The 54,252-nt window shown below is 39.8% G+C and carries 50 protein-coding genes and 1 riboswitch (1 of these 51 running past the window's edge); of the genes, 17 read left to right on the forward strand and 33 right to left on the reverse strand.

Annotated features, from left to right (window positions below):
• The 4 genes from BMW38_RS12205 to prfB form a co-directional block, all read right to left on the reverse strand.
• Positions 1-120, reverse strand: the 5' portion of a protein-coding gene (locus BMW38_RS12205; RefSeq protein WP_092708437.1) for a 3-deoxy-D-manno-octulosonic acid transferase. It extends 1,173 nt beyond the left edge of the window; 120 of the gene's 1,293 nt are visible here — the first part of the coding sequence; the start codon lies at positions 118-120; its stop codon lies beyond the left edge, outside the window.
• A gap of 158 nt (positions 121-278) precedes the next feature.
• Positions 279-1,337 (reverse strand): alkene reductase, encoded by a 1,059-nt coding sequence (locus BMW38_RS12210; protein ID WP_092708440.1) that lies wholly within the window; start codon positions 1,335-1,337, stop codon positions 279-281.
• A gap of 32 nt (positions 1,338-1,369) precedes the next feature.
• Positions 1,370-1,672, reverse strand: a complete 303-nt coding sequence (locus BMW38_RS12215; protein WP_002121891.1) for an ArsR/SmtB family transcription factor — start codon at positions 1,670-1,672, stop codon at positions 1,370-1,372.
• Between the two features lie 221 nt (positions 1,673-1,893).
• Positions 1,894-2,989 (reverse strand): peptide chain release factor 2 gene (gene prfB, locus BMW38_RS12220; RefSeq protein ID WP_100222431.1). Its coding sequence is split into 2 segments (ribosomal slippage): positions 1,894-2,916 and positions 2,918-2,989, totalling 1,095 coding nucleotides; the frame shifts between segments, so codons are not numbered across the junction.
• Positions 2,990-3,381: 392 nt separating this feature from the next.
• Here prfB and BMW38_RS12225 point away from each other — a divergent pair.
• The gene (locus BMW38_RS12225) at positions 3,382-4,149 is read left to right on the forward strand and encodes a putative porin (RefSeq protein WP_003654062.1); all 768 of its coding nucleotides are present in this window, start codon (positions 3,382-3,384) and stop codon (positions 4,147-4,149) included.
• A gap of 47 nt (positions 4,150-4,196) precedes the next feature.
• Here BMW38_RS12225 and recJ read toward each other — a convergent pair whose 3' ends face one another.
• From recJ to BMW38_RS12250, 5 genes are all read right to left on the reverse strand, one after another.
• A complete protein-coding gene (recJ, locus tag BMW38_RS12230) occupies positions 4,197-5,897 on the reverse strand; it encodes a single-stranded-DNA-specific exonuclease RecJ (protein WP_092708443.1) in 1,701 nt (566 codons plus the stop codon).
• The gene (gene pdxH, locus BMW38_RS12235) at positions 5,898-6,554 is read right to left on the reverse strand and encodes a pyridoxamine 5'-phosphate oxidase (protein ID WP_092708446.1); all 657 of its coding nucleotides are present in this window, start codon (positions 6,552-6,554) and stop codon (positions 5,898-5,900) included.
• Positions 6,555-6,564: 10 nt separating this feature from the next.
• On the reverse strand, positions 6,565-7,902 hold the full coding sequence (gene glmM, locus BMW38_RS12240) for a phosphoglucosamine mutase (protein ID WP_092708449.1): 1,338 nt from the start codon (positions 7,900-7,902) through the stop codon (positions 6,565-6,567).
• 149 nt (positions 7,903-8,051) lie between these two features.
• Complete coding sequence (gene guaB, locus BMW38_RS12245; RefSeq protein WP_003654069.1) at positions 8,052-9,518, reverse strand: IMP dehydrogenase; 1,467 nt, start codon at positions 9,516-9,518, stop codon at positions 8,052-8,054.
• A 203-nt stretch (positions 9,519-9,721) separates the two neighbouring features.
• On the reverse strand, positions 9,722-10,519 hold the full coding sequence (locus tag BMW38_RS12250; protein ID WP_092708452.1) for an MBL fold metallo-hydrolase: 798 nt from the start codon (positions 10,517-10,519) through the stop codon (positions 9,722-9,724).
• Positions 10,520-10,748: 229 nt separating this feature from the next.
• Here BMW38_RS12250 and BMW38_RS12255 point away from each other — a divergent pair, with 229 nt between their 5' ends.
• Positions 10,749-12,905 carry a TonB-dependent siderophore receptor gene (locus BMW38_RS12255; RefSeq protein WP_092708454.1) on the forward strand — a complete coding sequence of 719 codons (2,157 nt, stop codon included), beginning with the start codon at positions 10,749-10,751 and terminating at the stop codon, positions 12,903-12,905.
• A gap of 58 nt (positions 12,906-12,963) precedes the next feature.
• Here BMW38_RS12255 and BMW38_RS12260 read toward each other — a convergent pair whose 3' ends face one another.
• The 5 genes from BMW38_RS12260 to BMW38_RS12280 form a co-directional block, all read right to left on the reverse strand.
• A complete protein-coding gene (locus tag BMW38_RS12260) occupies positions 12,964-13,539 on the reverse strand; it encodes a TMEM165/GDT1 family protein (RefSeq protein ID WP_003654075.1) in 576 nt (191 codons plus the stop codon).
• Between the two features lie 15 nt (positions 13,540-13,554).
• Positions 13,555-13,740, reverse strand: a riboswitch (yybP-ykoY riboswitch).
• A 28-nt stretch (positions 13,741-13,768) separates the two neighbouring features.
• On the reverse strand, positions 13,769-14,047 hold the full coding sequence (locus BMW38_RS12265; protein ID WP_092708456.1) for a hypothetical protein: 279 nt from the start codon (positions 14,045-14,047) through the stop codon (positions 13,769-13,771).
• 148 nt (positions 14,048-14,195) lie between these two features.
• Positions 14,196-16,172 (reverse strand): 2-oxo acid dehydrogenase subunit E2, encoded by a 1,977-nt coding sequence (locus tag BMW38_RS12270; RefSeq protein WP_092708459.1) that lies wholly within the window; start codon positions 16,170-16,172, stop codon positions 14,196-14,198.
• Positions 16,173-16,174: 2 nt separating this feature from the next.
• Positions 16,175-18,892: a pyruvate dehydrogenase (acetyl-transferring), homodimeric type gene (gene aceE / locus BMW38_RS12275; protein ID WP_005300635.1), complete on the reverse strand. Its 2,718-nt coding sequence runs from the start codon at positions 18,890-18,892 to the stop codon at positions 16,175-16,177.
• A 250-nt stretch (positions 18,893-19,142) separates the two neighbouring features.
• Positions 19,143-19,835 (reverse strand): M23 family metallopeptidase, encoded by a 693-nt coding sequence (locus BMW38_RS12280; protein ID WP_045433755.1) that lies wholly within the window; start codon positions 19,833-19,835, stop codon positions 19,143-19,145.
• 107 nt (positions 19,836-19,942) lie between these two features.
• Between BMW38_RS12280 and BMW38_RS12285 the strand changes: the two genes are divergently transcribed.
• Positions 19,943-20,383: a DciA family protein gene (locus BMW38_RS12285; protein ID WP_003654086.1), complete on the forward strand. Its 441-nt coding sequence runs from the start codon at positions 19,943-19,945 to the stop codon at positions 20,381-20,383.
• 97 nt (positions 20,384-20,480) lie between these two features.
• On the opposite strand, the gene lpxC is transcribed toward BMW38_RS12285, so the two are convergent.
• The 8 genes from lpxC to gshB form a co-directional block, all read right to left on the reverse strand.
• The gene (lpxC, locus tag BMW38_RS12290) at positions 20,481-21,383 is read right to left on the reverse strand and encodes a UDP-3-O-acyl-N-acetylglucosamine deacetylase (protein WP_080027985.1); all 903 of its coding nucleotides are present in this window, start codon (positions 21,381-21,383) and stop codon (positions 20,481-20,483) included.
• A gap of 110 nt (positions 21,384-21,493) precedes the next feature.
• Positions 21,494-22,669: a cell division protein FtsZ gene (gene ftsZ / locus BMW38_RS12295; RefSeq protein WP_092708462.1), complete on the reverse strand. Its 1,176-nt coding sequence runs from the start codon at positions 22,667-22,669 to the stop codon at positions 21,494-21,496.
• Between the two features lie 164 nt (positions 22,670-22,833).
• The gene (gene ftsA / locus BMW38_RS12300) at positions 22,834-24,096 is read right to left on the reverse strand and encodes a cell division protein FtsA (RefSeq protein WP_045433761.1); all 1,263 of its coding nucleotides are present in this window, start codon (positions 24,094-24,096) and stop codon (positions 22,834-22,836) included.
• 60 nt (positions 24,097-24,156) lie between these two features.
• Entirely contained in the window at positions 24,157-25,011 is an 855-nt protein-coding gene (locus tag BMW38_RS12305; protein WP_092708465.1) for a cell division protein FtsQ/DivIB, read from the reverse strand.
• 2 nt (positions 25,012-25,013) lie between these two features.
• On the reverse strand, positions 25,014-25,940 hold the full coding sequence (locus BMW38_RS12310; RefSeq protein WP_003654094.1) for a D-alanine--D-alanine ligase: 927 nt from the start codon (positions 25,938-25,940) through the stop codon (positions 25,014-25,016).
• A gap of 37 nt (positions 25,941-25,977) precedes the next feature.
• On the reverse strand, positions 25,978-27,426 hold the full coding sequence (gene murC / locus BMW38_RS12315; RefSeq protein WP_092708468.1) for a UDP-N-acetylmuramate--L-alanine ligase: 1,449 nt from the start codon (positions 27,424-27,426) through the stop codon (positions 25,978-25,980).
• Positions 27,427-27,437: 11 nt separating this feature from the next.
• Positions 27,438-28,535 carry an undecaprenyldiphospho-muramoylpentapeptide beta-N-acetylglucosaminyltransferase gene (murG, locus tag BMW38_RS12320; RefSeq protein WP_092708471.1) on the reverse strand — a complete coding sequence of 366 codons (1,098 nt, stop codon included), beginning with the start codon at positions 28,533-28,535 and terminating at the stop codon, positions 27,438-27,440.
• Positions 28,536-28,772: 237 nt separating this feature from the next.
• Positions 28,773-29,717: a glutathione synthase gene (gene gshB / locus BMW38_RS12325; protein WP_092708475.1), complete on the reverse strand. Its 945-nt coding sequence runs from the start codon at positions 29,715-29,717 to the stop codon at positions 28,773-28,775.
• A 160-nt stretch (positions 29,718-29,877) separates the two neighbouring features.
• On the opposite strand from gshB, the gene BMW38_RS12330 reads away from it, so the two are divergent.
• Together BMW38_RS12330 and BMW38_RS12335 are read left to right on the forward strand one after the other, a co-directional pair.
• The gene (locus tag BMW38_RS12330; RefSeq protein ID WP_092708478.1) at positions 29,878-30,090 is read left to right on the forward strand and encodes a DUF1737 domain-containing protein; all 213 of its coding nucleotides are present in this window, start codon (positions 29,878-29,880) and stop codon (positions 30,088-30,090) included.
• Positions 30,091-30,318: 228 nt separating this feature from the next.
• Positions 30,319-32,511, forward strand: coding sequence for a TonB-dependent receptor (locus BMW38_RS12335; RefSeq protein WP_213031153.1), 2,193 nt, complete (start codon positions 30,319-30,321; stop codon positions 32,509-32,511).
• A 50-nt stretch (positions 32,512-32,561) separates the two neighbouring features.
• Here the strand turns inward: BMW38_RS12335 and pyrE are convergent, their stop codons facing one another.
• Positions 32,562-33,212 carry an orotate phosphoribosyltransferase gene (gene pyrE, locus BMW38_RS12340; protein ID WP_004639998.1) on the reverse strand — a complete coding sequence of 217 codons (651 nt, stop codon included), beginning with the start codon at positions 33,210-33,212 and terminating at the stop codon, positions 32,562-32,564.
• A 38-nt stretch (positions 33,213-33,250) separates the two neighbouring features.
• Between pyrE and BMW38_RS12345 the strand changes: the two genes are divergently transcribed.
• Both BMW38_RS12345 and BMW38_RS12350 read left to right on the forward strand, forming a co-directional pair.
• Complete coding sequence (locus BMW38_RS12345) at positions 33,251-34,075, forward strand: exodeoxyribonuclease III (protein WP_005038000.1); 825 nt, start codon at positions 33,251-33,253, stop codon at positions 34,073-34,075.
• A 454-nt stretch (positions 34,076-34,529) separates the two neighbouring features.
• On the forward strand, positions 34,530-34,880 hold the full coding sequence (locus tag BMW38_RS12350; RefSeq protein ID WP_092708481.1) for an arsenate reductase: 351 nt from the start codon (positions 34,530-34,532) through the stop codon (positions 34,878-34,880).
• A gap of 37 nt (positions 34,881-34,917) precedes the next feature.
• Here the strand turns inward: BMW38_RS12350 and BMW38_RS12355 are convergent, their stop codons facing one another.
• Positions 34,918-35,355 carry a DUF2147 domain-containing protein gene (locus BMW38_RS12355; RefSeq protein WP_003654111.1) on the reverse strand — a complete coding sequence of 146 codons (438 nt, stop codon included), beginning with the start codon at positions 35,353-35,355 and terminating at the stop codon, positions 34,918-34,920.
• Between the two features lie 151 nt (positions 35,356-35,506).
• Between BMW38_RS12355 and BMW38_RS12360 the strand changes: the two genes are divergently transcribed.
• Both BMW38_RS12360 and BMW38_RS12365 read left to right on the forward strand, forming a co-directional pair.
• Positions 35,507-36,418, forward strand: coding sequence for an alpha/beta hydrolase (locus BMW38_RS12360; protein WP_092708484.1), 912 nt, complete (start codon positions 35,507-35,509; stop codon positions 36,416-36,418).
• Positions 36,419-36,597: 179 nt separating this feature from the next.
• Positions 36,598-37,791: a GGDEF domain-containing protein gene (locus BMW38_RS12365; protein WP_213031154.1), complete on the forward strand. Its 1,194-nt coding sequence runs from the start codon at positions 36,598-36,600 to the stop codon at positions 37,789-37,791.
• Here the strand turns inward: BMW38_RS12365 and dsbD are convergent.
• The 4 genes from dsbD to BMW38_RS12385 all read right to left on the reverse strand — a co-directional run bounded on the left by dsbD (position 37,786) and on the right by BMW38_RS12385 (position 41,460).
• The gene (gene dsbD, locus BMW38_RS12370) at positions 37,786-39,612 is read right to left on the reverse strand and encodes a protein-disulfide reductase DsbD (protein ID WP_092708490.1); all 1,827 of its coding nucleotides are present in this window, start codon (positions 39,610-39,612) and stop codon (positions 37,786-37,788) included. The two genes, BMW38_RS12365 and dsbD, sit on opposite strands and share 6 nt — an antisense overlap.
• Positions 39,613-39,630: 18 nt before the next feature.
• On the reverse strand, positions 39,631-40,398 hold the full coding sequence (locus BMW38_RS12375) for a transporter (protein WP_092708493.1): 768 nt from the start codon (positions 40,396-40,398) through the stop codon (positions 39,631-39,633).
• 12 nt (positions 40,399-40,410) lie between these two features.
• Complete coding sequence (locus BMW38_RS12380) at positions 40,411-40,956, reverse strand: ankyrin repeat domain-containing protein (protein ID WP_056482112.1); 546 nt, start codon at positions 40,954-40,956, stop codon at positions 40,411-40,413.
• 153 nt (positions 40,957-41,109) lie between these two features.
• Positions 41,110-41,460 (reverse strand): HPF/RaiA family ribosome-associated protein, encoded by a 351-nt coding sequence (locus BMW38_RS12385; protein ID WP_004640014.1) that lies wholly within the window; start codon positions 41,458-41,460, stop codon positions 41,110-41,112.
• A 252-nt stretch (positions 41,461-41,712) separates the two neighbouring features.
• On the opposite strand from BMW38_RS12385, the gene puuE reads away from it, so the two are divergent.
• The 5 genes from puuE to BMW38_RS12410 all read left to right on the forward strand — a co-directional run bounded on the left by puuE (position 41,713) and on the right by BMW38_RS12410 (position 45,839).
• Positions 41,713-42,678 carry an allantoinase PuuE gene (puuE, locus tag BMW38_RS12390; RefSeq protein ID WP_213031155.1) on the forward strand — a complete coding sequence of 322 codons (966 nt, stop codon included), beginning with the start codon at positions 41,713-41,715 and terminating at the stop codon, positions 42,676-42,678.
• 98 nt (positions 42,679-42,776) lie between these two features.
• Positions 42,777-43,280 carry a 2-oxo-4-hydroxy-4-carboxy-5-ureidoimidazoline decarboxylase gene (gene uraD / locus BMW38_RS12395; RefSeq protein ID WP_092708499.1) on the forward strand — a complete coding sequence of 168 codons (504 nt, stop codon included), beginning with the start codon at positions 42,777-42,779 and terminating at the stop codon, positions 43,278-43,280.
• A complete protein-coding gene (uraH, locus tag BMW38_RS12400) occupies positions 43,277-43,600 on the forward strand; it encodes a hydroxyisourate hydrolase (protein ID WP_092708502.1) in 324 nt (107 codons plus the stop codon). Before uraD ends, uraH begins: the two co-directional genes overlap by 4 nt.
• Positions 43,601-43,624: 24 nt before the next feature.
• Positions 43,625-44,992 carry a nucleobase:cation symporter-2 family protein gene (locus BMW38_RS12405; protein ID WP_092708505.1) on the forward strand — a complete coding sequence of 456 codons (1,368 nt, stop codon included), beginning with the start codon at positions 43,625-43,627 and terminating at the stop codon, positions 44,990-44,992.
• Positions 44,993-45,113: 121 nt separating this feature from the next.
• Positions 45,114-45,839, forward strand: a complete 726-nt coding sequence (locus tag BMW38_RS12410; RefSeq protein WP_092708508.1) for an outer membrane protein OmpK — start codon at positions 45,114-45,116, stop codon at positions 45,837-45,839.
• Positions 45,840-45,891: 52 nt separating this feature from the next.
• Here the strand turns inward: BMW38_RS12410 and hpxO are convergent, their stop codons facing one another.
• A complete protein-coding gene (hpxO, locus tag BMW38_RS12415; RefSeq protein WP_092708511.1) occupies positions 45,892-47,049 on the reverse strand; it encodes an FAD-dependent urate hydroxylase HpxO in 1,158 nt (385 codons plus the stop codon).
• Positions 47,050-47,248: 199 nt separating this feature from the next.
• On the opposite strand from hpxO, the gene alc reads away from it, so the two are divergent.
• Complete coding sequence (gene alc, locus BMW38_RS12420) at positions 47,249-48,259, forward strand: allantoicase (RefSeq protein ID WP_092708514.1); 1,011 nt, start codon at positions 47,249-47,251, stop codon at positions 48,257-48,259.
• Positions 48,256-48,759, forward strand: coding sequence for an ureidoglycolate lyase (locus BMW38_RS12425; protein WP_213031156.1), 504 nt, complete (start codon positions 48,256-48,258; stop codon positions 48,757-48,759). The genes alc and BMW38_RS12425 overlap by 4 nt, the downstream gene beginning before the upstream one ends.
• Positions 48,760-48,878: 119 nt before the next feature.
• Here the strand turns inward: BMW38_RS12425 and parE are convergent, their stop codons facing one another.
• On the reverse strand, positions 48,879-50,762 hold the full coding sequence (gene parE / locus BMW38_RS12430; protein ID WP_005037976.1) for a DNA topoisomerase IV subunit B: 1,884 nt from the start codon (positions 50,760-50,762) through the stop codon (positions 48,879-48,881).
• Positions 50,763-50,776: 14 nt separating this feature from the next.
• Positions 50,777-51,358, reverse strand: coding sequence for a YqiA/YcfP family alpha/beta fold hydrolase (locus BMW38_RS12435; RefSeq protein WP_080028002.1), 582 nt, complete (start codon positions 51,356-51,358; stop codon positions 50,777-50,779).
• A 210-nt stretch (positions 51,359-51,568) separates the two neighbouring features.
• On the opposite strand from BMW38_RS12435, the gene BMW38_RS12440 reads away from it, so the two are divergent.
• Positions 51,569-52,912, forward strand: coding sequence for a PGAP1-like alpha/beta domain-containing protein (locus BMW38_RS12440; protein WP_092708521.1), 1,344 nt, complete (start codon positions 51,569-51,571; stop codon positions 52,910-52,912).
• A gap of 95 nt (positions 52,913-53,007) precedes the next feature.
• Here the strand turns inward: BMW38_RS12440 and BMW38_RS12445 are convergent, their stop codons facing one another.
• Positions 53,008-53,490 (reverse strand): hypothetical protein, encoded by a 483-nt coding sequence (locus tag BMW38_RS12445; RefSeq protein ID WP_092708542.1) that lies wholly within the window; start codon positions 53,488-53,490, stop codon positions 53,008-53,010.
• A gap of 133 nt (positions 53,491-53,623) precedes the next feature.
• A partial coding sequence (locus BMW38_RS12450; RefSeq protein WP_092708524.1) for a hypothetical protein occupies positions 53,624-54,252 on the reverse strand: 629 nt, incomplete at its 5' end.

Genomic DNA, 54,252 nt, shown 5'->3' on the forward strand with positions numbered 1-54,252 from the left:
AAATCTTTCAAGACATTCCTGATTATATAATTCCTGGCTTTCTGCACGTTTTTTTATCCGCCAGCGGTAAAAGGGTTTTAATAAATGAAGTGCGGTGTTGTACCAAAAAGGGGTCGCCAAGCGGTTTGCCTCAAATAGTCAAAATTTAAAAACTGGGGAAAATATAACATAGATAGAAAAAATGGCAGAGTTTCGATACCTAAACTCTACCATTACAAGAAAAGCGATTTACTGAGTTCATAAATAAACTAGGTCAGTAAACAGACATTTCAAAAAATTTACGAAGCTTCTAGCGTTGGATAGTCTGTATAACCTTCAGCACCTTTAGCATATAAAGTCGTTGGTTGAAGTTCATTTAAAGGTAAGCCTTGCTCTAAACGCTGTAAAAGATCTGGGTTGGCAATATATGCTTTACCAAAAGATATAGCGTCAGCATCACCATCACGCAAAATACGTTTTGCAGACTCTGGTGTTAGATTTTCATTAGCAATCCATACACCGTTAAATTTTTCACGAAGTTGCGGACTAATGCTGTCAGCACCTTCATATTCACGAGAGAAAATGAAAGCAACATTACGTTGATTCAACTGCTCAACGACATAACCAAATGTCGCTAACGGATTTTCATCGCCAATATCATGCGAATCACCACGCGGTGCAATATGAACACCAACTCGGCCAGCGCCCCACACTTCAATAAACGCATCAATCACTTCTAATAATAAACGTGCGCGGTTTTCAACTGGACCACCATACTCATCATTACGTTGGTTGGTGTTACTTTGAAGGAACTGGTCAATTAAATAACCATTTGCCGCGTGTAACTCAACACCATCAAAACCAGCTGCTTTAGCCAATTCTGCTGAATGTTTATATTGAGCTACAACCTCTTTAATTTCTTCAATTGAAAGCGCGCGTGGCGTTACATATGGACGTTTAGGGCGTAATAAACTCACTTCACCCGCAGGTTGAATCGCACTTGGTGCAACAGGAATATCGCCATCTAAAAGCTCAGGATGCGAAATACGGCCTACATGCCATAGTTGGGCTACAATTTTTGAACCTTGAGCATGAACTGCCTCAATAATTTTATTCCAAGCCTGTGCCTGCTCTTGTGACCATAATCCTGGAGTTTCTGCATAACCCACAGTTTTTGAACCAATCACTGTTGCTTCAGTCAAAATAAGACCAGCATTTGCACGCTGTTGATAATATTCAACCATTAAATCATTCGGTACTCGGCTTTCACCACTACGCGCACGCGTTAATGGAGCCATTACCAATCGATTTTTAATTTCAAAATCACCAACCGTTAAAGGAGTATTGAGTTCAGCCATAGTCGCCTCGACTTACACTTTAATTTAAAGAGTTAAAGTGTTTGTTTTAAATGTTCGATATATTGCTGAATCAAAGCTTCGTTACGTGAAAAATAAGACCATTGACCATATTTTTGGACCTGAATTAGGCCCGCCTGTTGTAAAACAGACAAATGATTCGACATTGTAGACTGCGCTACTTTGCCCAATCGTTCAATATGACCTGCACAAACACCCTTCTCAAAACTACCACCGCACTCTTCCACCGGTAAATAATGCGCAGGTTCTTTCAACCATTGCAAAATTTGCCGACGTAGCGGATTGGAAAGGGCTTTGCTAATTGCATCAATATCCATAGGCTCAACACGTCTTTTAAACGAACAAAGCTTTATTCAGCATTTCGAAAACATCATATCGCACTTTTGCGATATTCATATCTATTTTTTTCGATATTCATATCGCATTTTTTCGATTAACATTCGAAGGCTGAACTGCTTTGCCGTTTTAATCGCTAAAAATCCAAGAGTTCTACATATTCATAGATGAACTGTATTTAAACTAAAAGTTCAGCAGACTCTTATAAACCTTGTTTTAAGCTCGCCTCAATAAAGCGATCAAGGTCACCATCAAGAACAGCACCCGTATTAGAGTTTTCAACGCCTGTACGTAAGTCTTTAATACGCGAATCATCTAATACATACGAACGAATCTGGCTTCCCCAACCAATGTCAGACTTCGAGTCTTCTAAGGCTTGAGCCGCTTCATTACGCTTTTGCATTTCCAACTCATACAGTTTCGCACGTAACTGTTTCCATGCATGATCACGGTTAGCATGTTGCGAACGTTGGTTCTGACACGCCACCACAATACCTGTTGGAGTGTGAGTCAAACGAACTGCCGAATCGGTTTTGTTAATATGCTGACCACCTGCACCCGATGCACGGTAAGTATCTGTACGAACATCAGAAGGGTTGATATCAATTTCAATATTGTCATCAACTTCTGGTGAAATAAACACCGCAGAGAATGAGGTATGACGACGGTTACCACTGTCAAATGGGGATTTACGAACTAAACGGTGTACACCTGATTCAGTACGTAACCAACCGTAGGCATATTCACCCTCAACACGAATCGTTGCAGATTTAATACCAGCTACATCGCCATCAGATACTTCCATGAGTTCAGCTTTGAAACCATGACGTTCAATCCAGCGCATATACATACGTAATAGCATAGATGCCCAGTCTTGCGCTTCTGTACCGCCTGAACCTGATTGAATCTCGACATAGCAAGGGTTCGGGTCCATCGGGTTGCTAAACATACGACGGAATTCAAGTTTAGCCAGTTCATCTTCAGCAGCGCCAAGCTCTGACTGAACATCTTCAAGCAGGCTTTCATCATCGGCTTCTACGGCCAAATCTAGCATTGCTTTTGCATCTTCAAGTTGTGTTGATAAACCATCTAACACATTAATAACGTTTTCTAGTTCACCCTTTTCTTTTGCCATTGCCTGAGCACGGCTTTGGTCATTCCAGATCGCAGGGTCTTCTAACTCACGTAAAACTTCTTCTAAACGTTCCTTTTTCAGATCGTAGTCAAAGATACCCCCGTAGTGTTTGGCTACGATCAGTTAAGTCTTTCAATTGGTTTAGATAAGGATTAATTTCCACGCGAGTGTTCCCATAAAAGCAGATAAACAGTCGATTATTTTAGCATAGCTCCGGTTATCTTCGAACCTGCTTTGTATTTCTCATCATATTTCACTCATTTAATTTCTAAATTTTCTTCAGTTCATTTTAAGTTTAACCAGTAACATCCTCATACAAAATTGGGTATTTTTACAGCATTTTTTATGATCTACACAAAATCTCCTCAATTTTAATAAAATAAAACATTCTTATCTTTTATTTAATAATCAATAATTTAAATAGATCATGTTTACAAAAAAAACACATAGTTACAGTATGGTTACTTGAGCAAGATTGACGCATAAGCATTTTGGTCTAGACTGAAAGTTGTAACAAAACATTTATAAAATCGCTTTTTAGAGGGGAGAGATTCCATGAAAAAACTAGCAATTGCATCAGCTCTTTTATCTGCACTGGCAGTAAGTGGCGCAGCAAACGCTTACCAAGCTGAAGTTGGTGGTTCTTACAATTATCTTGATCCAGATGACGGCAGCAGTGTAAGCAAATTCGGTGTTGACGGGACTTATTACTTTAATCCTGTTCAAACTCGTAACGCTCCACTTGCTGAAGCAGCTTTCTTAAGCCGTGCAAGTAATGTTAACGCTCTTATCAACTATGGCGATAACAGTGGCACAAAAGACACCCAGTATGGCGTAGGTGTTGAATACTACGTTCCTAACTCAGATTTCTACCTTAGCGGTGATGTAGGTCGAAGTGAACGTGAAATCGACAACACCAATATTGATAGTAAAGTTACGACTTATGCTGCTGAAGTAGGTTATTTACCAGCTCCTGGTTTATTACTTGCTCTAGGTGTTAAAGGTTACGACGAAAAAGACGGTAAAGACGGCGCTGATCCAACAGTTCGTGCTAAATACGTAACTCAAGTAGGTCAACATGACGTAAACCTTGAAGCGTTTGGTGCGTTTGGTGACCTTGACGAATATAAAGTTCGTGGTGACTACTACATCGATAAAACTTTAAGTCTTGGTGTGGATTACTACAATAACGACTTAACTGATAAAGATGAATTTGGTATTAATGCTAAAAAATTCTTAAATCAACAAGTAAGTCTTGAAGGTCGTATTGGTTTCGGTGACAACGACAACACTTATGGTGTTCGTGCAGGATACCGCTTCTAATATCGCTTAAAAGCACATAAAAAATCCGCTCTAATGAGCGGATTTTTTTATTGGTTTAAATGCACAATACGCAATTGTAAATTTACATTGCCATTAAATACATTACGATCCATTTCATATACTAAATGAACTTCATCTCGCATAGGATTAAATTCAAAACGACCAGCTGCATTAAATGCAATCGCATCAAACGTATATTGATCAAGGGCTAATCTAAGTTTTAGATGTGTTTCTTTAAGCCAGCGATAATCGACGACCTTAAATTTCCCTTCAAACTGCGGAAAAGGGAATTTTTGCCCCCATGGTCCAAGCTGCTCTATCCAGTCCAATGTGTCTAGTTGCAAAGCAGAAGCTGGTAACTCTCCATCCGTCCATAGTGTTGCTTGGAATAGAGATTCCTCCATGGCTGCAACACAGCCAGTAAAAACAGTTTTAAAAGCATCAAAGTTTTCTTTTCGAATCGTTAAACCAGCCGCTGCCGCATGTCCACCAAAATGGCTCACCAATTCTGGATGTTGTTCAGCAACTTGCTCAATTGTATCTCGAATATGTACACCATCAATTGAACGGGCAGACCCTTTAATATGAACACCATCTTCATCTGGTGCAAAAACAATAGTTGGACGATGGAACTGTTCTTTTAAACGCCCTGCTACAATCCCAATCACACCTTGATGCCAGCTCTCTTCAAAGAGTACAAGAGCTTGTGGAATATCTTCTTTTGAAAGTTGCAAACTATCTAAAGCAGACAAAGCTTGTTGCTTCATCTCTCCTTCTATCTGGCGCCGCTCTATATTGAGCTGATTTAATTGCTGAGCAATTGGATAAGCAGTTTCCATATTCTCTGCAAGTAAACATTCAATCCCAATACGCATGCTTTCCATACGTCCAGCAGCATTAATACGGGGTCCTATAACAAATCCTAGATCTTGTGCACGTAATGAACTCGCCTCTCTACCCGCAATATCCAATAGCGCTAAAATTCCAACTCGACATTGGTGTTGTTGGATTCGCTTTACGCCTGCATCCACCAATATACGGTTGTTATAATCTAATACAGCAACATCGGCATAAGTTCCTAAAGCCACTAAATCTAGATATTGAGTGACTTTACTTGTGCTTTTGCCTTGCTTAGTACGTAAACTTGCCAAATTTGCCAGCACATAAAATGCAACGCCAACACCGGCAAGCGCTTTACTTGGAAAATCACAACCCAACTGATTTGGGTTAACAACTGCTTGTGCTGGAGGTGTTTCTTTAGTTGTTAAATGGTGGTCGGTAATAATGACTTGCATATCCAAGGCCTGAGCAGTTTCTACACCTGCATGGCTGGAAATACCATTATCAACAGTAATTAATAGATCTGGTTGATAAGTTTGATGAGCAAGCTCTGCAATTGCAGGCGTAAGCCCATAACCGTACTTAAACCGATCGGGAACCAAATAATCGACTTGTGCCCCCATATCGCGAAGCACCAATACCATTAACGCAGTGCTGGTTGCTCCATCGGCATCATAGTCCCCGACAATAACAATCTTTTTCTGCTCATCAATGGCTTGATCCATTAATGCTACAGCGGTTTCTAGACCTTTGAGCTCTGGAGCAAGCAAATTCTTAAGCTTGAGCTCTAATTCCTGTTCAGATTGGACTCCACGTCTTGCCAAAATCTCGGCAATAAACGGCGGCACGCCCTGAAACTGTTCAGGGCGTGTCAATAAAGGTCTTTGTTTGATTTGTATTTTTGTCATTTAAGGCATCAGCCGGTGCAACATCCATTGACCGTCGATTTTTTCATAACTCAAGCGGTCATGTAAACGATTTGGTCGCCCTTGCCAGAATTCATAATAATCCGGTTGCAGACGATAGCCTCCCCAGAACTCTGGCTTATCAAGCACTTCACGACTTTCGACTTGCTGTTGTAAGTCTTGAAAGCGCTGCTGTAACAGCTCTCGGCTTTCAATTTTGCCACTTTGTGGAGTACTGATATGCGCTGCAATCTGGCTATCACGTGGGCGTTTACGATAGTAATCTGTAGATTCCTGTTCAGAAATTTTTACTACATGACCACCAACTCTCACCTGACGCTCTAGACTCGGCCAGTAAAATAATAATTCAGCATATGGGTTTTCTGCCAAATCTATACCTTTCTGACTGTCATAGTTAGTATAAAAATCATACCCAGCTTCTGTAGCACCACGCAACAAAACTGTTCGAACATGGGGTCTGCCATTAGCAGCAGCTGTTGCTAACGACATGGCATAGGGTTCATGCAAATTGGCTGCTAGAGCATGGTTAAACCAACCAAGAAACTGCTGATGAGGGTTTGATTCAACCTGCCCCTCATACAACTCGCCTTGCTCATAGCTCAAGCGTAATTCGCTTAAATCTTTAATGACATCACTCATGTCATGCACCTTATGCGACTTGTGCTTGTGAACGAACTGAATCTGCTAAATGCTGAGCTAAAGCATTTACTTCTTGCTCATCGTCACCTTCAACCATGACACGAATTACTGGCTCTGTTCCTGACTTACGAATTAAGATACGTCCACGGCCTTTGAGTTGTGCTTCTGCTTTATCAAATTCAGTAACCAATGCTGGAATAGAATATGGATCAAGCATTTGTTCTAAACGTACATTTAAAAGAACTTGTGGGAATAGTTTAAAGTCTTGAACCAATTCATGAAGAGCCTTATTTTGCTCGACCATCACCGTTAACACTTGAAGTGCAGCGATAATGGCATCACCTGTCGTACTCTTGTCTAGAGTTAGAATATGTCCAGAAGGTTCGCCACCTGTCACCCAACCATTTTCTTCTAAAGCCTGTAATACATAGCGGTCACCGACTTTTGCACGAACAAAATTAACATTTGCTTTTTTAAGTGCAACTTCAAGTGCCATATTACTCATGACAGTACCAACAATACCAGCTGGCTTATTTTGCGCCTGAGTCGCCAAGATATATAAAATATGGTCACCATCAATTAAGTTACCAAACTTATCAACCATCACAACTCGGTCAGCATCGCCATCAAAGGCAATCCCTAAATCTGCTTGGTGCTCAACCACTGCTTTTTGCAAGTGTTCAGGATGTGTTGAACCACAGCTTTCATTAATATTTAAGCCATCTGGTTCATTATATAAAGCAATGACTTTTGCACCTAGCTCACGGAAAACTGAAGGGCCAACGCTATATGCAGCACCATGAGCACAGTCCAACACAATCTTTAAATTATTTAAATCAAAGTGGTAAGGGAAAGTAGATTTACAAAATTCGATATAACGACCGTTTGCATCATTTACACGAACACTTTTACCTAAGTTTGCAGTGTCCTCAATGAATAAGTCTTTTTCTAATTCGCGGTTAATTTCTTCTTGTAATGAATCAGGTAATTTTTTGCCTTCACTTGAGAAGAATTTAATCCCATTATCATAATATGGATTATGTGATGCAGAAATAACAATACCTGCATGTGCATGCAAAGCACGAGTAAGGTGTGCAATTGCTGGTGTTGGTAATGGACCAAGTAGATGAACATATACGCCAGCAGCGTTTAAGCCTGCCTGTAAAGCAGATTCTAAAATATAACCAGATAAACGTGTGTCTTTTCCTAATACAACGAGCGGTTTATTTTTTGGACTCGTTCGTTTTAATACCTTCCCTGCAGCAAAACCGAGTTTTAAAGCAAACTCTGGAGTAATAGGCATTTGCCCAAATTTTCCACGAATACCATCCGTTCCAAAATAACTCATAGCTTATCTCATTCTTACGCCACTTCAGCGGTGGCTCACTTCATATATGGCAATTCCGCCATATTTCTTTTCGTTAGATTTACTTTACACCAAAAACAAAAAGCCGTCAGTGTAATGACGGCTTTCTTCATTGTTTTGGTTACCAAAATCTAACCAACACGATAGTTTGGAGCTTCTTTAGTAATCGTTACATCATGAACATGTGACTCAGACATACCTGCTGAAGTAATTTTCACAAATTTCGCATTTTGGCGAAGATCTTCAATTACAGATGAACCTGTATAACCCATCGATGAACGTAAACCACCCATCATTTGATGAACGATGTTACCCATTGGGCCTTTATATGGAACACGCCCTTCAATGCCTTCTGGTACTAACTTCTCAGCACCCGCTTTTGAGTCTTGGAAATAACGGTCAGCAGAACCGGTTGCTCCCGCCATTGCACCTAATGAACCCATACCGCGATATGCTTTGTAGTAACGACCTTGGAAAAACTCAACCTCGCCAGGTGCTTCTTCAGTACCAGCTAAAAGTGAACCTACCATGATTGTACTTGCACCCGCACCGATCGCTTTTGCCATATCGCCAGAGAAACGAATACCGCCATCTGCAATTAAAGGAATTTGATCTTTCAGTGCGTTAGCAACGCTGTCAATCGCAGAAATTTGTGGCATACCAATACCTGCCACAATACGTGTCGTACAGATAGAACCAGGACCAATACCGACTTTGACTGCATCTGCACCTGCATCTAATAATGCTAATGCAGCATCACCAGTTGCGATGTTTCCGCCAATTACTTGTACTTGAGGGAAGTTTTGTTTCACCCAACGTACACGTTCAATTACACCAGCTGAATGACCATGTGCTGTATCAACAACAATTACGTCAACACCAGCTTCAACCAATGCTTCTACACGACTTGGTGTATCAGCACCTGTACCTACCGCAGCACCAACACGTAAACGACCAAGATCATCTTTACAACTGTTTGGATAACTCTCAGCTTTACGGAAGTCAGTCACTGTAATTAAGCCTTTAAGTTCGTTGCTCTCGCCAACGACCAAGACTTTTTCAATACGGTGTTTTTGCAATAATGCTTGAATATTTTCTTTAGACTCACCTTCACGTACAGTCACCAAACGATCTTGGCCTGTCATGATGTTGCTAACTGGTTGTTCTAAATTGGTTTCAAAACGCGTATCACGGCCTGTCACAATACCAACAACCTTGCCGTCTTTAACAACAGGTACACCGCTAATGTTATTAGCAGTGGTAATTGCAATCAGTTCACGTACTGTAGTTTCAGGCGTTACAGTGATAGGGTCTTTCACCATACCCGCTTCGAATTTCTTTACACGGCGTACTTCTGCAGCTTGAGCAGCAATATCCATGTTTTTGTGCAAAATCCCGATACCACCATTTTGTGACATCGCAATCGCCATACGTGACTCAGTCACTGTATCCATTGCAGCAGAAACTAATGGGATATTTAAATGAATGCCGCGAGTTAAACGTGTCTTTAGAGAGACATCTTTTGGGAGAACAGTAGAGTAGGCAGGAAGTAATAAGACATCATCGAAGGTTAGCGCTTCTTGAACGATGGTCAGCATAACAATCTCACTGGTAAATTCCGTGAGCTATTATAAACAAATTTCAATGCAATTTTCATATTATCTTTGCCTTTTTCAGCAATAGATATTGGCCTGCTCTAAATAATTCTCACTTAATTATACTTTTAGCTCTATTTTTTAGCTCTTATCTTTTTATAACCCAGAACTTCATCTGGGTTAATTATTAGAAATAATATTTAGATTTATGCAGGGCAACTAAAAATTTGTTCTGACATTAAATCGACACCACAAGGTAAAACCTCAATCCAGTCTAAAAACTGATTAATCATTTCTTTACCAATAAATGGGCTGCCATGCTGTGGAACAATCATTTCAATATCCATCTGACGGACCATGTTGACCCATAAACGGATGACCTTATTGGAACACATATAGCGTTGATGAAAAGCTTTCATTTTCAGAACATGCGTATCGAAATCTTTCAAAGGTTGACTAGCATCCTCAACAATCGAAGCTCCCATATCACCAGAAAATAAAATTTTAGCGACTGGATCATAGAACTGAAAATTACCCACCGAATGTAGAAAATGGGCTGGAACCACCACAAGTTTTGATTCCCCCAATTGAATCACTTGACCACGATCTGGTAGTTCAATAAGGCGATCTTCCCAATTCCCTTTCATACGTTCACTCATGAATGCAGAATTGAGGTGCGGTAAAAATCGTGCCCATAATTTAGAAGCGACCACTTTGGCATCGGTATAGACCAACCAGCGTGGCATTGAAGTTATAATGTCTGGATCCTGATGAGAAGCCAGCACATAATCCAGATTTTTCAATCGCGTATATTTATTAAGTTCCATGGTCAACGGAACATAGGTCAAATCGCCACCTGGGTCGATCACCGCAGCTCGTTCATGATCAATAATTAAAAATTGATTGGCTTGTATGCCTTCCCCTTTGACCAAACTGGTAAAACTAATACATTTATGTACGCCATTATCAAATAATATCTGCGATGTTGTTTTTTCAAACCCCATACAATTCCCCAAAAAAACTTTAAATATTAAATATTTTTATACCCATACTAAAATAAAGGGATTCGATAATTCTTGCAATGAATTGCTTTATTTTTCTCATAATATTTTAAAATAGCTTTTGCTTTTCTTATTTTATAAATGAATCATAATGTTATTTAAAATTAACTCACAATAAATTAAAATAATTCTCATTATCAGTTTTTTGTCTTTTGCGCTGTCTAGGCCTCCCATGAACCAAGCACCTTATTTTTCAAGCTCCAAAACATTGTTAGCAGTTGCTATTTTTAGTTCGATGACAGCAAGTCATGCTGATGAAACAGCAGAACAACAAAATTCGACCAGTGTGCTACCCACAATTTCTATTCAGGCGCAAAAAGAAACCACCTCCCCGTATGTCGCAACGAAAGCAACCTCTGCCTTAAAATCAGATGCGCCCTTGTTTAAAACTGCTCAATCGGTTTCGGTAGTAACACGTGAACAGCTCGATCAGAAACAAGCAAGAACCTTAGCAGAGGCACTTGAAGGTGTTGCAGGAGTAGAAGCTGGGAAACTAGGTCGTCGTGGTTGGGATGATTTCGTTATTCGAGGGCAGACATCTTCTGATTCAGTTTATGTAGATGGCTTAAGAGTTGGACAAAATACTTTTGTTGCCACTGAGCTATCAGGTATGGATCAGGTACAAGTTTTAAAAGGCCCTGCATCTATTAATTTTGGTTTGGTTGCTCCAGGCGGCATGGTGAATTTAGTCACTAAACGCCCTGAAGCAGAAAACTTTGCACGCGCTAGTATGACTTATGGTAGTTACAACCTTAAAGAAGGCACATTCGATTTAAACTATAGTCCTAATAATAGTGAAAAAGGTGCTTTCCGTTTAAATGGTCGTATCTCTGACCAAGATGACCCGACAGATTATGTATATTTTAAAAATTACTATATTTCCCCTTCTTACAACTTTGACTTAGGAGATAGCACCGACCTTTCTGTCATCGCAAGCTATCAACATCGCGAATATATTCGTCAGCAAGGTTTACCTGTCATTGGTACATTAAAAGATAATCCTAACGGCGCTATAGACCGAAGCTTGTATATTGGCGATCCTAATTTCGGTAAATATGAAGCCGATGTTTACCGTACTGGTTATACGCTTAAACATGCTTTTGATAATGGCTGGAACTTCAATCAGAATTTTGCCGTACAAAAATCTGAAATGGATGGCACAGCTGTTTTTGCTCGAACAGGCACAAATTTCTGGGCAAAAAACAAACAGGGTGAAATCGACTATACAACCATTAGCCGTAAAAATAATAGCCGCCATCAAATTATTGATAACTTAAGTTTTGCCATCGATAACCGTTTAAATAAACAGTTTGATTTATATGGCATGCAACACGACGTTAATATTGGCGTAGATGCTTTTCAGGAAAAAAGTGACTACACCAATGATAAATATGACATTGGCGATTTAAATATTTATAACCCCGTTTATGGTCAAAACGTGACATTGACGCAAAATGTTCGTGATATTAATCGCCTCAAATATTTAGGGCTCTATTTACGTGACCGTATTCAACTTAATGACCAATTGCTTTTAAGCTTGTCTGGACGCCAAGACTGGGCACAAACCCAAAGCACAAGCTTAGTTACAAGTAATGTCAGCAAACAATCAGACAATGCATTTACGGGTAGCGCCTCTGTCATGTATACCCTTAATGACATTGTGGCTCCTTATGTTAGCTATGCCACTTCATTTACACCTAACAGTGGTACTGATGTAAATAACAATCCGTTCAAACCTGAAGAAGGGAAGCAGGTTGAAGTGGGAATGAAATTACAAAGCCCTAATCAACGAATTCAAGGCGCTATCGCTTGGTATGATTTAAAACGTCAAAATGTTTTAGTTACTGATACCGTGAATAGTGGCTATAAAGTACAACGCGGCGAACAGTTAACACGTGGTATTGAAACTGAACTCAGCGCAGAAATTTTAGAAGGCTTAAAATTAACAGCTGCATATACCTACACAATTGATGCGGAAATTAGTAAAGATGCAAACACGAGTAATGTAGGAAAAGCACTCGACAATATTCCGGAGCATGCATATAGCTTGTCAGCACGCTATAAATTTGACCCTGCATCAAAACTTGGTTGGTATGTAGGCGGCGGTTTCCGCGGTGAAACGTATAAAACTGTCGATGGCTTAGATGTTCATGTTCCAGGCTATACAGTCTTTGACACTGAAGCCGGCTATGACGCTGGGCATTGGGGCGCTCAACTTGCTATCCGCAATCTATTTGATAAAGATTACTATGCAGGTGCGCTGAATGAGAATTTAGTGACGCTCGGCAACCCACGTCAAATTAACTTCACAGTGAAATTTAACTATTAATACAGTTAAAAAAAACGCACTCTTTAATGAGTGCGTTTTTTTAGCAGCTTTAAATGCTTTAGAAGAAGTAATGCTGCACTAAAGTAGAGACACCTACAATTAAGAAAATAGCGGCACCAATTTTATGAATGAGCGAGATAGATAAACGTTCAGCTAATTTATTACCAATAAATACAGCTGGTGCATTGGCAATCATCATACCTAACGTTGTACCCAGCATAACCCAGAAAATACTGTCGTAACGAGCAGCTAAGGCCACTGTTGCAATCTGCGTTTTATCACCAATTTCTGCTAAGAAAAACAAGATAAAGGTTGCACCAAAAACACCAAATTTTTGCCATCTATTAATGCTATCTGTTTCATCATCTAACTTATCTGGAATAAGCATCCAGAACGCCATACCAATAAAACCACCGGCCAGTACCCAAACTAATATTTCGGGGCTCAAGACGGTCGTAATCCACTGTCCAAGCACAGCAGAGATACCATGGTTAATTAAAGTTGCTAACAGAATCGCAATGAGAATAGGGATTGGCTTACGGAAACGTGCAGACAGTAAAAGGGCGAGTAATTGAGTTTTATCGCCCATTTCAGCTAGGGCAACAATTGAGGTAGAAATCAGAAATTCTTGCATGTCGTTTCTCTGGCTAGCATAAATGCCCATGACCTACCGCTCCTGCTAGCCAAATATCTGCAGAGTGGTAAATCAAAGGTCTTGCCAACTCGGAAACGATGAGACGTTTAAGCTATGATGACCATGTTCTGTTGAACAATTATGTTGATCATCACCTATTCATTCAGAAATGAATAGCGGCTACTCCCCAATGAAGTATGTGCTTATTATATTCGAGCAGTTCTATTTTTCAAACAAAAAATTTTATCCATGCCCACACTAATAACCGACCTAAGCCCAATAGTAAGGCTAAACAAATACTTAAGTTAATAAACCCAAAATTGTTAATGCCTGCTACATGCTGTGATTGAAATTCAAATGGCAAAATAAGCGTTGCCACAAATACCTCTAAGCCCATTGCAACGTAAGTCATCCACTCCCAAGGAAAGTGCAAAACACTAACCCACAGCCCCATCAGTAAAAATACAACCAACAGAATCGGCGACATGATTTTTAAAAAACCCACCATTTATTATTTCTCCTTTACCTAATAACGAGAAATTTCTCCTCTCTCTCGATAATTCATATCTAATCTTTAGATTAACCTAAAACCAATTAAATTAAATACCAAAATAAAACCCCGCCGAAGCGAGGTTTTTATGATTCATTTCAAAATATTAGATTAATAAAGTACGAATATCTTTAAGAAGTTTCGTAAGTTTATTGGTAAAGCGAGCAGCGTCTGCACCATTAATTACACGGTGGTCATAAGACAATGACAACGGCAACATTAAGCGTGGGTCAAAGTCTTTACCATTCCAAACCGGTTGCATCGTTGCAGGTGAAATACCCAAAATCGCAACTTGCGGCCAGTTCACAAGTGGTGTAAATGCTGTACCACCTATTGCGCCTAAACTTGAAATGGTGAAATTCGCACCTTGCAAGTCTTTCGGTGTTAATTTCTTATCACGTGCTTTTTGACCTAATACACCCAATTCAACTGCAATTTGCTTAATTGATTTTTGGTCTGGGTTACGAAGTACTGGCACAGTTAAACCATCAGGTGTTGCTACCGCAATTCCCATATGGATTTCATTGCGCAAGAGCACTGATTTACCGTCATCAGATAGATGACCTGCAAACTCACGCTCTTCTTTCAACAAATACGCAACCGCTTTAATAATGAATGCCATAATCGTCAGGCTGACACCTTCTTTTTTGAAGTTGCCTTTCAGTTCATTACGCCAATCTTCTAACTCAGTAATATCAGCCAAATCAAACTGGGTGACTTGCGGAATAAAGTTGTTCAATGACAATTGCGGAATTGATACTTGCTGCAAACGCGTCAGTACTTTTTCTTCCACGCCACCAAACGCAGTGAAGTCAGGAAGCTTTGGCAAACCCGAAACTGCTGGTGCAGCCGCAGCTACTGGAGCCGCTTGTGGTGCAGTTAAACGAGTCTTCACATAAGCAAAGATATCTTCTTTAATCACACGACCATGTTCACCAGAAGTTTTAACTTGTGATAAAACCACACCAAGTTCACGAGCAAGCTTACGAACAGCAGGGCCAGCATAAACTTTAGCGTTTTCAGCTTCTTGCTCTTTCGTTAACTTATCACTACCAGAAGCAGCCACAGGTGCTGACTGAGTCGGAGCTGGAGCTGCCGCTTTAGGTGCTGAAGCTTGTGCTGCCGGAGCCGCTACTTCTGCTTTTGGCGCTGGAGCTGCCGCAGGTGCTTGGCCTTCAGCTTCAATTGTTGCAAGCAATATACCTTGTGAAACTTGTTGACCTGCTTGCAAGTGAATCGCTTTCACAACACCAGCAACAGTACTTGGAACTTCTACAGTTGCTTTATCAGACTCAACAACAACAAGGCTTTGGTCTACATCAACTTTATCGCCAACTTGTACCAAGATTTCAGCAACAACTGCTTTATCTACGCCTAAATCAGGAACGTTAATATCAACTGGTCCAGATTGAGTAGCAGCCGCAGCTACAGTTTCTTGTTGAACTGGTGCAGGCGCTGCCGCTGGAGCTGCTGTAGAAGCTGGAGCTTCAACTGGCGCACTTGATGCAGACGTTGTTTTCACTTTAATGAGCACAACACCTTCTTTAACTGTATCGCCTTCTTTAACTTGAATGCTTTCTACAGTACCAGCAACACTGCTTGGTACTTCTACAGTTGCTTTGTCAGATTCAACAACAACGATGCTTTGCTCAACATCGATTTGCTCGCCAACTTTTACTAAAATTTCACCAACTAGTGCTTTTTCAACACCAATATCTGGAACTTGAACTTCAACCACTTGGCTAGTGGTTGCAGCTGCTGGTTGTGCAGCAACTTGTGGAGCTGTAGCAGGTGCTTCTTTTTCAGCTGCTGGTGCAGGTTTTGCAACTTCTTCTGCTTGAGCTACAGGTGCAACACCCTCAGCTTCAAGTTCAAACAATACCGTACCTTCAGTTACGCTATCGCCTTCTTTGATTAAGATGCTTTTTACTACACCTGCCGAAGTGCTAGGCACTTCAACAGAGGCTTTATCTGACTCAAGCAAAACAAGGCTGTCATTTTCAGCAATGCTATCGCCAACTTTTACCAAAATTTCAGCAACAACTGCTTTATCTACGCCAATATCAGGGGTCTTAATTTGCATGCTTAGTTCCCCTCACCTGTTTGCGCTTCATGGTATTCAGCAACTGCTTGAACTTCTGGATGTGCTTGTGGAGCCCATGCCACTGGACGATCAGTATCTAACTCAAAGTTAGAAATTGCATCTTTAACTAAACGTGCATCTACTTCACCTTCGTCAGCTAATTTTTTCAAAGTAGCAACAACGATATGTGCCGCATCAACACCAAAGAAACTACGCAAGTTAGCACGTGTATCTGAGCGACCATAACCATCTGTACCCAACGCAACAAATGGGCGGCCATCTGGAAGATAGGCACGGATTTGTTCGCTATACGCACGCATATGATCTGTTGCTGAAACAACAATACCTTCTGTACCGCGTAATTGTTTAGATACCCAAGACTCTTTCACTTCTTCAGTAAGTGGGTGTAGACGGTTGTATTCTTCACATGCCATACCATCACGAGACAACTCATTGAAGCTTGTTACACTCCAAACGTTTGAATGGATTTGGTATTCATCACGTAAGATTTTCGCAGCTTTGATCACTTCACGAAGAATTACACCTGAACCAAGTAATTGAACAGTTGCTTTTTCATCTTTTTCGAACAAGTACATACCACGTTTAATGCCTTCCTCAGCGCCTTCAGGCATTGCAGGATGCTCGTAGTTTTCGTTCATTACAGTTAGGTAATAGAACACACGCTCTTGGTTCACATACATACGTTGTAAACCATCATGTACGATTACAGCTAACTCATAACCAAAACATGGATCGTAAGATACACAGTTAGGAATCGTGTTCGCCAAGATATGTGAATGACCATCTTGGTGCTGTAAACCTTCACCGTTCAATGTGGTACGACCAGCAGTAGCACCTAACAAGAAACCTTGTGCCTGCGCATCACCCGCAGCCCATGCGATGTCACCAATACGTTGGAAACCAAACATTGAGTAGTACATGTACATTGGAATCATTGGCAAGTTATTCGTTGAATAACTTGTTGCCAACGCAGCCCATGCGCTCATCGCACCAGCTTCGTTAATCCCTTCTTGAAGCATGTGACCGTCACTTGCTTCACGGTAATGCATTAACTGTTCTTGGTCTTCTGGAGTATATTTTTGACCGTGAGCGGCATAAATACCAAGCTGACGGAACATACCTTCTAGACCAAAAGTACGCGCTTCATCTGGAACGATTGGCACTACGCGGTCTTTAATTGCTTTTTCTTTAAGTAAAGAAGCAATTAAACGCACCATCACCATGGTAGTTGATTGTTCTTTGCCTGCAGAACCTTTTAATACTGCATCAAATACAGATAATTCAGGAATCGCTAAAATTTCACTCTCTTTACGACGTGCAGGTAAATAGCCACCTAAAGCCTCACGACGCGCCTTCATATACTTCATTTCTGGAGAGTTTTCACTTGGGCGGTAGAATGGAAGCTCTTCTAACTTATCATCTGTAAATGGCAGGTTGAAACGGTCACGTACATATTTCAAAGAGTCGATTTGCATTTTTTTGATTTGGTGAGTTTTGTTCACCGCTTCAATTTCTTCAGACAAACCGTAACCTTTAACAGTTTTCGCAAGAATAACTGTTGGTTGACCTTTAGCTTTCATTGCTTCTGCATAGGCAGCAAAAACTTTGTACGGGTCATGACCACCACGGTTGAGATTATCGATGTCTTCATCGCTTAAATCTTTTACAAGTTCCGCAGCTTCTGGGTACTTGCCAAAGAATTTCTCACGTGTATATGCACCACCTTTCACTTGATAGCGTTGATACTCACCATCAACTGTTTCGCCCATTACCGCTTTTAAAGCGCCAGTGCTGTCTTTTGCAAGTAGCGGATCCCAATGACGACCCCATACTACTTTAATGACACGCCAGCCCGCACCACGGAATAAAGATTCTAATTCTTGAATGATTTTACCGTTACCACGTACAGGGCCATCTAGACGCTGTAAGTTACAGTTAACCACCCAAATTAGGTTATCAAGCTTTTCACGACCAGCAAGTGAAATTGCACCAGTACTTTCTGGCTCATCCATTTCACCATCGCCAAGATAAGCCCAGACTTTACGATCTTCTTCTTTGATCAAGCCACGGTTCATCAAATATTTTTGAATGTGTGCTTGATAAATCGACATGATTGGACCAAGACCCATTGATACTGTTGGGAATTGCCAATAGTCCGGCATTAAATATGGATGTGGATAGCTTGGTAAACCGTTACCGCCAACTTCACGGCGGAAATTACTTAACTGTTCTTCAGTTAAACGTCCTTCGAGGAATGAACGTGCATAAATACCAGGAGCACAGTGTCCTTGGTAATAAATCATATCTCCGCCAAAGTTATTGCTGTTTGCGCGGAAGAAATGGTTAAAACCTACGTCATATAATGTTGCACTTGATGCGAAGCTCGCCAAGTGTCCACCTAAATCATCACCTGTTTTATTCGCACGAAGTACCATTGCTAAGGCATTCCAACGAATCAATGCACGAATACGGCGTTCCATATCTTGGTCGCCTGGCATTGCAGGTTGTTCTTCAACAGAAATTGTATTTAAGTAAGGTGTATTGAGACGTTGAATGGGAACATGCTTGGCAATTGCTTGTTGGTAAAGTTTTTCCAATAAGAATGCCGCCCGCTCAGTTCCCATATGTTGTAAAACTGAATCGAATGCATCTTGCCACTCTTGGGTTTCTTGTGCATCGGAGTCACCGTAAAACGCCATAATTCACCTGTTCCTTGTTCTTTAATCTACTTTGTATTTTTACCACGTTTTACCCCTCTCTAGTTATTGCCACGGGTGAATGTGAGGGGGGCCTATTATTTTCTGAATGAATAGTCATTGACCGAGCATTAAACAAAATAACAAAAAAACGCCAATAATGGCGTTTTTTTATACAATCTTTACGTTAAAAAAGGTTTAAGTTAATTTCAGATTCATAAATTCAATAACCTTAACCTTTTCAACTATGCCTTTAAGGAAGCATCGCTAAGTAAGTTGTTGGATTCTTACGTTGACCATCTTTTACTACTTCATAATGCAAATGTGGACCAGTACAGCGACCAGTACAACCGACATTGGCAATATGTTCACCTGCCGACACTTGTTCACCTACACGTACCATTAAACGCGAAGCATGCGCATAACGTGTTAAATAGCCATTACCATGGTTAATTTCAACATATTGACCATAGCCAGTACCCCAACCAGATTTGGTTACAATACCTGGGCCTGTAGCATAAATTGGCGTACCACTTGGAGCAGCCATATCCAATCCACCATGATGTTCGGCACGACCGCTCATCGTACGGCCACCAAAGTTGGAAGAAACACGTACTGTATCAGGAAGAGGATGAGAAACTAACCACGAATAAGCATTTGAAGAAGAGGTATTGAAAGAGTTCTTAGCTGTCGTATTGCCATATTTTTTAGCGAGTGACTCATTGTTGAGCTCAACCGTTTTTTGGCGTAAGGTCACTGAAACTTTCGCACTCGCTGGAAGATCTAAATCATCAGGATGGGTATATGAACCTTGAGATAATGTTTTTGATAGTTGTTCCAATCGATCTGAATCAGTAGATTGGTTAATTGTTTGATAATCTGCAAAAGCAACTGATGCTGCCGAAGCGGCAAGTGAAAACGCTAATAAAATACGACGCGTGTGCATAAAAACCTCTTGAAACTGTTCTTACTTAAGTTCCTTATGATCTCTTCCTTGATATCGATTGAAATGAACGCTTAAGATGAAGACAAGAATCTATCCGAGAATGACCCATGTCTAAACCCGATAACGTTTTTCAACAATCCGGAAAACACATAAAAACAGGAAACCTTACGTTTCTAACAACGCAAGTCGCGCAATGGCAAAGACTTACGAAAATTATCCAACCCTTATTGCCCCAACCGGAACAATGGCAGGTCGTGTGTTATCAAAATGGTTCTTTGATCATTACTGGTGAAAATCAGGCGATGATTAGTCAACTCAGTTATTTACAGAACCAATATGTATCTAAATTATCTCAACTTGAAGGGTTAAAAGACCTACAAAGAATTCAGGTTCGCTTGAGAAATAAAAACATTCCAAATCCACCCTCATCTGAGCCATCTAAACCCATTCCCCCGGAAACACAAGAAATGTTACGCAGTGCAGCCGACTTTGTGAGCGACCCTAAGCTTAGCCAAGCTTTACTACGTTTGGCAAGCAATAAAAAATGACGGGCTCTATATTTAATGAAAAGTTCAGCCATATTTATGTGACAAAATTCACACTTTAAAATGTTACATTATAACATGACCAAATAAAGACAATGACTTATGTCACACTCACATATGGAATTGGACATTCATTCTCGTCATTAAATGTTACAATTTCATAATTACTCGGATCACTTTGAACATTGCGTAACAACTGATTATTTAAAGCATGTCCCGATTTATAGCCATCAAACTTGGCAATAATTTGATGACCAAGCAAATACAAATCACCTACTGCATCTAAAATCTTATGTCTCACAAATTCATCGGCGAAACGTAAGCCTTCTTCGTTAACAACGCCCGTATCATCTACACCAATCGCATTATCTAAACTTGCACCTAAAGCTAAGTTATTTGCTTTGAGATAATCCAGATCTTTCATAAAACCAAAAGTACGAGCTTCACTCACTTCATACACAAAAGTTTCAGTAGAAAAGTCGATAGTCGCAGATTGATATTCTTTAGCAAATGCCGGATGGTCAAAATCAATCGTAAAATTTAACTGAAAACCATTATGCGGGCTAAAAATTGCTTTTTTATCATCTATTAATGCTTCAACTGGTTTTAATATTCTTATAAATTTTTTCGGCGCATCCAGCTCACGCAATCCACCTTGCATTAACAGGTAAATAAATGGGCCAGCACTTCCATCCATAATCGGAACTTCGGACGCAGATACCTCAACAATAAGGTTATCAATTCCCAAACCTGCAATTGCGCTCATCACATGCTCAATTGTTCCAACTTTTATATCTCCAATTACTAAATTGGAGCACATGAAAGCTTCTTGAATCAGCAAAGCATTCGCATGGATTTCCACAGGTGGATCTAAATCGATACGACGAAATACAATACCCCCATCCACGGTATGTGGAATGAAATTGATCATCACTTTTTGACCGCTATGAAGACCTATTCCACTCGCTTTTACCACACGATTGAGAGTACGTTGTTTCACCATGCTTTGTAACTTCTTTTTTAAAACCGCTATACGTTAGCATATTTAGTCATTGATCAAAAACAAAAAAAGGCAGTGATTAAACACTGCCTTTTTTTAAATTTAATAATATTTTACTTACGTTGCTGATTTTTCAAGTAATCTTGAATGCTCATCGGAGAAGAACGCGGAGAAGAACTTGCAGTACTATTCACTTCATTGTCTGCATTTTGACGCTTATTAATTGCAGGAACGTCATCTTCATCAACAGATTGAGCTGATTGAGCCGATACATGACTTACCGTATTACGTTTTCTCGGTTCCGCATCTGCTGCATTACGTGTTAGACCAGTTGCAATCACTGTTACACGTAATTCATCACGCGCATCTGGATCAAATACAGTACCGTAGAAGATTTCACCTTCATCAAGGTCAACAATCTGGTTCACGACATCAGTAATGATTTCAGTTTCGCGTAAAGTAATATCATCACCGCCAGTAATGTTAATCAACACACCTTTAGCATTAATAATATTTACGTTATCAAGCAATGGACTACGGATAGCCTGTTCAGCAGCTTGACGCGCACGATCTTCACCACGACCTAAACCAGCACCCATCATGGCATAACCACGTGTACTCATTGCAGTTTTCAAATCGGCGAAGTCAAGGTTAATATGACCACGGTTTACAACAAGGTCAAAGATACTACGCACAGCGTTTAACAATACATCATCAGCTTTTTTATAAGCATCTTTCATTGAAATATCGCCATATACACTGAGTAAGCGCTGGTTAGGGATAATAATCAATGAGTCAACATGTGCTTCAAGCGCTTCAATACCACGTTCAGCAGACTTTAAACGGCGACGGCCTTCAAAGTTAAATGGGGTTGTCACAACACCAACAGTCAAAATACCCATTTCTTTGGCAACTTCAGCCACGACAGGTGCCGCACCTGTACCCGTACCACCACCCATACCAGCGGTAACGAATACCATATCCGTACCTTCAAGATGGTGACGAATGATTTCACGGCTTTCTTCTGCTGCAACTTGCCCTACTTCAGGGTTAGCACCAGCACCTAGACCACGTGTACTTTGCTCGCCTAACTGAATTTTGAAAGGTGCATTCATACAGTCCAGTGCTTGTTTGTCTGTATTGGCACAAACGAATTTAACACCTTGAATATCAGACTGCACCATATGTTGAACGGCATTACCGCCACCACCACCTACACCAAATACAGTGAAACGGGCTTGACCGTTGCCATCGTTTAGTTCATCTTCTATAAATTCAAATGAGGCCATGACCTTTAGGGTTCCTAATACATTATGGCAGTCACTTCAGCCCGTATACTGCCTTGATTTTCAAAAATAACTAATTTTAAGAATGCTGTGCAATACAAACCTTGTCAAGTACAGTGGTTTTCTCTTACAACTTCCTAACAATTCTACCAATAAATCCATACATCCTAAAAAATGGCTTTTAGCTTGCTATTAAACGCATTCCAGCCATTTACCATTCGTTCCCATACCGAACGGTCATTTGCCTCTTCAGGCTCTTCAACAGCTTCTTGCAACTCACTTTGGCTAAACATGAGCAAACCAGCTGCTGTTGCATACATCGAACGACGTAACGCGGCTTGATGCTGATCATCAGCATAAACCTGTAACGGTGGATTGCCCAAATGTGCAGATACCCCCAACATACGGCGAGCTAAACTCACCATACCTTCGATTTGACAAGCATCACCTGTCAGCACTACACCATGGTATAAACCATGAATTGCACCGCTGTGTTCGAGTTCATCGCGAATCTGGCTAAAGATCTCTTCATAACGTGCAATAATAATTTCTGACAACTCAATTCGACTAATGGTTTGAGGGCCATCAATTCCTTCTACCTGAATCATGTGATCTGGCTTAACAGCACTTAAATCGACACAACCATACAGAATTTTAATGCGTTCAGCTTCTTCTGTCGTGGTTTGCAATACAGCAGCAATATCACGTGTAACGTGTTCACCACCGCGCTGCAATGTACGTGCCAGAGCCAAACGTCCATCTAGATAAACCGCAAGATTAGTAATGCCTGCGCCAACATCAACCAGACAAACACCATATTCTTTTTCATCTTTAAGCAAACTTGCCTCGGCGGTTGCCAAGCAAGATACCACCATTTTTTCAACCCCGATATTTGCACCTTTCATGGCGCGATCAAGGTTTTGCATAGTCGCTATAGGCATCATCATTAACTGATAATGTCCTGTCATACTATGGGCAGTCATGTTAATTGGATTCTGCACCCATTCAGCAGAATCACCCAATTCAAAGCCTAACGGCACTGCACTTGCTAAATAGTAATCAGAAGTCACATGACTTGCTTTTGCCAATTCTAACGCGCGCACGACTTCATTTGTTGTAATAACATGTGCTGGATTAGCAACTGGTGTGCGGCCAGAGGCATAAAAACTTTGCAACTCGGTACTCGGAATCGATACCCATGCGCTATGAATGCGACATTCGGCCATATTTTCCGCTTCAGCAACAGCATTTTTAATCGCAGCGATGACTTTATCGAGGCTGACAATTTTTCCTTTATTCATGCCTCGATTGCGAGCAGTTGCCATACCGATAACTTGAATGTTATCCGGCGCATGAATCTTTCCAATCAAAACTGAAACTTTATGCGTCCCAATGTCAATCGCAACAACTGAGGGAACAGCTTCATTCATCACTCATACCATTTCTTTGTTGTTTAATACCAGGCAAATTGCCTATTTTAAAGCCACGTATTATGGCTTTGCTTTTGTTCCACCTGCAATGCTTGTGTCATCAATCGTTACAACAAACTGACCATTCACAATTTTAGGTGGTGTTGCGTTCTTCCATTGAATAGATAATCCATTACGATATCGCAAATCAATGGCTGAGATTTTCGACCACACCGGTTTTAAGTCAGATTGTGCCAGATGACTTAAACGTTGCAACTTATTCATTGTTTGATCTTGGTCAACGATAATTCGTAAACCTGTATCAAACTGCATAAACCAAGTCATTCGCTCTGTCAGATATAACTCTTTTAGGCGCAAGTTGGCGGGATGGAATAATTGATTGATTTCATTATAGCGTCGCATCATCATTTTCGACTGGCTTACCGGACCATGTAGTAACGGAAGCTCAGGATGAATTGTCTGCTCTGCCTCACTGAATACATCGCCTCCATCGCTTAACAAGCGACCTGTTCCCCAACGGGCGATGGCATGTCGAGGCATAACACGAACACGAATACCATTGGGCCAAGCACGAGATACCACAACTCGGTCTACCCATGAAATTTCTAATGTTTTATCACGAATCTGTTCTAAATCGGATGTGAAATAATTCGCTTTTATAATTGGAGCAACATGCTGCATCACTTGTTGTGTTTCAACTGAAGACGTCGACCCTACAACCTCTAGCTTTGCAACTTTTGCATCTGTAATAACTTTATATAGCCCATAAATTCCGACTGCCAGCACTACAAAAGCAATAACCAACAGCACCCATCCACCAGCATTCGCAAGCTTCTGCTTACGTGTAGGCGGTTTATCATGAATAGAGGTGATGGCCGCACGTTTACGGCGCATGGAAGCCGGAAGTTGTGCCATATTTAAGCCGTACCTTCCAATGTTTGCTCAAGAATGGCAACACACAATTCATCAAAACTATAGCCAACAGCTTGAGCAGCTTTTGGAACTAAAGAATGGCTGGTCATACCTGGCACAGTGTTGACTTCTAAAAGCCAGAAATTACCCTGCTCATCCTGCATCGCATCAATACGGCCCCAACCTTCAGCACCAACTGCTTGAAAAGCACGTAAGCACAATGCTTGTAGGTTTTTCTCTTCTGTCTCACTTAGACCACAAGGAATACCATACTCAACATCATTACGTTCATATTTTGCTTCATAGTCATAAAAAGCAACGTCTGCTGGTGGTTGTAAACGAATAACCGGCAAAGGCTGTCCATTTAAGAACGAGATTGTGAATTCACGACCTGTGATCCATTTTTCTGCCATCACAACAGCATCGTGCTGAGTCGCCTTTTCAATTGCAGCAGCAAAGTCTTCTGCTTTTTCAACCTTACTCATGCCCACGCTTGAGCCTTCATGTACAGGTTTGATAATGACAGGCAAGCCCAACTCAGCAATCACCGCATCTAAATCTGTCTCTTTAGTAATAATGCGATATGGCGCTGTAGGTAAATCGCTACCTTGCCAGATTTGCTTGGTTTTGACTTTATCCATGCCAATAGCAGAACCTTGTACACCTGTTCCGGTATAAGGCAGATTTAACCATTCAAGTACACCTTGAATCTGGCCATCTTCACCGCCACGACCATGCAATACAATAAATGCACGATCATAATTTACAAGTTCAGTCACACTGCGGTCTTGCGGATCAAATGCTTCAGCCTGAACACCTGAACGCAATAAAGCATCCAGAACTGCCTGACCACTATCTAAAGACACAGCACGCTCAGCCGATTTCCCACCAAATAGCACGGCAACTTTGCCGAATTTTGTAGCATTTGACACGTTTAAATCCTTAACCCGATAATTCAATACTTTTTGTTTATTTCACATACAAATTGTGTTGTGCAAGTTCTACTGAAATTGCTCCAACGTTACCCGCACCCTGCGTTAATAACAAGTCATTTGGTTGTAACACATTTTGCATGATGTTTTGCAAATTACCTTCAACCGGATCGACCAAAATCGGTTCCACCTGTCCACGTAACCGAATACTACGCGCCAAAGTACGGCTATCTGCACCGACAATAGGCTTCTCACCGGCAGGATAAACTTCCAATAATAATAATTGATCGACTTGAGAAAGCACTTCAATAAAGTCATCAAAACAATCGCGGGTACGAGAGTAACGGTGTGGCTGGAATAACATAACCAAACGACGATCCGGATGGCTCTGACGAGCAGCTTTAATGGTTGCTTCTACTTCTTTAGGATGGTGTCCGTAGTCATCAACCAACTTCACGTTACCATCGGCAAGTTCGAATTCGCCTTGTACTTGGAAGCGACGACCAACACCGCTAAAGCCTGCTAAAGCACGGCTAATTGCGTCATCAGAAACACCTTCATCAGTCGCAACACCAATAGCAGCCAAAGCATTCAAAATATTATGCATGCCTGGCTGGTTGATGGTTAAACGTAGCGGCTCACGACTTTTACGTAACACGGTGAAGTGTGAACGCATACCATCTTGTTCAACATCAATTGCGCGAATGTCGTTATCTTCATTAAAACCATAAGTAATAACTGGACGGCCTACACGTGGCATAATTTCACGAATGTTGGCGTCATCACCACAAACTACAGCCAAACCATAAAATGGTAAGTTATGAAGGAATTGTACGAACGTATCTTTTAATTTATCAAAGCTACCTTCATAGGTATCCATATGGTCAGCATCGATATTCGTTACAATGGCTGCCATAGGTTGCAAATAAAGGAAAGACGCATCTGACTCATCAGCTTCAGCCACGATAAAACGACTTTCGCCCAGTGCAGCATTTACACCTGTGCTATTAAGCAAACCACCAATGACATAGGTTGGATCAAGGTTTTCTTCAGCCAACATGGTGGTTAAAAGACTTGTAGTAGTGGTTTTACCATGCGTACCAGCTACAGCAATACCATGACGGTAACGCATAAGCTCACCTAGCATCTCTGCACGGCGTACAATTGGAGTACGTTGCTCAATCGCTGCTTTAATTTCCGGATTTTCTGGATCAATCGCTGTAGAAACTACAAGCACATTGGCATTTTTAATATTTTCCGCTTGATGGCCGATATAAACCTTGATGCCATTTTGCTCTAATTGTTCTGTAGTTTTAGATGCTTTAATGTCTGAACCAGAAATTTTATAACCTTGGTTACCCAATACCTCTGCAATGCCACACATCCCAGCACCACCGATCCCCACAAAATGAATGTGTTTGATACGGCGCATTTCAGGCACTTTAATCAGTTTTTTTGCTTGGTTCGCAGCTGTTGATGGAGACATAGTAAATCCGATTACATTTTTTGGATAAGATCAACCACATGCTGAGTCGCATTTGGTTGGGCATGTTGACGCGCTTTCACTGCCATTTCTGTAAGTAATTGGCGGTTCATCAGCGAAGTGAACAATTCATTTAAAACATCTGGCGTCATAGTCGATTGCTGGCAAATTTTTGCAGCGCCGATATCAGCCAGAAATTTAGCATTTGCAGTTTGGTGATCATCAACTGCTATCGGAAGTGGTACAAAAACTGCTGCAACACCTGCTGTTGCAACTTCCGTCACCGTTAATGCTCCAGCTCGGCAAATAATTAAATCAGCTTCACTATAAGCCTTTGCCATATCTTCAATAAACGGCAAAACCTGCACCTTTAAGTTGGCTGGTGCATCTGCATAAAGTGCTTGAGTTGCTTCAACTTGTTGTTGACCACTTTGATGAAAAATATTGAGTGGAACTTGTATTTTTTTAAGCGCTGGCGGTAAATGTTCATTAAGCGCTTTTGCACCTAAAGAACCGCCAACAATTAAAATATTTAAAGGTTGTCCCGCTTGCTCACGCGCATCATAACGCCACTTAGAGCTTAAAATATCGGTGATTTCACGACGTACAGGATTTCCGGTTGTAACAACTTTTTCGCTAACAGGAAAAGTATTTGGAAATGCTTCACACACGACTTTAGCAACGCGCGCTAACTGTGCATTGGTAAAACCAGCAACTGCATTTTGCTCATGGATGAGTACAGGAATACCTAACAATCGTGCTGCTAAACCACCAGGCCCAGCAACATAACCGCCAAAGCCTGCAACTGCATCAACTTTAAGCTGTTTCATATAGCGCATTGCGCTTAAAGTCGCTTTTAAAATTTTAAAAGGCGCAGCAAGTTTACGGACCACACCGTTTCCACGAACACCTTGAATATCAATTTGATAAATTGGAATATTTTGATCTTTTAATAAACGATTTTCCATACCTGTTGGCGTGGCTAACCATGAAACCTGACAACCTTGTTGTTGAAGTTGTTTGGCTACGGCGAGGGCTGGAAAAACATGTCCACCTGTACCGGCAGCCATCATCATGACATGTTTGGGTTTACTTTGCTGTGAATCGGTCACGGTCTAATTCTTCAACTCAAAAAACAATGGAAATTGTCATCTATTTTTGTAGCCGTTTATTTTAATCCTAAAGCTTCATTAACGAAAAGCTAATTTCACTCGTTTATAACAGAAAGATGTGCTTTTTTGAAAATATGCCTACAAAGCACTAGCGTATTTCATATTGTGATTTTATTAATTCATATATTTTCAGGTGATTTCCCATAAATACCGCTGAAAATCACCTGAAATAAATAATTAAGTCGTACGACCCGCTTCTAATACATCAAACAGATTATCGGCAATTGATGTACCAAATTGAGCATCAATTTCACGAATACATGTTGGGCTGGTGACATTAATTTCAGTGACATAATTGCCAATTACATCTAAACCAACAAAAATCAAACCTTTTTCGCGCAAGAAAGGACCAATTTTAGCTGCGATCAGCTTATCGTTTTCAGTAAGCGGACGCGCTTGACCTAAGCCACCTGCCGCTAAGTTACCGCGCACTTCACCATTTTGTGGAATACGAGCGAGGCAGTAAGGAATAGGTTCACCGTTTACCATCAAAATACGCTTATCCCCTTCTACAATCTCAGGAATATAACGCTGAGCCATAATTGGACGAGTACCTAACTCTGTCAGCATTTCCAACGTTGAACCAATGTTTACACCATCTTGATATAAGCGGAAAATTCCCGTACCGCCCATACCATCAAGTGGTTTCACAATGACATCGCCATGTTCTTTAAGAAATTCACGAATTAAACTTTGTTGCGATGTCACAAGTGTAGGTACTTGCAGCTCTGGGAATTGCGTTGCAAATAGCTTTTCATTGCAATCACGCAATGACTGAGGTTTATTGATAATCCATGAACCTTCGCGTTCAGCTTGCTCAAGCACGTAAGTCGTATAGACAAAATTCATATCAAACGGTGGGTCTTTACGCATCAACACCACATCGTAAGCCGCGATAGATTCTTTTTTCTTTTCACCCAACTCGTAATAATGATTGTAATCTTCAAATACTTTTAATGGCGAGATTAGACCGTAAGCCTTACCTTGATCGATATATAAATCTTGTTGTAATGCATAACCCAATTCATGTCCACGACGGCTCGCCGCCCACAACATTGCCATGGTTGAATCCTTTTTAAGATTTACGGTTTCAATCGGATCCATGACGACAAGTACACGCATGCTCAAGCTCTTCATAAAATTTAAATTAGCATGAGTATAGCTGAGATTTTTCACTCGTTTTTCTTAATTTCAGTAAATCGTTATCTGTTATTCCATTAACTAGAACTCAAGTAAATTCAGTTAAACTATGACCATAAAATATTATTTTTAAAGGCTAAAGATGAAACTTTATCGCTATTTAACTGGCCCTGATGACTCTGCTTTTTGTGCACGAGTAACTAAAGCACTGAATCACGGCTGGGAATTATATGAAGCACCCAGCATGACCTTTAATGGCACGCATGTGATTGTTGGACAAGCAATTTGCAAAACGATTGACGAGAGTTATGATCCAGAAATGGATATTTTAGATGTTCTGAAAAATAACGCTTAACCCCAAGGGGGAGCTTTTATTGGTAAAAGCCCCTCTCTAAAACTCAATTAACAAGAAAAACTAATGAGTTAATTCACATAGTTTGTTTAATTTACTCATTACATTCCTAAAAAATAGTTATTAAAAAATAAATATGTCATTTTTTAAGACAATAGTTCTTTTATTCTAAACAAATAAATGATTATAATTATCATTTATACTTTTATTTTTGTTAATTGATTTTATTTTATGTTAAGAATTTCTACATCATCTCCCCAAATTAAGCGTTTGTTCCCGCTCAGCTTACTCAGTTTAATGATCCTTAATATTCAAGGTGTATACGCTGAAGACTCTAGTAACTCATCCTCGAAAGTTGCAGCGACCATGCCAACCATAAAAATTGAGGCCATGAGTGAACTCGACCCAATCAAAAGCTATATCGACTATGACAAAGCCAATGTCACACGTAATGGCTTAGATAAAAAAGATGTCCCTCAAACCGTTGATACCATTGATGTTCAGAAATATAAAATTTATGGATCAAATGATTTAAGCGTTATGCTGCAAGGCACACCTGGGGTATCTACCAATTACGACATGCGTGGTGATGGCATTACCATTCGTGGTTTTGGTGCTGACACAGGCGATATTTACCGTGATGGTATACGTGAAAGTGGGCAAGTACGCCGTAGTACTGCCAATATTGAGCGTATTGAAATTTTAAAAGGCCCCGCTTCTGTTTTATATGGCCGTAGCGCTGGTGGTGGGGTTGTGAATATGGTGAGTAAATTCGCCAATTTCGACTCTAAAAGTTCAGTTGGCGCTTATGCAGGCTCATACGATAACTATGGAACCACTGCTGACATCAACCAAGTCATTAATGACAATTTAGCAGTACGCCTTACGGGAGAATATGGCGAGTCAGGTAGCTTTCGCTCTGGTATTGAAAATAAAATTGAGATGTTTTCACCAAGTTTTACGTATAAAAATGATGATGGAACGCTTACTTGGACCACACAATATACGTATGACAAATTAGGTCGTGTACCTGATCGCGGGCCAACACAAGACAACTTACCTGAGGGAACTTCGATCAAAACAGGATTTGCCCAAGACGGAGATTATGTTGATGATATTTTGCAGGTGGTTCGTACCGATGTGAATTATGAATATGCGCCTGATTGGAACTTTCACTGGGCAGCAAGTTACCGACAAGCAGAACAGAACTTTGATCACTTTTATTTTGGAACTTATTGTGGGTTAGATGGAAACGATCTAAAAGGCAAAGAATGCACGACCAAAAAAGGCTATATCAACCAAATTTACTACTGGCAACAAACCAGCAATAAAACCACCACCAATACATTTGATATTAAGGGTAAATTCAAAACAGGTTCGCTTGAACATCAAATCATGATGGGTACAGACTGGACCTATGAACAACGAGAACCACGTCTAGCCAATAAGACTCAAAATGGTTCAGCCATTTATGGTTACGTCAATCCATTCACAGGTGAACGAGAATCAAGTCGTGGCAATGGCCCACTCTTAATTAGTCAGCATAACTACAATGAAGGCACAACTTATGGCGTATTCATTCAGGATTTAATTGGTCTAAATGACCAACTTAAACTCATGTTAGGCTTACGTTATGATTACTTTGACTTTTCAACAACCAATAAACTTACTAATGCACATCGTAATGTAAAAGACAGTACTGTTAGCCCAAATGTTGGCTTGGTATGGCAACCGCTTCCTGAACATAGCTTTTACACCTCTTACTCTAAGAGCTTTGCACCGTTTGGCGGGCAAATGGGTGTTAATCAAGTTACAGGCGGCACCGATGTCGAAAAAATGGACAAAGAGCCTCAATATAATGAACAATATGAAGTGGGTGTAAAAAGCGAATGGTTAGATAATCGTTTAAATACTCAATTCTCTGTTTTTGATATTCGTAAAAATAATATTCGCTATAAACCAAACGCTGATGAGCAACCAGATGTATGGGCAACTGCTGGTCAGCATCAATCTCGTGGTGTTGAATTTAGTTTTATTGGACGTGTGCTTGATAATGTCTTTGTTCGCGGTGGTTATGGTTACACAGATGCAAAAGTAAAAGAAGATAAACAAAATCCTGAACGAGAGGGCAACTATTTAGCCAACACATCAAAAAATACGGGTAATTTATTTATTCGTTATTTACCAACTGAACAGTGGTATACCGAAATGGGTGTGACTTATGTCGGGTCTTATTACCCGAATATTAACAATGAAGTAAAAATGGAAGGCTTTAATCGTGTCGACGCTGCAATTGGTTATAGTGCAGATCCTTGGAACGTCACTATTGCGGTGAATAACCTAACCAATAAAGAATACTGGCGTTCAGACAGCATGCCAGGCACGCCACGTAATGTGTTATTGCGTTTGAATTATCAATTCTAAATAAAATATTAAACTGGCATACCCCTATTTAGAGGTATGCCCTTTTATTTTTAGATACCATATTTCTCGCGATAAGCTTGCATATTTGCTAGTGCTTCTTTTTCGCCTTTCGCATCTAAATAATCCATTAAATCTTTCATGGTGATCAGCGCGTGCACAGGAATTTCTAATTCTTTTTGAACTTCTTGAATTGCAGAAAGTTCACCTTGACCACGTTCTTGACGATCTAGCGCAACTAAAACACCAGCGATAGTTGCGCCAGCGTTTTTCAAAATCGTTACAACTTCACGAATCGCTGTACCTGCGGTAATCACGTCATCAATAATCCAGACTTTTTTACCTTCAACCGCAGCACCAACTAAAACACCACCTTCACCATGATCTTTCGCTTCTTTACGGTTAAAGCCCCATGGCACACTTTTGTTATGTACTTGCGATAAGGCAACAGCAGTCGCTGCTACAAATGGAATACCTTTGTAAGCTGGCCCAAAAATCACATCAACATTTTGACATTGTGTTAATTTATCAGCATAGCCTTGTGCTAAAAGAGACAAAGCTTCACCATCGTTGAGTAGGCCTGCATTAAAAAAATAAGGACTCACACGTCCAGATTTTAAAGTAAACTCACCAAATTTAAGCACACCGCGTGATAATGCGAGTTCGATAAATGCTTGCGGGTTAAATGACACAGGCGTTGTCATGAGGTGCTCCAAATTCACAATTGAGGTTAAATTTTCGCATGATACCAAAGGATCAGTATCCAAGTGATGTAAAAATTCTTCGAGTCGTTTCCATTAACGTAAATGGCTTGCGTTCTTCGGTGACGAAAGGCTTACTTGAATGGTTAGAACAATCAGATGCCGATGTCGTATGCATGCAGGAAAGCCGCATTACCCATGAACAATGGACTGAAAAATTTAGACCCGAAGGATGGCATACCCATCTATTTCCAGCAGAACGTGCAGGTTACGCAGGAACTGCCATATATAGCCGCTTACCCTTTGTCTCTGTTAAAGATGGTTTAGGGTTTGAACTGGCTGACAGTCAAGGTCGCTTTATTTCTGCTGAATTCGATTTAGGTTTGTCACATCCGGTACATATTGCGTCATTATACTTACCTTCAGGCTCAAGTGGTGAAGAAGCGCAAGCACGTAAAGATTTATTTTTAGGTGAATACGCGAAAATCTTGAAGCAATGGCGTGATGAAAATAAGTCAGTCATCATTTGTGGTGACTACAATATTGTTCATAAACGCATTGATATTAAAAACTGGTCGGGTAATCAAAAATCATCTGGCTGTTTACCGCATGAACGTGCTTGGCTTGACCATATTTATGATGAACTTGGTTATGTTGATACGTTCCGCGTTGTTCGAGCAGAAGCAGAACTTTATTCATGGTGGTCAAATCGCGGCCAAGCTCGTGCAAAAAATGTAGGGTGGCGTATTGACTATCAAGCCTGCTCACCAGACTGGAAAGCACGCACAACCAATGCATGGGTCTTTAAAGATCAATGGTTTAGCGACCATGCACCAGTTATTATCGACTATAAAATTCAAGAATAAGTGAACAGTTGTTCACTTACCTTGTCGTTTTCGCTTACAGCATATGTCGTTTTTGAGTATTTTTCTTACACAGCTTTAACGGCATTATAGCCCCACGGCACAGGGAAGCAGTCAGGATGACGCAAAAGGATAGGACGCCGTAGGAAGATAAAATAAACTTATGATAAGTTTATTTGCAAGGATGTGACATTGGACGTTGAAATGAGACCCGCATGATCAGGATGATTAAATGCGGGTTTTCTCTTTTCAATCTCTTATTTTTTGCGCTAAGTTCTTTTAGTTTTAACTTCTTCTTATTAAGCTCATTATCGCCTTGTCTTATGACAATAACATGACATTTCTCTTTCGATTAATCATAATTTTTCATTTGTTTTAAAAGTATCTGTATAAAGTAGTGCTCAAATGCTTTTTGGGGTAGGCTGTGTGCTCTCTCTTTTTGACATGGTCCGATAAAATGTTAAAAATTTATGGAATCAAAAACTGTAACTCAATGAAAAAAGCATTTGATGCCTTGCAAGCTAAAGGGCTTAACTATGATTTTCATGATTATAAAAAACAAGGGATTGATGCAGATACCCTAAAAATTTGGTTAAAAGAAATTGGGAAAGACACGGTTCTAAACAAAAAAGGAACCACTTGGCGTAAGCTATCAGAAGAAGAACAAACGCATGCATTAAGCAGTGAAGACCATCTTATTGAAGCACTTATTGCTCAACCAAGTTTAATTAAAAGACCAGTTTTACAAACTTCCCAAGGTTTTATCGTCGGTTTTGATGAAGCGATATATCAAAATATCCAAGCATAAAAAAACGAGCCATTTGGCTCGTTTTTTATTAAAACTTTTAGTTAGCGCGAATCCATGTTTGGTTACGACCAAGTGCAGAAACACCAATATAGCCACGCAATTTAAGCTTCTTACCGCCATCTGTTAACTCACCTTTCAATTTGTAAGTTTTACCAGATTTAGGATCTAAAATCGTACCGTTTTCATAACTGTTGCCACCTACATTTTTTAAATTATGTACAATGGTGACACCTTTAAGTGGTTTGTTTTTGTACGGACCTTCACATTTTGTACAAGCGTTTTCTTCGCCCGGTGTCAAAATGTTTTGAATGGTTGCAGTTAAGGTCCCATCCTTCTGTTCCGTAAATTTAACTACGGCTTTTGGCTTATTGGTCTGATCATCAATTGTTTTCCATACCGTTCCATTGAGTGTATCAGCCGCATTGGCAAATGCAGCCATACCAATGAGTCCTAAAGCTAAAGCAATCTTTTTCATTTTTGTAATATCCTTGGGTCTTTCAAGATTTTAGTATTCAGAAGTCGCAAAGATATTGCAATTTTTGAATGTGACTGTTTCGTGTAACCTTGTAATCTTGCAAAATAAAATTTACAAGAAAACAAGAAACTAGCATAAAAATGGATGCTATATGAATATATCAAATGTTTGGAAATATTACTTTACAGAAACTTTTCTTAAAACAACAATTCGCAAGCCAAGTCAGCTAAATTTACCGCCTACTGCCTTACGTCCTGTTTTAGACCAAATGTGTCGTGCTTTTCCACGACAAAAAAATGTCTCTGTTCGCCCAATTCGGCTGGCAGGCATTAAAGGTGAAGAAATCAAACCGCAAGATCATGCTACTCAACTGATTTTTCACATTCACGGCGGCGCTTTTTTTCTTGGCAGTGTCAAAACACACCATGCTTTTATGACAGATTTGGCCGCTCGCACCCAAATGCAAGTTATTCATGTGGATTATCCTCTAGCACCGGAACATCCCTACCCTGAGGCAACCGAAGCTCTATATGACATCTATCAATCTTTAGTGGTACAAGGTCTTCAGCCAAAGGATATTATTTTATCTGGTGATTCATGCGGAGCCAATTTAGCATTAGCACTTTGCTTACGCTTGAAAGAACAACCCGAGCTCATGCCGAGTGGTCTTATTTTATTGTCGCCTTTTTTAGATTTAACGCTGACAAGCGAATCATTAAGATTTAACCAAAAACATGATGCCCTGCTTTCGCTTGAAGCCCTGCAAACAGGGATCCAGCATTATATTGGCAATCAGATTGCAGCCGATGACCCTCGTGTTTCACCAATTTTTGATGATCTGCATGGCCTACCACCAACCTTAGTTCAGGTAGGTTCTAAAGAAATCTTGTTAGATGATGCCAAACGATTTAGAGAAAAAGCTGAAGATGCAGGTGTTAAAGTTCAATTTAAACTTTATACAGGCATGTGGCATAACTTCCAGATGTTTAACGCATGGTTTGATGAGGCTAAACAAGCATTGTCAGATATTGCTGAATTTGCTCATGAATTAGATAAAACTTAATTTATCTATAAATGATGTGAAGAGTGAATAAAACTTTTCACATCATTTTCTTTATAAAAAGTCATCATATATAAATTGAAAATCATGTTATGTTTAAAATATAAATTATTTAAACAATCCAATTTTATTTTAGGATGGTCTAACAAAGAGGCATCTATATTTAGGAGCCCTTACATATTATGAAAAATTGTTTAATCATTCATCCCATACATAAAATAAAACATGTAATAATCGATTTCATCCACAATAATCACATCATCAACTGGACGCCATTACAAAAAAGCGCCCTGATGCTTACACTTGCCTCTGCAATGAATTTCAGTTGGATTTTATGGAAAGGCTATATTTTAATTACGCCAAGTGTTTGGCAATGGGCACATTTACCTTTAGTTGAATCTCAAATCTGGTTAAATCTATTTACCTTATTTTTATTAGTCTTACTGATTATTCCCTGCTATCGCTACAAAAATCATGAGTGGGCCCAAAACATTATCCCCTTGATTAGTGTTCAATTTTTTACGCTCATGCTATGCCACGATGGATATTTAATTGGCAGTATTAGCCCCGCCACCATGGTAGGTTATGTCGGTACCATTGGTGTAGGACTCGTGTTATTCGAACGAAAAATTGTTTATAGCGCTCTTGTACCTGCCACCATTATTTTAACGGTATGTACTTATTTAAGTATGAGAGGCACTTTGCCTTATGCACCATTATTTAATCTTATTGCTATGCAACGTGCTCAAACTAACCCCTTTTGGTTAGGAAGCATGGCATTTTTTATTATGCCCATTTTATTGGCCTGTTTTATTTTATTTGAGATATTACTCACTCAATGGCGTCAGCGCGAAACTTATATTCAACGCCTAAGCCAACTCGACCCATTAACCAACGTATTAAATAGACGTAGTTTAAACACGCATTTAGAGTCACTACACCAACAACAATTTGATTATGCCGTGGTGCTTCTTGATATTGATCACTTTAAAAAAATTAATGATATTTACGGACATCATCAAGGCGATCAGGTTTTAATTGAAATTGCCCAATGCCTATCAAACAACGTGCGTAGTGAAGATATTATTGGTCGATTTGGTGGAGAGGAGTTTATTTTATTATTGCCTCATACCGATATTATTCAGGCAGAAAGAATTGCTGAGCGCTGCCGCCATGCTTTAGAAGAAATGCCAGTTTTTAGCACTCAAAATAATCCTATTCATATTAGCGCGAGTTTTGGAATAAGCAGTTCAGCTTTTGCACAAGACCCTTATCTTGTCATTAGACAAGCAGACCAAGCGCTTTATGGCGTAAAAGCCTCAGGACGAAATCAGGTGCGTACATTTCATCAGACTGAAGCTATTAATACGTTATGATTTTTTTAACTTTGCCAAGCTCGCCAGTTGTTGCAAAAGTTCTTGCTGACTAAATGCACCAGTTAAACGCAACGCACGAATTTCTTTTTGCTCTGGGCTTAAAAATAAATAGGTTGGTGGTCCTAAAATATTCCATTGTTTGAGTAAAGCTTCATGTGACTGATCATAATGGCTCAAATCAAGCTTAATTAAATAATAGGGTGCAAGAGCAGACTGCACCTCGGGTGCTTTTAAAATACGGTGCTCAATAGGTTGGCAGGCAACACACCAGTCTGCATAAACATCAACTACAATAGCCCGATCAGCTGGAGCAGCCGCTAAAATCTTTTGGAAGTCTGCCGCGCTAGCCGCAACATGCCACTCAGCCATATGGTCAGAACTTTGCAAATTTCGATTATGAATATGTTGATACTGGTTATAGGCTACAAAAGGTGTAACGATTAACAATAAAATCGCATAGAGCCATTGTAGCTGCCCTTTTTTCCAGAAAAACTGATAAACAGCATAAACGATAAAAGCGAGTCCTAATACTAAACTAAGTACTTGCATGCCCCAATCAGGCAATAAAGGACGAATAAAGTAGAGGCTTAAACCCAACATCAGGAAAGCAAAAATCACTTTAATCTGATGCATCCAGTCGCCAGCTTTAGGTAAAAATTTTGCACCTAATATGCTCGCGAGCAATAAGGGAATCCCCATCCCAAATCCCAGACAAAACAGAAGCAAAGCTCCTTGCCATTGGTTTTGTGTTTGAGAAATAAATAATAAAGTTCCAGCGAGTGGTGCAGTCATACAAGGACCCACCAAGAGCGCAGAAACCACACCCATGACTCCAGCACCCACTAAAGTGCCACCTTGTTGCATGGACTGAATGCGGTCAAGACGGTTTAACCATGTTTGCGGCAAACGAAGTTCAAACAAGCCAAATAGGTTCAGAGCAAATACAATAAACAGCAAACTAAAGGCAATTAAAGTAGCAGGCTGTTGTAACCAGCGTTGGAAATTTAAACCTGCTGAAGAAGCAATTAAACCTAAACCTGCATAAACCAATGCCATACTACACACAAAGGTAAGTGCAATGACCCAAGCTTTTAAGCCTTTATGCTCTCGAATAATTAATGAAGTTAAAATAGGAAGCATCGGTAAAGAACATGGCGTAAATGCGAGCAGCATGCCTAAACCTAAAAATAATAAAATCCCATACCAAAGTGAGTGTTCAATTAACTTAGCTGACCAGATCTGATCTTGTGCAATTTGTGGTGTAGTTGTATCAACAGCCGTCTGTGTACTCTGCTCTTTTTCTAAAGATTCTGAATCTGAAGAGGTATCTGGTTGCGTATTTGCTAAATCTAACAATCGTTTTGGTGCGGTTCCCGCTTGGTTTTGTACACCGACCAAGCCATCTGCATCGGTTTGAAACTCAATGGTTTGTGGTGGATAACAAATACGGTCTTTGGCACAGCCCTGCCAAGTCACACTATAGTGCTCTGAAGGCTTTGTCTTAATTTGGAAATTAACTTGATTGTAGTAAACCTGACTTTGCCCATAATTTTCATCATGTTGAGCAATAGCTTTTGGTAACTTTAAAACTAAAGGTTGAGTACCTTGTTGTACGGTAAATTTATGCTGATATAGATAGTAATTTGGCTGAATCTGCCAAGATAAACTCGCAGTATGCGGCTCAGAAGATTCAACCGAAAATGAAAAAGCTTGTTCGGGTGACAGTAACTTATCTTGCGCAGAAACCAACTGGCTAAATACACAAACTATAACTGCTAGAAAATAAAGAATTCCCTGATGTATAAGCTTTTTCATTAACATAAATTTAAATTGCTTTGATTAGAACAAGAATGCCACGCCTAAGCCACCGTTATAGCTCTTGTCTTGACCGTTCAAATCGACGCCTATGCTTGCATCGAGCTGAGTACGATTATTGACTGCATAAACTAAACCTGTACCTAGACCATATTCATAGTCTTGGCTTTCAGCTTTACGGTAAATAAACTCAGAATATCCTGAAAGTTTACCTGCGATTTTATAATCAATCGTTGGGATTGCTGTTACAGCCCAATCACTATTTTGCACTTCATAACGCATGGTAATTGAAGTACCCACTAAATCACTATATTGGTAAGCTACCGCAGAGGTAAGGCTATAAATGTCATCATGTGCCGTAAATTCATCATTTCCGGTTGCAATGACAGCCTCAGCCAACACTGCCATAGACAATCTGTCATCTTTTAAATCAATCGCTTTTTTTAAACCGATGCTTACGTCACCAAAACCTGAATTGTCAGTTTTTTTACCCGCACGTTTGGTTTGAGTCCATGCCGGACCCTGCCATCCTAACTGTAATTCTAAGTCACGACCCAAACCTGTACGGAACAACATATCCTGATTTAAGGTTACGGTCTTTTCTTTAACACCATCGACAGTCGACTCTGTATAAGTTGCACTAGGTAAACCTTGTTCCCAAGCCAAATTGCCTACGGGGGTAATACCCGTCCCCATTCCTGCCCCTGGGCGGTCAAACGAGAACTCTGCGGCAAAAGTACTTCCTGCAGCAACAGTTGTAAGGGCAAAAGTTAAAATTTGTACTATTTTCATTTTAATATCCAATCAAGCAGTTAATTCTTTTGTCATTTTAGCCCCATGACGGCGCAATAATTCTAATGTTTCACGCTCTTCTTCAAGCGATTCTGACCAATCTATTTCATCAAATTCACAATCAAAGAACAACTGACTGATTGAAGATAAAATAGTGAGTCCTTCTTCATCACGTGAGTTTGGATCAACTTTTTCATCGAGTAAACGTTGAACAGCTGGCGCACATGCCGAGCTTGCAGCATCCCATAACGGACCGTAAAACTCTTCTGCATCCCAAAGATGTACATTGGCTTTAGCCTGAATCAAAGCTTCGAGAATCTCAAGGTAAACCTGTAACGCTTGTTGCTTTTCTTCTTTTGATAATGGTGTACCTGCTTCATAAGCTTCCGATACATTTTCCCACCATTTAAAAATTCCGTCACAGATAATTGATACAGGTGGTCCCTGTTCCGGATCAATAAAGTTCGGATCAAGTCCTTCAGCAAGTAATTTTTGCACTTGCGCGAGTTCTAATTCTTCTATGGCTTTAATTAAAGCTTGCTGCTGGGTGGTTAACATGACCATCTCTCAAAAATATATTAGGGCTATTATGCCTAATCTCTTCTCCAGATTTTAGAGGTTGATTGCATTGCAATGCAAACCTAATGTTGTGAATAGTTTTATTTTCATCAGATATAAAAAAAGCCCCGAAGGGCTTTTTACCGTTTTCAATTAAACTTCATCATCAATGAATTCTGGTTGCCCACCTCTCGGGTGTTCTTTTTTCTCAAAAGTATGTTCGAGGCTACGTTTTAATTTTTCAATTGCACCATGAATTGAAGCATCAATATTTCCTGCTTTATGGTGCACTGCAACTGGTTTCAAACCTGAAGGACGTGCTTCAATCATACAGTGGATATCTTTGTCACCACTTTTGTCCCCATTTTCATCACTAAAATGAACCGAGAAATGCGTAATACGTTCGCTATGACGTTGGAATTCTTGAGTAAGTTCTGCACGTACATAAGTAATTAAACGTTCGCTATTATGGATGTTTTTATCTGTGCGGATTTCTATATTCATAAATACCATCCTCTCTTTCTTACTGTGGATCTTTTCTATGCAAAACTTTTTTATGTTGGCATGTTTTAAGCATGCATGAACTGACTTCAATTGTACATTTTGATGGTGTAATGGTTTGTTATCTCCTGACTTAAACGTACTGCTTTTAATTTATTTTGAAGATCTTCATATCTTCAATATCAGTCCATCTATAAAAATATGCAAGCTGATTTTTTAAATATTTATGAAAAATTGAACAAAAGGAGAGCAATCGTGACCGAATCTTATCTATCTGGCGCCGAGCTCATTGAGCAAATTCAAAAGTCTCCTTATTCACGTGATTTAATCGGTTATCACGGACAGCCTCCACAGGTTAAATGGCCTAATAATGCCAAGGTTGCTGTGCAATTTGTGCTTAATTATGAAGAAGGTGGCGAAAAACATATTGAGCACGGCGATGATGGCTCGGAACAGTTTTTATCAGAGATTATTGGTGCTGCAAGCTACCCTGCTAAACACATGTCGATGGACTCTATGTACGAATATGGTTCACGCGCTGGATTTTGGCGTATTCATAGTGAGTTTGAACGGCGCAAGCTTCCAATGACCATTTTTGGAGTTGCAATGGCGCTTGCCCGCAACCCCTATATTGTGGAAGCCATTAAGCAAGCTGATTATGATGTAGTATCTCATGGTTACCGCTGGCTTCACTATCAAGATACCGATGTTGAAGTAGAAAAACATCACATGGAACAAGCTTTATCTGTTTTAGAAAACTTGTTTGAAAATAAAGTAATAGGTTGGTACACCGGACGTGACAGCCCGAACACACGTCAGTTACTTGCAGAGTTCCCACAAATACAATATGACTCTGATTATTATGGTGATGACCTGCCTTTTTGGACCACACTTACCGATGCTGCGGGTGCATCCCGACCCCATTTAATTATTCCTTATACTTTAGAATGTAACGACATGAAGTTCTGTTCACCAGGTGGATTTAATAATTCAGAACAGTTTTTTCAATATTTAAAAGATAGTTTTGATGTGCTGTACGCAGAAGGTGAAACTGCACCAAAAATGATGTCAATTGGAATGCATTGCCGTATTTTAGGGCATCCGGGTCGTTTTAAAGCCTTACAAAAGTTTCTCGACTATATTCAAATGCACGATCGTGTCTGGGTATGTCGTCGTCAGGATATCGCTGAACATTGGTATAAAAATCACATAACTGAATAATTGATTTTTAAATTTTTAAATTCTTAAACTGTTGATTAACAGCTATTGGCACTGTTATTGCTAAAACTCTAATCACGACAATGAGTTTAGGAATAACAGTGTTTTTAGCCGAGTTTAATCAAGCCCCACCCGAACAACTCAAGACTTTGTTAAAAAACTGTGTCCACATTCCAACATGGGCCGAAAAAATCATCTCAGAACGCCCCTATTCAACAAAAGCATCTCTTTTGGAATATGCAGAAAATTTAAGTCAAATGTGGTCATGGCAAGAGATAGAAGCAGCATTAGCAACTCACCCAAAAATTGGTGAACGGCAGGCAAAGAATCAGCTCAATGCAAAAGAGCAACATTTTTCAAATCAAGAACAAGCCGGCATTTCTCTAGATGAGAAAACGCAGCAAGCTCTGCTACAAGGCAATCTCGATTATGAACAAAAGTTTGGCTTTATTTTTTTAATTAAAGCGGCAGGCCTCAGTAGCGAAGAGATTTTAAAAAAGCTACATGAACGTTTACAACATGACTTAGCTATCGAAAAAATAATTGTACATGAGCAACTCGCAGCGATTGCTCTATTACGTCTATCTCAGGAAATACAAGCATGATCAGCACTCATATTTTAGATACGAATTTAGGCAAACCAGCTGCACACGTAGAAGTGAAGTTGTTTCATGCAGCAACCCATGAGCTGATTGCGACCGCAACCACGAACCCAGACGGTCGAGTGAGTGATTTTGGAATAAAAGAGTTTGCAGAGGGTGCTTATCAACTTGAGTTCGAAATCGCCCCTTATTTTTCATCACTAAAAGTCAAAACTTTTTTCCCGCGTGTTTGCATTCAATTTTTTATAGAAGACATTAATCAGCATTACCACATTCCCTTACTGATTAGCCCGTTTGCTTACTCCACTTATCGCGGTAGCTAACTCAAATATAACGAGGAGAAAAATATGAATCATCGGCAAAAGAATGCGATTTCTCCAGAGCATGAATATTTAGGAATTTCCAAAAGTTTTGCTTACGGCTTACAGCACGTGCTTACCATGTATGGTGGCATTGTAGCTCCGCCCTTGATTATTGGAACGGCAGCTGGATTAAGCTCGGCACAAGTCGGAATGTTAATTGCAGCTGCCCTATTTGTAGGTGGATTGGCAACACTGATTCAAACAATTGGGACCAAATATCTAGGTGCAAAATTACCTTTAGTTCAGGGCGTGTCTTTTGCAGGTGTTGCAACCATGGTCGCAATTATCACCACAGGTGGTGGCTTACCTGCTGTATATGGCGCAGTCATTGCCGCATCTCTGATTGGACTATGCCTTGCGCCTTATTTTTCTAAAATTATTCGTTTTTTCCCGCCTGTTGTAACGGGATGCGTCATCACAATTATTGGTTTATCTCTGTTACCCGTCGCAGTTCGCTGGATGATGGGTGGTAACAATAACGCACCCGACTGGGGAAGTGTAGAAAATATCTCTTTGGCCTTACTGACCTTAGGCATTGTGATTGTTTTAAATATGCTGCCGCAAGCCAGCATTCGTCGCTTATCGATTTTATTAGCCATTGTTGCTGGTACTGCCCTCGCCTACTTCATGGGTTTTGGTGATTTTAGTCAGGTGAGCTCAGGCGCATGGCTGCAATTTCCACATTTATTTGCATTTGGTTTGCCAACATTCGAGCTCAGCGCAATCTTGTCGATGTTGATTGTGACTTTAGTCATTATAACGGAAACCACAGCCGATATTATTGCTGTGGGAGACATTGTAGGAACTGAAGTAGATGCTAAACGTATCGCCAATGGTGTCCGTGCGGATATGTTTTCAAGTGCTTTTGCGCCTATCTTTGGTTCGTTTATGCAAAGCGCTTTTGCCCAAAATGTTGGGCTAGTTGCGATTACAGGTATAAAAAGCCGTTTTGTGGTGGCAGCAGGCGGTGTCATTCTGATTATTTTGGGTCTACTCCCTATTATGGGTCGTTTGATTGCAGCGATTCCAATGCCCGTACTTGGTGGTGCAGGTTTGGTCTTATTTGGATCGGTTGCAGCCAGTGGAATTCGCACTTTGGCAAAAATAGATTATAACGATCAGAAAAATTTAATTATTGTCGCGACCGCTTTATCGGCAGGTATGATTCCAATTATTAACCATGAGTTTTATGCTCATTTCCCAGTTTGGGTACAAACTTTGTTCCATTCGGGCATTAGTTCAACTTGTATCTTTGCTATCTTGTTGAATTTGTTATTTAATCATTTACCTACATTTCGCAGCTCGCGTACCCCTCATTTAAGCCAAACAATAAATACCAGAAATACACATTAAAGATTTAGTTTTTAGCGCCCCACTTCGGTGGGCCTTTTTTTAACCGTTGATCAAATTTGGCTTCATTTTTGCTTAAGACACTGTATCCTTAGCGTGCTTTATTTGGGGGGAGATCATTTAAATGCAATTAAAGCAACTTGCGGCGACTTGTGCCTTGTTATCTGCAACTGCCATGGTTCAGGCAAAACCAATCTGGCAAGATTTTAGCGTGACTGGACTTTATGGTGAAAACTATGAAGTTGTAGATGAGAAAGAAACAACCCTTACTTTGGAATATGCAGCGAAAGTTAAATACGCTGATGTATTTTTCTTTATGGACCGTATGCGTGGTGAAAATGACCACAAGAGTACTTACTTCGAGTTATCACCACGTTTAAGCTTAGGTGAAATATCAGGTAAAAAACTGGCGTATGGCCCAATCAAAGATGTGTTAATTAGTACCACTTGGGAAGGCAATAGTGAAGACGGCAACAACTTCGATAATTTCCTTTATGGTTTTGCTGTCGACTTAAATATCCCATATTTCCAATATGCGAATTTAAACTTCTACCGTGCGAATAATGAAAAAATTGATGACGATTACCAAATGACATTTGTTTATGGTATTCCATTAAAATTAGGCTCTGAAGATTTCTTGGTAGACGGTTTCCTTGACTGGTCAACTGCTGAAGGCGACCATGCCAGCGAGTTGAACTGGACAACTCAATGGAAATGGAATGTAGGTAAACACATTTCTCCTGATACACGTCTATACTTAGGTATTGAGCACTCAGTGTGGAATAACAAATTTGGTCTGCAAGGCCGAGACGAAAATAATGTCAGTGCATTGGTTAAATACCACTTCTAAAACCATGATTTAGAAGACAAAACAGCAAGGAGAATTCCTTGCTGTTTTTGTTTTAATCGAGTGGATTACCCACAATATTACTAATAATACCCTGCATAATATGTCCACCTTGTTCACGGCGTAATTCTGCATACCATGCCTGTGTAACCGTTTTATCTTTCATATGGGTCACATCGCAGCGTTTGCGCGCACGAAGTACCATCTCATTTGCACGTTCGTTGCGCTTGTTTTGATAGCGACGCAAAGCGTCCTCTAGCCCCAAAGTGTTTATTTGCAGAGAACGGGCTAAATAAATCGCATCTTCCATGGCTTGGCAGCCACCTTGTCCGATATCAGGTGTAGTGCTGTGTGCAGCATCACCTAAAATCACCACGCGACCTTTATAAAACTGGGTGAACGGCTCAATATCATGTATTTCTACCCGATTGGTCTTTTGCGGGTCTAAACGTTCAATGAGCTGCTGTACTGGTAAACACCAATCAGCAAAATATTGTTTTAAAAGTTTTTTATATTCATCTCGATTATTTTCTAAACCTGCTGGTAAAGGCACATCTAAAAAGAAATAGAATTTGCCATCCGCAACCGGCATCAGAGAAGCACGCTTACCTTCCCCAACATAGGTGGTCCATTGCTGAGCTGGAGCTAAATCTTCAGATATTTCAACCAGACCATTCCAGTTCACATAACCCGCATAACGGCGCTGTACTTGCTGGCCCAACACATAGGCCCGTGTAATTGAGTGAGTGCCATCTGCCCCAATTACTAAATCGGCTTGTGTAGAGCTACCATCAGCAAAATGCACTTCAACATAATCAGCCTTATCTTCAAGGCGCACCATTTTTTTGCCTAAATAAATTTGATCTCGACCAAACTCATCCATCAGCATGTTTTGTAAATCAGCGCGTGCAACTGGATAAGGCCGTTGACCGACTTCTTCAATTAATGGCAATAAACTGAATTGTGTCATCACATCTCCAGTTAAACCATCTACATAAGCCAAATCGTCCATTTGTCCGCCAAGTTGGGCGATTTTCTCGGTTAATCCCAGATAGTTTAAACATTTCACACCATTCGACCACAGCGAAATTGCAGCACCAACAGGAAGAATCTTTTCTGTTTGCTCAAAAATGCGAACTTGGTGACCAAATTTTTTTAATGCAATGCCTGTGGTTAGACCTCCCATTCCCGCACCAATAATCACCACATTCATAACACTCTCCTATAGATATTCACCTATAGGGTGCTTATGCTAAAAACATGCCATCGTTCAAAATTTATTTAGCTTTTCCACAAAACTGGCATGCACCATGCTTATATATTTAAGTATAAAACTCGTCTTAGCACGCTCAGTGTTAGGGCAGTTTTAAATGAAAAATCATGTTTTTAACAAGAAATACGGATACTCCATTATGGCAACATTGCACGCTCCAGCTTTTGAACTTCCTGAAATTTTGAATATGAAAACCAATTTGGCAGATACCCGAATTGGTGCACAAGTCATTGAGTGTTCAGATGATTTCTTTGCAGAAGCAAAGCGTATGCTGCAATTTGAAGCACCTGTTTTTGTTGAAGATAAATTTGATGACAACGGCAAATGGATGGACGGTTGGGAAACGCGCCGTAAGCGTCATGCAGGTTATGACTGGTGTATTGTGAAGCTTGGTGTAAGTGGAAAAATCAGTGCGCTTGATATCGATACCAGCTTTTTTACAGGAAATTATCCCGCTTCTGCATCATTAGAAGCTTGTTATGCACCAAATGGGGACCTAACAGGGGCAAAATGGGAAAGTGTTTTAGGAAATACTGAACTCGGCCCAAGCCAGCATCATATTTTTATGGTCAATAATGATGCACTTTTCACTCATATACGCCTCAATATTTTCCCAGATGGTGGTATTGCTCGTTTACGTGTCTATGGCGATGTTCATATTCAGGTGACTGATAGCGAGCAAACTCTCGATTTATTAGCACTCGAAAATGGTGGTCGCGTAGTTGCCTATAGCGATGCCCATTTTGGACATCCGCGCAATTTGATTAATCCCGGCCGTGGCGTCAACATGGGTGATGGATGGGAAACCAAACGCCGCCGAGCACCGGGTTATGACTGGTGTATTCTTGCTCTTGGTAAAGGTGGGAAAATTGATAAGCTTGAAATTGATACAGCTCACTTTAAAGGGAATTTCCCTGCCCAAGTATCCATTCAGGCGGTTTACCTTGAGAATGCAACCGATGCACAATTGATTCCACAGAGTATGTTCTGGGCTTATTTACTTGAAGCTCAACCTATGCAAATGGATCATATTCATGAATATGTGAATGAGATTTTACAACATGAAAAAATCTCTCATATTCGTATTAACATGATTCCAGATGGTGGCATTAGCCGTGTCCGTTTATGGGGGAAAATTGCCAAGTCATGATTATGAAGAATGTGCAGATTCAGCCCTTAACGATTGAGAGCTTTCAACCCTTTGGAGAAGTCATTTGTTGTGACGGGCATGACTTTTTCCATATTAATGATACACACACCGAGCGCTACCATGCGCTCGTTGAAACAGAAATTGAAGGGGAAGCAAAGGCAGGAATTAGTATTTTTCGTAATATTAAGGCCAGCGTTTTACCTTTAGAAATTTCAATGCTAGAGCGTCATCCGAAAGGCTCTCAGGCATTTATTCCCTTACAACAGCAAAAGTTTTTAATTATTGTGGCACCTTCTTTGGATGAGAATACTCCCGATATTTCAAAGTTATGTGCATTTGTTTCAAATAGAAAGCAAAGCATAAATTATCGGGCAGGTACATGGCATCATCCTTTGCTTACCTTTGAAGCACCGAGTGATTTTGCAGTCGTAGATCGAATTGGAGGCGGAGCGAATTGCGATGTTTTTCAATTTCCACACGCTATAAAAATTACGGTCTAAACTAAAATATACAGATCTGTCTATTTTAGTTTAATGGCAGCAATCGTTGTGGTGATTTCCAATAATCTAGGTTTACATAAAAACCCCGCCTATTAAGCGGGGATTTTTTTAATTCTATTTTAAACGGTGATATCGGCTAAGTTACCTTTCTGCTCAAGCCACTGCTTACGATCTGCTGAACGTTTTTTGGCAAGTAATTTGTCGAGTAAACCTGCTGTAAAATGAGCATCATCTAGGTCGAGCTGCACTAAACGACGAGTATTTGGATCCATAGTCGTTTCACGTAGCTGAATCGCATTCATCTCACCCAATCCTTTGAATCGGGTAATTTGCGGATTACGATTGCCTTTCACATTTTTCAAGATGACTTCGAGCTCATCATCATCTAAGGCGTAGAAGACATCTTTACCAATGTCGATACGGAACAATGGTGGCATCGCCACATACAAATGGCCTTCTTCAACCAGTGTCGGAAAGTGTTTAACGAATAGCGCACATAACAAAGTGGCAATATGTAAACCATCGGAGTCCGCATCGGCCAAAATACAAACTTTGCCATAACGTAGCTCGGATAAATCATCGCTACCTGGGTCTACCCCAATTGCGATCGCAATATCGTGAACTTCTTGAGAAGCCAAAACCTCATCTGAAGAAACTTCCCAAGTATTTAAGATCTTTCCACGAATTGGCATGATGGCCTGAAAGTTTTTATCGCGTGCTTGCTTGGCACTACCACCTGCCGAGTCACCCTCGACAATAAATAACTCACTGTCTTCACGAGTTTGTCCCACACAGTCAGCCAATTTACCCGGTAAAGCAGGACCAGAAACAATCTTTTTACGCTCAACTTTTTTAGCTGCTTTTAAACGACGACCCGCTTTCGAAATCGCCATTTCTGCCAATTGCATGGCAATTTCAGCATGTTGGTTTAGCCAAAGTGAAAAAGCATCTTTGGCAATATTTAAAACAATATTAGATGCCTCTCGACTAGAAAGACGCTCTTTAGTTTGACCTGAAAACTGTGGTTCTTGGAACTTGAGTGACAAAATATAGTTCACACCATCCCATACATCTTCTGCGGATAGTTTGAGATTACGTGGCAATAAGTTACGCAGCTCACAGAACTCACGTAATGCTTCTGTTACCCCTGAACGTAAACCGTTCACATGAGTTCCGCCTTGTGCAGTTGGAATCAGGTTCACATAACTTTCTTGAACCTGCTCGCCGCCTTCTACATTCCAACAAATTGCAAATTCACATGCCGCACGATCGGCTTGTCCACTACTTACAAAAGCCGGATTTGGCAAGATTTCACGATCTTGCAATTCATCCATCAAATAATCGACGAGGCCATTTTCAAATTGCCATTCAATCTTTTCATCGTTAATTTGATCAATATAAATAATTTTTAAGCCTGCGGCTAAAACAGCTTTGGCTTTTAAATTATGTTTAAGGGCTTTTAAAGCAAATTTCGGACTATCAAAATATTTAGTTTCAGGCCAAAAATGTACCGTTGTACCTGTCGCTCGTTTTGGTGCCTTACCCTCTAGCACAGCTAAAGGTGCAACAGGCTCCCCTTGCTCAAATGCCATTTGGTAAAGGTTGCCCTGACGTTGTACTTCGACCTCAACACGTGTTGATAAAGCGTTTACAACTGAAATTCCCACACCATGTAAACCACCAGAAAACTGGTAGTTATCGGTACTGAATTTACCGCCAGCATGTAATTTGGTCAGAATGATTTCGATACCACTTTGGCCATATTCAGGGTGAATATCGACTGGCATACCACGGCCATTATCTTCAACCGACAATGAACCATCTTTATAAACCGTGACACATATTTTGTCGGCATGACCCGCTAATGCTTCATCAACAGCATTATCAATAACTTCCTGAGCTAAATGGTTAGGTCGAGTCGTATCGGTATACATCCCTGGACGACGACGAACAGGGTCTAAACCGGAAAGGACTTCAAGCGATTGAGCCGTATATTGTGTCACGTTGTACGTTTTCCTTATTTGATGGTGTGCGCAAAGAATTCGATCACTAACGGTAATTTTTCTTCAAAATCTTCCATAGCATGATTGCCATGAGCATCCGTCAAAATCAATGAGGATGGCGTTGCAGCACTATAATAGCGTTGTGCTTGACGATAATCCAAAATTTCATCGCCTTGTTGCAACAAGACGAGTATTTTGTCGGCATTTTCAGGCTGTTTCAGTTCCAGTTGCTGCAACTGGCGTAGCTGAACATGGTCAATCGACCATTGATCATTCACCACATAGGGCATGCTTTCAACTTGAAACAACTCATCAAACAACTTCCATGGTTGCATAGCCGGATTAATCAGTACAGCCGGAATATTATATTTCGCGACAAAGTATGTCGCAAAAAAACCACCTAAACTGCTACCTACAAGTGCAACATTGTCCAAACTTTCAATAAGCTCTGAAACTTGCTCAACCACCTGATCTGGAGATCTATTGAGGTTTGGCAAATGCACATTAATCCCTAATTCGCTACAATACTGCCTTAAGCTCAATCCTTTAATCGAAAGAGAGCTACTATTAAAACCATGGAGGTAGATAATATTCATATATTTCCCTCTAAATTGAGACTAATTTCACAATTTTGTTCTCAGTTTGTATAGAAAAGCACAATTGTTAGACAAGAAAAACCACTCAACTAACCATTCATCAGTATTTTAAAAAAATGTGTTATTTAAACTACTAAGATGGAAACGTTTACTGCCGTTGATAAAAAGTACAGCTTAAAACGTCGGTTATAACGTATATGGGGAAAAGATATGCCGAGCTTAACACCACTACATGAAACTTATTGTAAATGGGATCGTACGCCACCTAGTCAGGCAGACGTACTAGAAGGTTTAGCTCAACTGTTCAGTACCAGCTTAAATGGTGTACATGAATTAATACAAGTTATTAATATTGAAGTCTTAAAAAATGCTTTTGGTATTAGCACACAAAACGCTAAAAACTTTCAAAAACGACCATTTGTGCAAAAGGCATATCAATTTTCTTATGGCGCTTTACAAAAATATGGTCGTTATTTTTTAGCACCCGGTTTGCGTCGCATTATTGAAAAATATCCAACACTTCACGAAAAACCACTCACCCCAAGCCTACATTTTTTGGTGGGAATTTTGAATGGTGTTTTTGGGGATTACCTACTTAAACAACATAGTCCTCTCGCCCTACCAATAGTGTTATACGATCACTACGGAGCTATACAGCAAGGTGAGCTTGCAGGCCGTATTGTAATTATGGTTCACGGTTTGTGTATGAATCATCTGACTTGGTCAAACGCCCATTACGGCGGTATTGGGGAACGTCTGTTAGCCCAGCGTGACCATAACACCATGCTGTATTTAAATTACAATACAGGGCGACGTATTTCAGCCAATGGTCGCAGCTTCTCAAATTTATTAGAAGATCTCGTAAAAAATAATCCAAGAATTACCAGCATTGATGTGATTGGTCATAGTATGGGGGGATTGGTTTCTCGTAGCGCATTGTTCTACGGTAAACAAAATATGTACCAATGGATTCATATGGTCGAGAACCTGGTGTGTATTGGTTCCCCACATCATGGCGCTGTCTTGGAGCGCTTTGGTTTTACCATACAAGATAAACTTGGCGCGTTCCCTTTTGTGGGTTTACTCGGTCAACTGGTTAATATTCGTAGTAATGGCATTTTAGACTTACGCCACGGTAGTGTTCGTGATGATGACTGGGAATATATGGATGCCCGAATTGGTATGATGGATGATAATCGTGCTCCTGCTCCTTTGCCTTCCCATATCAATACTTTTTTAGTGGCAGGAACACTCGAATTTGAAAAAGTACGCAATAAAGCGCTTACTGTGATTGGGGATTACTTGGTAAGTGTGAAAAGCGCGCTGGGTGAACATCCTAATCCACGTTTTCAGCTCAAAGTTCCAGACTCACATAAAGCCGTGTTTTATGGTTTAAATCACTTTGAAATTCAGTATCACTCGAGTGTCGCAGAACAGATTACTCGCTGGCTATATCCTAATGTTAATGATTATGTGCAAGAAGGTATTCAAACCCATATTATTGATATGCCGAACTATACGCTTGAAGATTTAGAAGGAATTGTAGAGACGTAAAAAAGCACAATTTATGAATATAAAAACTATTTAAAATAATCTAACACTAATTTGTACCTGATCTTATCAACACATAAAATCAGGTATAAGCAATATTACTCACAATCAGATAAATCAAATCCTTTTTTCCCTAAGTGTATTCCTTGTATTTTCCCATGTACAACATCAAAAATTAAACTATTATTTTTCTGTAAATTATCAGTCACTATGTAAGTATAATCATCTTGTGAATCTCCTGCCCCATCACTTTTCATTTTTTTAATGTTATAAACTTTATAGTTTTTGTATATATTTTCAACACCCATCCCATTTCGTATATTTTTTGATGTGTATATACTTTTATTTTCACTTCCAACTAATACTTCAACCAATTTCTGATTATTAAGAGTATATGAAATACTATTATTAAAATCTGAAAAAGTTGTACAGTTTCCTATTTGATCTTTTGCTATATCTTTTAATGAAAAATTAACATCAGAGTATTTATTACCAATAATATAAGATCTATCTTTTAAATTTATTGAGTTAAAGTCTAAATAGTTTTCCCTAACTAAACTTTCAGCACAATGACTATACATACTCATACAGCCAAATATAATACTAAATATTATTCTCATATTAAGTACTTAGTCTCTCTAATTTATAAAAGTAAAAAACTTACCACTCTTGGCATAAAGTTAAAGAATTAATATAGTAAAAAAACAACCTAGGTTATAACTCTGGAATTTCTTTAAAAGAAATTTTTTCCTTATCAGAACAAACGCTATAGAACATGCCTGAATAATTATTCTTCGGATCCAAATCTTTCATATAACTTTTACAATCAAGTAAAAGCTGCTTATTTTTCTTTATGAAAGTTAATTTTTGATATTGTTTGAAAGAGTAGCCATCATAGAAGTCATTAATTATATACATATCTTTTCTATAGTTTTTCGATGGAACATAATCAGAGTTATCACCACTGCCTATAGAGTTATAGTTTCCTAAAGTTTGAAATATTTTATTAGTTTCCATAACTAGATTATTTTCATTATTTGTAACTATTTTCATTTGTGCCCACCCCATTTCAACACCTTCTGAAAAGATATTTTTATATATAACATAATATTTATTATCTTTTATTTTTATATAAAATTCATCTACAGGAGGCTTATAAGCAAACAATGCATAGCTGTTTTGATTTTTTGTATAATTAAATTCATTACAAATATTTTTTAAAGTGCATTTTTTATATGAATAATAAATTGTATTAGCTGTATTAGCTGTATTAGCTGTATTAGCTGTATTAGCTGTATTAGCTGTATTAGCTGTATTAGCTGTATTAGCTGTATTAGCTGTAT

The sequence above is a fragment of the Acinetobacter sp. yr461 genome (assembly GCF_900110445.1).
Classification (GTDB): domain Bacteria; phylum Pseudomonadota; class Gammaproteobacteria; order Pseudomonadales; family Moraxellaceae; genus Acinetobacter; species Acinetobacter calcoaceticus.

What these genes read in the sequence shown, in the direction of transcription:
- BMW38_RS12210 (WP_092708440.1), bottom strand. Translation starts at nt 1,337, where the DNA reads ATGGCTGAACTCAATACTCCTTTAACGGTTGGTGATTTTGAAATTAAA.
- BMW38_RS12215 (WP_002121891.1), bottom strand. Translation starts at nt 1,672, where the DNA reads ATGGATATTGATGCAATTAGCAAAGCCCTTTCCAATCCGCTACGTCGG.
- BMW38_RS12225 (WP_003654062.1), top strand. Translation starts at nt 3,382, where the DNA reads ATGAAAAAACTAGCAATTGCATCAGCTCTTTTATCTGCACTGGCAGTA.
- recJ (WP_092708443.1), bottom strand. Translation starts at nt 5,897, where the DNA reads ATGACAAAAATACAAATCAAACAAAGACCTTTATTGACACGCCCTGAA.
- pdxH (WP_092708446.1), bottom strand. Translation starts at nt 6,554, where the DNA reads ATGAGTGATGTCATTAAAGATTTAAGCGAATTACGCTTGAGCTATGAG.
- glmM (WP_092708449.1), bottom strand. Translation starts at nt 7,902, where the DNA reads ATGAGTTATTTTGGAACGGATGGTATTCGTGGAAAATTTGGGCAAATG.
- guaB (WP_003654069.1), bottom strand. Translation starts at nt 9,518, where the DNA reads ATGCTGACCATCGTTCAAGAAGCGCTAACCTTCGATGATGTCTTATTA.
- BMW38_RS12250 (WP_092708452.1), bottom strand. Translation starts at nt 10,519, where the DNA reads ATGGGGTTTGAAAAAACAACATCGCAGATATTATTTGATAATGGCGTA.
- BMW38_RS12255 (WP_092708454.1), top strand. Translation starts at nt 10,749, where the DNA reads ATGAACCAAGCACCTTATTTTTCAAGCTCCAAAACATTGTTAGCAGTT.
- BMW38_RS12260 (WP_003654075.1), bottom strand. Translation starts at nt 13,539, where the DNA reads ATGCAAGAATTTCTGATTTCTACCTCAATTGTTGCCCTAGCTGAAATG.
- BMW38_RS12265 (WP_092708456.1), bottom strand. Translation starts at nt 14,047, where the DNA reads ATGGTGGGTTTTTTAAAAATCATGTCGCCGATTCTGTTGGTTGTATTT.
- BMW38_RS12270 (WP_092708459.1), bottom strand. Translation starts at nt 16,172, where the DNA reads ATGCAAATTAAGACCCCTGATATTGGCGTAGATAAAGCAGTTGTTGCT.
- aceE (WP_005300635.1), bottom strand. Translation starts at nt 18,892, where the DNA reads ATGGCGTTTTACGGTGACTCCGATGCACAAGAAACCCAAGAGTGGCAA.
- BMW38_RS12280 (WP_045433755.1), bottom strand. Translation starts at nt 19,835, where the DNA reads ATGCACACGCGTCGTATTTTATTAGCGTTTTCACTTGCCGCTTCGGCA.
- BMW38_RS12285 (WP_003654086.1), top strand. Translation starts at nt 19,943, where the DNA reads ATGTCTAAACCCGATAACGTTTTTCAACAATCCGGAAAACACATAAAA.
- lpxC (WP_080027985.1), bottom strand. Translation starts at nt 21,383, where the DNA reads ATGGTGAAACAACGTACTCTCAATCGTGTGGTAAAAGCGAGTGGAATA.
- ftsZ (WP_092708462.1), bottom strand. Translation starts at nt 22,669, where the DNA reads ATGGCCTCATTTGAATTTATAGAAGATGAACTAAACGATGGCAACGGT.
- ftsA (WP_045433761.1), bottom strand. Translation starts at nt 24,096, where the DNA reads ATGAATGAAGCTGTTCCCTCAGTTGTTGCGATTGACATTGGGACGCAT.
- BMW38_RS12305 (WP_092708465.1), bottom strand. Translation starts at nt 25,011, where the DNA reads ATGGCACAACTTCCGGCTTCCATGCGCCGTAAACGTGCGGCCATCACC.
- murC (WP_092708468.1), bottom strand. Translation starts at nt 27,426, where the DNA reads ATGTCTCCATCAACAGCTGCGAACCAAGCAAAAAAACTGATTAAAGTG.
- gshB (WP_092708475.1), bottom strand. Translation starts at nt 29,717, where the DNA reads ATGCGTGTACTTGTCGTCATGGATCCGATTGAAACCGTAAATCTTAAA.
- BMW38_RS12330 (WP_092708478.1), top strand. Translation starts at nt 29,878, where the DNA reads ATGAAACTTTATCGCTATTTAACTGGCCCTGATGACTCTGCTTTTTGT.
- BMW38_RS12335 (WP_213031153.1), top strand. Translation starts at nt 30,319, where the DNA reads ATGTTAAGAATTTCTACATCATCTCCCCAAATTAAGCGTTTGTTCCCG.
- pyrE (WP_004639998.1), bottom strand. Translation starts at nt 33,212, where the DNA reads ATGACAACGCCTGTGTCATTTAACCCGCAAGCATTTATCGAACTCGCA.
- BMW38_RS12345 (WP_005038000.1), top strand. Translation starts at nt 33,251, where the DNA reads ATGATACCAAAGGATCAGTATCCAAGTGATGTAAAAATTCTTCGAGTC.
- BMW38_RS12350 (WP_092708481.1), top strand. Translation starts at nt 34,530, where the DNA reads ATGTTAAAAATTTATGGAATCAAAAACTGTAACTCAATGAAAAAAGCA.
- BMW38_RS12355 (WP_003654111.1), bottom strand. Translation starts at nt 35,355, where the DNA reads ATGAAAAAGATTGCTTTAGCTTTAGGACTCATTGGTATGGCTGCATTT.
- BMW38_RS12360 (WP_092708484.1), top strand. Translation starts at nt 35,507, where the DNA reads ATGAATATATCAAATGTTTGGAAATATTACTTTACAGAAACTTTTCTT.
- BMW38_RS12365 (WP_213031154.1), top strand. Translation starts at nt 36,598, where the DNA reads ATGAAAAATTGTTTAATCATTCATCCCATACATAAAATAAAACATGTA.
- dsbD (WP_092708490.1), bottom strand. Translation starts at nt 39,612, where the DNA reads ATGTTAATGAAAAAGCTTATACATCAGGGAATTCTTTATTTTCTAGCA.
- BMW38_RS12375 (WP_092708493.1), bottom strand. Translation starts at nt 40,398, where the DNA reads ATGAAAATAGTACAAATTTTAACTTTTGCCCTTACAACTGTTGCTGCA.
- BMW38_RS12380 (WP_056482112.1), bottom strand. Translation starts at nt 40,956, where the DNA reads ATGTTAACCACCCAGCAGCAAGCTTTAATTAAAGCCATAGAAGAATTA.
- BMW38_RS12385 (WP_004640014.1), bottom strand. Translation starts at nt 41,460, where the DNA reads ATGAATATAGAAATCCGCACAGATAAAAACATCCATAATAGCGAACGT.
- uraH (WP_092708502.1), top strand. Translation starts at nt 43,277, where the DNA reads ATGATCAGCACTCATATTTTAGATACGAATTTAGGCAAACCAGCTGCA.
- BMW38_RS12405 (WP_092708505.1), top strand. Translation starts at nt 43,625, where the DNA reads ATGAATCATCGGCAAAAGAATGCGATTTCTCCAGAGCATGAATATTTA.
- BMW38_RS12410 (WP_092708508.1), top strand. Translation starts at nt 45,114, where the DNA reads ATGCAATTAAAGCAACTTGCGGCGACTTGTGCCTTGTTATCTGCAACT.
- hpxO (WP_092708511.1), bottom strand. Translation starts at nt 47,049, where the DNA reads ATGAATGTGGTGATTATTGGTGCGGGAATGGGAGGTCTAACCACAGGC.
- alc (WP_092708514.1), top strand. Translation starts at nt 47,249, where the DNA reads ATGGCAACATTGCACGCTCCAGCTTTTGAACTTCCTGAAATTTTGAAT.
- BMW38_RS12425 (WP_213031156.1), top strand. Translation starts at nt 48,256, where the DNA reads ATGATTATGAAGAATGTGCAGATTCAGCCCTTAACGATTGAGAGCTTT.
- BMW38_RS12435 (WP_080028002.1), bottom strand. Translation starts at nt 51,358, where the DNA reads ATGAATATTATCTACCTCCATGGTTTTAATAGTAGCTCTCTTTCGATT.
- BMW38_RS12440 (WP_092708521.1), top strand. Translation starts at nt 51,569, where the DNA reads ATGCCGAGCTTAACACCACTACATGAAACTTATTGTAAATGGGATCGT.
- BMW38_RS12445 (WP_092708542.1), bottom strand. Translation starts at nt 53,490, where the DNA reads ATGTATAGTCATTGTGCTGAAAGTTTAGTTAGGGAAAACTATTTAGAC.